A 55,770-nucleotide genomic window follows, 5' to 3' on the forward strand; every position below is an offset into this window, starting at 1 on the left:
GCCACGGCTAGGGCTTCCATCAAGGCCTGCCGGGCAGCCTCCTTATCGTCCAAAGCCAGGAGAGCCTGGCAGGTATACGCCAGGCCCAAGCAGGCATAGGCCCGCCCCAGGTGCGCACCCGGACGTTCAGCGAGAAGCTCCAGCGCCAACCGCGGCTCGTGAGCCTCCAGACAAGCCCGGGCCATCACCAACGCCAGGTACTCGCTCACGTCGAAGGGCCCCAGAGCCCGAGTAGCCTGAGCCAGTTCCCAGTGGGCCAGGGGCTCACCCCGCTCCACGTCGGCCCCCACCAGAAAGGCCGCCACCAGGACCCGCCAGTAGGGATCCTGCCCCTGAGCCAGGTGGAAACCCTCCTCCAAAAGGGCGTAAGCCTCCCTAAAACGGCCCCTATGGGCGTAGAGCGCCCCCAGATAGGCCAGGATGCGGATGCGGTGGCGGGCATCGGGATGGTCCAAGGCCAGTTCTGGCTCCAGGAGGTGTATGGCCTCACCAACCTTACCCAATCCCCACAGGACCGCAGCGTAGGCGGTTCGGGTCAGGTGCAAAAGCTCCTCGTCCTCTATCTTGTGCGCCAGAAGGTAGGCCTTTCGGGCGTAGCCTGCCGCACGAAGGGGATCGCCAATGGCGAGGTAGGCCCTAGCCCGCAGGGCCTCTACCCGCACCCTGAGGGGTAAGGAACCGTCCAGTAGATCCGCCAACAAGGCATCCGCCTCACCATAACGCCGCTCCTCACGGCAGATGTCGGCAAGAAGGAGCTGGGCTTCAACCCGTGTAGCTCCCTCCAGATCGCTTCGCCGATCTTGGCTGTGACTAAGAGCCTTCTCCAGCATGGCCCTGGCTTCGGCATAGAGGGCCCGTGCCTGATAATCCCGTCCAGCAGCCAGCCAAAAACGAGCAGCCACCTCTTCCCTGCCTCCCTCCAACCAGTGCTGGGCGATGCGGGCAGGATGGGCCCCGGCCTCCTCGAGGGCCCGGGCCACCTGGCGGTGCAAGTGGGCTTGCAGGGGAACAGGGATGCGTTCCTTAACCGCCTCCAGGAGGAGGTCGTGGGCGAAGCGCCCTTGCCGCAAAATCTGGGCGGCCTCGAGCTCAGCCCACGGCCGGGCCAGCTCCAGGGGAGCGCACTCAAGAACACCGGCAGCCAACTCCAGGCTCAGGTCTTCCCCTAAGATGGCTGCCACCTGTGCCAGGCGCAGGGCTGCCGGGGAAAGGAGCCCCAAGCAGCGCGCCACCTGCTCCCTGGCCCGCTGGGAGGTTGGAAGATGACCGGGCGCCTCTGGCCCCTCCCCCAGCTCCCAAAGCACACGCAGGGTTTCCAGAAGGAAAAAGGGAATGCCCCCGGTATAGCGGAAAAGGGCAGGTGCAAGCTCCGTAGGCGATAGGTTTGGAAGCTCCAAGGAGGCCAAAAGCGCTTCCACATCACCGGGCTGAAGGGGATCGAGGAGGATCCGCACCGCCAACCCCGCCTGCACCAACCCATCCACAGTAGCCTGCGCTTCAGCTGAAAGCTCCCCCTGGCGGTAGGCGCCGAGGTAGTGGCGAGGGCCGGAAGCATCAAGGGCAAGCTTCGAAAGCATGTAGGCCCACGCCTCGGCACTTGCCGCATCCAGGTACTGCAAATCGTCCATCACCAAAACCCCCGCTTGCCTCCGGAGCTCCCCCACCGCCTCGGCCATGGCGGCAAAGAGACGGATGCGGTCGGCAGGATCCCTCCAGGGAAGTGGGTCCAGAGGAAAGAGGTCGGGAAGGATACGGCTTAACTCCCGCCGCACCCAAGAAGGCAAGCGCAGCCCGGGAGACTCCCCAAAAGCTTCCCGCAAAGCGCGGGCATAAAAGGCGAAGGGCGTGCCCTTATCCCCCGGTAGGGCTGACATCCAGACGTAGGAACCCTTTCGGCTAGCAAAGTCCCGCAGAAGCCGCGTCTTGCCTATACCTGGTTCACCGGCAATAAACACCAGCTTCCCCGCTTCCCAGGCTTCCTCTATCTGGACCAAGGCCTGCTCGCGGCCCACCAGCACCGGGGGTTGCCAAAGGACAAGAGGGATCTCCCGCCTTAGCCGCCCACCTGCCCCAGGCAGAACGGCTCCCCGCTCGATGACCTGAACCAGGGCCTGGGTTTCGGGTAGGGGATCCACTCCCAGCTCCCGCTTAAGCCGCTCCCGGCCGTGATGGTAGGCGGACATGGCCGCTCCCCGGTCGCCCCGGAGGTAGTAAAGGCGCATCACCCGGCGAAGGTGCTCCTCCGAGAAGGGGTCCGCCTCCGCAAGGCGCAGGGCCAGGGCTAAAGCCTTGCGCAGCTCACCCTCCTCCTCCAGGCGCCTCGCCTCGGATTCCAAAGCCTCCCGCCATAGGCCAGATAGGTGCTCCCGCTCGGCCTGAAGCCAGTCGGCAAAGTCGGGACAGTCGTCGTAATCGTAGCCCCCTATTAACTCGCCCTCGAGGTCCACCGCCTCGGCGTATTTCCCCTGTAGGGTGGACAAGATAAGCCGGGTAACATCGGCTTCCAAGTCCTCCGCAAGCTGGAGGGTTCCTTCACCCCTTACGGCCTCATACCCGCCCACCGCCCTGCGGAGCCTCCGCAGGGACTGGACCAGGTTGTTGCGGGCAGCCCGCTCATGGGTTTCCGGCCAAAGCAGGCCCGCGAGCTTGGAACGGGGCGTGGGGCCCTCGAGGGCCAAGTACGCCAGCACCCCCGCCACCTTGCGCTCCAAAGGTATCCAAGACTCCCCTAGCCCCAGGGTAGCCCTTCCCAACAAGCGGAGGTGGGACTTGGCCATCTTCCCCCTTGATTCCCCCCAGTATAGACCCGCCCCCCCGTGCGTGTAACGCCCGTGTAACATTCGCACCCTAACCTGGTAGCAGATGGTCGTGCACAGCCTTGGGGTTTACCTGCCAGAAAGCCGCGTTACCGCCGAGGAGATTGCAGCCTGGACCCATCTGCCTGCCGAGGTGGTGCGGGAAAAGCTGGGCATCCTGGAAAAACCCGTACCGGGACCCAAGGACCACCCCGCCGACATGGCGCTATGGGCTGCCCAGGCCGCCTTGGGCGCAGCGAACCTTCCCGGGGAAGCGGTGGACTGGGTGATTTCCATCGTGGAGGAATTTAAGGATTACCCCGTCTGGACCACAGCTCCTTACCTGGCCCTGGGCCTTGGGGCCTCGAGGGCCAAGGGGCTAGACCTCAACCAGAAGTGCGCCTCCCTTATGGGGGCCTTGGAGGTGGCCCGGGGGCTTTTCGCCACCCACAAGGAGGTGCAGGTGGTCCTGGTGGCGGGGGGCTACCGCAACGGGGACCTGGTGGACTACCTGGACCCCAACACCCGCTTCCTTTATGACCTGGCCGCAGGGGGTGCTTCCCTGGTCCTCACCCGAAAGGGCCCGGGGTTAAGGCTTCTGGGCCTCGCCCACCGCATGGACCCAACCCTGGCCCTGGCGGTCAAGGTGCCCGTGGGCGGCACCCGCAACCCCTTAACCCCGGGCAACCTCTCGGCGTTCCGCCTCCGCGTGGAGGACCCCGAAGCCATGAAACAGCGGTTGGACGCCACCTCTATTCCCACCTTCCTGGAAGTAATACGGGAAGCCCTGGCAGAAGCAGGGTACACCGAGGCCGATCTGGATTACCTGGCTCTGCTCCACATGAAGCGCTCAGCCCACCGGGCGGTGCTGGAGGGCCTGGGGCTAAGGGAGGAGCAGTCCATCTACCTGGAGCGCTTTGGCCACCTGGGCCAGCTGGACCCCATCCTCTCCCTGAACCTGGCCTGGGAGAAGGGGCTTTTGCGGGAGGGAAGCCTGGTAGCCCTGGCCGCGGCGGGCGTGGGCTATTTCTACGGGGCAGCGGTACTCCGCCTGGAAGGAGGGCTTCATGCTTGAGCCCAACTGGCTGGGATGCCTTGCCGCCTACCATCCAAGGCGCCAGGCGGTCTGGTTCCGTGGGGCATGGCTGACCTACGCCGAGCTTTACCAAAGGGCGCAAAGGGCCGCCGGAACCCTCCGGGACCTGGGGGTGGGTAAAGGGGACCGGGTGGGTCTTCTCGCCTGGAACCACCCGGCGTACCTGGACCTCCTCTTCGCCGGCCCCCTCCTCGGGCACATCCTCACCCCCTTCAACCACCGCCTCAGCCTTCCCGAGCTCCAGGCCCTTTACACCTATACCGAGCCCCGGGCGCTCTTGTATGGGGAGGGCTTCCAGGAAATCGCCCAGGCCCTGGATCCTAGGGCCCTGCCCCTCGAGGTTCTCCTCGAGGGGGCGGAAATAGAGGAAGCCGCCCGGGTAGGGCTGGAAGACCCCGCCCTCCTCCTCTTCACCGGAGGCACCACCGGCCTGCCCAAAGGAGCCCTGATCCCCTACCGCCAGCTCCTGGTTAACGCCGTCCAAACCGCCTTCTCCTGGGGACTTTCCCGGGAAGATCGGTACATCGTAGCCACCCCCATGTTCCACGCTGCCTTGAACGCCCTGGCCACTCCCCTCCTCTACCTGGGCGGGAGCGTGGTGATCCAGGAGCGTTTCCGGCCCGAGGAGTACCTGGACCTCGCCCTGACCCACCGCCCCACCCTCCTCTTCCTGGTACCCACCATGTTCCAGATGCTCTTGGAAACCCCGGGCTTCGCCGAGGCCGATCTCTCCTTCGTGCGTTTCGCCATCTCCGGCGGGGCTCCTTGTCCGGCCCCGGTCCGGGAAGCCTTTCGCAGGAAAGGCGTCCGCTTCAAGCAGGGGTACGGCCTCACCGAATGCGGGGTGAACTGCTTCACCCTGGAGCTGGAGGAAGCGGAGGCGTATCCCGAAAGCGTGGGCCGGCCCATGCCCCACCTGAAGGCCCGACTGGTGCGGGAGGATGGGCAGGAGGCCAAGGCAGGGGAAACCGGAGAACTTTGGCTTTCGGGAAGCGTGGTCATGAAAGGGTATTTCCGCCGCCCCGAGGAGAACGCCAAGGTCTTTGTCCACGATGGGGAAAGGCTCTGGCTCAGGACCGGGGACCTGGCCTTTCAGGATGAGGGGGGGCGTTTCTACATCGTGGGACGCAGGAAGGAGATGTTCATTTCCGGAGGGGAAAACGTCTACCCCGTGGAGGTGGAAAGGGCCCTATACGACCACCCGGCGGTGCGGGAGGCAGCGGTGGTGGGCGTGCCGGATCCCAAGTGGGGCGAGGTGGGGGTGGCCTTCGTGGTCCTGAAGGAACCCCTGGAGGCGGAAGCCCTCCGCGCCTTTCTCCGGGAGCGGCTGGCGGGGTACAAAGCACCCAAGCACATCGTCTTCTTGCCGGAGCTACCCAAGTCCGGGCCCGGGAAGGTGCAGAAGGAGGCTCTGAAAAGGATGTGGGAGGCGGAACATGGCCAGGCTTAGGTACCGCGTGGAGGGAGAGGGGCCAAAGGTGGTGCTCCTCAACGGGCTCTTCCAACGCCTGGAAAGCTGGGACCCCGTGGTGCCCCTCCTTGGGGGCTACACCCTCCTCCGCTACGACATGCGGGGCCAGGGGGAAAGCGAGGCCCCCGAGGGCCCCTACACCCCAAAGGCGCACGCTCAAGATCTCCTTGCCCTCTTGCAGGAACTGGGCTGGGAGGAGGCCTCCTTGGTAGGTCTTTCCAACGGGGGCATCGTGGCCCTGCAGGCCGCCCTCATGGCTCCTACACGCTTCCGAAGCCTGGTCCTGGCCTGCACCACCCCCTACCTGGACCCCGCCCTAAGGGCCAAGGTGGGTAGCTGGCTGCACGCCCTGAAGACCGGAGGCACCCCCTTGCGCCTAAGGGTAGCCCTGCCTTGGGTCTATGGGGCAGGCTTCCTCAACGCCCATCCCGAGCTCCTCACGGAGGAAGGCCTCGCTTCCCTTATCGCCCAGGCACCGGACGAGAGGGCCCAGGAAAGGCTCCTTCTAGGGTTTCTCAGCCTCGAGGACCTCAGGCCCCGCCTTCACAGCCTGGCCCTGCCCGCCCTGGTCCTCTACGGGAAGGAGGACCTGCTCTTCCCCAAGCCCTACGCCCAGGCCCTGGCCGAGGCCCTGGGAGCGAAGCTTCAAGCCCTGCCCACAGGCCACGCAGCCCCCCTGGAGGATCCCTTGGCCTTCGCCCAAGCCGTGAGGAAGTTTATGGAGGAAATCCATGCTTAGCTGCCTGGAAAGCGGAAAGGGAGTCCCCGTGGTGCTGGTCCATGGAAACTTTGCCTGCAAGGAGTGGTGGCGGGAGGTTTTGCAGAACCCTCCCGAGGGGACCTGGCTTCTGGCCCCCGACCTCCCGGGTTTCGGGGAAAGCCAGGCACCCCGGGATTTCACCCCTTCCATCCCCGCCTACGCCCAGGCCCTAAGGGCCTTCCTCCGGGAAAAGGATGCGGAAGAAGCGATCCTGGTGGGCCACTCCCTGGGGGGTGCGGTGGTGATGGAAGCGGCGGGCGAGAAGACCCGGGGACTCGTCCTCATCAACCCCGCCCCGCCCTCCGGGTTGCAAACCCCTGAGGCCTACTACCCTATCCTGGAAGGTTACCGGCACAACCGGGAGGCCCTGGCCCAGGCCCTGGCGGCCATGGCGCCCACCCGCAGGCCTTCCTGGTTTCCTGAGCTGGTGGAGAAGGCGCAGGGGATGCACCCCGCCCACTTCCAGGGCAACGCCCGGGCCCTGGCGGCCTGGCGGCTGGAAAGGGCCTATCCCGGGCCGGTCCTGGTGGTCTACGGCACCCTGGACCCCCTCGTCACCCGGGTTATGGCGGAGGAAACCGCAGCCTTCTTCCCCAGGGGGAGGCTTCTTGTCCTCGAGGGGGTGGGCCACTCGGTGAACCTGGAAAGCCCGGAACTCTTGAAAGACATTCTGAAGGACTTTGTAAAGGAGGTATACGGTGAGGTTCAAGGTAGGGGATAGGGCCAGTTACACCCAGACCATCTCCGAGGCCCACGTGGCCCTCTTCGTGGGGGCGGTGGGGGACACCAACCCCCTGCACGTGGACGAGGCCTATGCCAAAGGAAGCCGCTTCGGCAAACGCATCGCCCAGGGCATCCTGGTGGCGGGCCTCATCTCCACGGTGATCGGCACGAAACTGCCGGGCACCGGGGCCATCTACCTCTCCCAGACCCTGCGCTTCCTTAAACCCACCTACCTGGGGGACACCATCACCGCCACCGCCATCGTCAAGGCGGTGCGGGAGAGGGAGAAGGGCGGCCTGGTCCTCACCCTGGATACCTTCTGCGAAAACCAGCGGGGGGAGAGGGTTATCGAGGGTGAGGCGGTGGTGCTCTACGAGGAACCTACGGGCGCAAGGCCCTAGGGAAAGGAGGTACGGGATGCGAAAGGTGTTGGGATTTCTGGCTCTCGTGACAGGTCTGGCCTTTGCCCAGACCTCCCTGAAGGTGGGGGTCATCCTCCCCCTGTCCGGGGCTTCGGCGGTTTCGGGTAAGGCGGCGCTGAACGGCATCCAGCTGGCCGCCGACGAGGTGAACACCGCCGGCAAGGTCCGGTTGGTGCTGGTGGTGGTGGACGACGGCACCGATGCGGCCAAAGCCGTCCCTGCCTTCACCAAGCTCATGACCGTGGACAAGGTGGACATCGTGATCGGAGGCCTGGCTAGCGGCGTCACCTTTGCCCTTTCCGGCCCCGTGAAGCAGTACGGGCCCCTCTTCTTGGCCATCGGGGCCGCCAGCTCCGTGGTGGAGCAGGCCTTCGAGGGGTACCCCCTCCTCTTCCACTACCACCCCTGGGACTACCACAACGTGGCCGCCGCCCTGCAGTTCTTCCAGTACCTAAACCGGGAACATGGGGCAAGAAAGGTGGCCATCCTCTACGAGGATGGGCCCTTTGGTTCTGCGGGCATCGGGGTCTACAAACAGCAGCTGGAAAAACTGGGCTACCAGGTCCAGGCGGAACCCTTCAAGGCGGGAAGCGGCCAGTTCACCGCCATCCTCACCCGTTTCCGGGCCTTCGCCCCGGACATTCTCTATTGGATCGGGTACGACGTGGATGCCTTGCCCATCGCCACCCAGGCAAGGCAGGTGGGGCTCAGGCCCAAGCTCATCTACGGCGCCCCGCCCTCCTGGCCCATCGGTTTCGAAAAGAACCCGCTTTCCAATGACATCGCTGGCATGACCGCCTGGTTGCCCACGGTGGCCAACCCCGAGTCCCGTCGCTTCGTGGACGCCTACCGCAAGAAGTACGGGGAGGTCACGGAGGAATACATGGCCCCCATGGGCTACACCATTGTCAAGAGCCTGGCCCTGGCGGCGGAAAAGGCAGGTAGCGCCGACAAGAACCGCATCGCCGAGGCCTTGGCCAGCCTCAAGATGAACACCCCCTTCGGCCCTCTATCCTTTAAGCCCTCGGACACGGGCCGCACCAAGTACCAGGGGTTTGGTCCGGAGATCTGGTTCCAGTTCCAGTACCTGCAGGGAAGCCGCCGGCCCGTGTTCCCCAAGGAAGTGGCCACAAGGCCCTTGCGCTACCCCGGGGAGTACTACCTGAGATAAGGAGTTGGCGGGAAGACCATGGAGCTCCTGCTGCAAACCCTCCTGAACGGCCTCCTCATGAGCGGGATCTACGCCTTGGTGGCCACGGGATTAGCCCTCTCCTTGGGGGTGGTGGGGATCGTTAACTTTGCCCACGGGGAGTTTTTGATGATGGGGGCCTTCCTCTCCTACCTCCTCTTTGCCTTCCGGGGGGTGGACCCCCTCCTCTCCTTGGGCCTCGCCTTCCTGGCTGCCTTTTTGGTGGGAGGCCTGGCCTACCAGGGCCTGATCCGGCCGGTACTAAAGGCCCCGGAACTCAACCAAATGCTCCTCACCTTCGGGCTGGCCATCCTCCTGCAAAACCTAGCCCTCCTCCTTTTCGGTGCCGACACCCGGGTGGTGGCCCCACCCTACCAAGCGACCACCCTCTCCCTGGGCCCCTTCTTCCTGGGAGCCGTACCCTTGGGGGCCTTTTTGCTCTCCCTCGCCATCCTCTTGCTGCTCCAGGTCTTCCTCACCCGAAGCCGGCTAGGCCTGGCCATGCGGGCCGTGGCCCAAAACCGCCTGGCCCCCGGGCTTCTGGGGATTGAGGCGGAAAGGGTCTACCTCCTGGCCTTCGGCCTGGCCGCTGCCTTGGCCGGTATAGCTGGGGTCATGCTCTCGGTGATGCTGTACGCCAGCCCCACCGTGGGCTTCGCCTTTACCCTCAAATCCTTCGCCATCGTGGCCCTGGCCGGGCTTGGCAACCTCAAGGGGGTGGTGCCCGCCAGCTTTGTTCTGGCCCTGGCCGAGGCCTTGGTGAGCACCTATCTACCGGGAGGGGGAGGGCTCGTGGAGGCGGTCTTCTTTTTGGTGCTCTTCCTCGCCCTGGTGGGCCGGGCCTGGAGGGAGGCATGAAGGGTTTCGGCCACCTTAGCCTGATCCTCCTCTTCCTGCTCTTCTTCGTCCTGCTACCCTACCTTCCCTTAGGGATCTGGCGGGCCTTCCTCCTGGACGTGGGTTTTTTCGTCCTCCTCCTTACCGCATTGGCCCTCTCCTGGGACCTGGTGGCCCGCACCGGCCAGCTTTCCTTGGCCCACGGTGCCTTCTTCGGTTTAGGCGCGTATGGAGCTGGGCTCTTGGCCCCCCAGGTGGGCACGCTCCCCGCCCTTTGCCTGGGAGCCCTGGCAGCGGGGGCCGGAGCCCTGGTCCTGGGGTGGGTAACCTTGCGCCTCCACGGCCTGTACTTCGCCATGGCCAGCCTGGCCTTCAGCGAGGTGCTCCGCACCCTGGCCCTGAAACTCCCCTTTACCGGCGGACCCATTGGCCTTCCGGTCCTGCCCCCCTTTGGAGGGAATTGGCCTTTGGCCGCTTATTACCTGGGCTTCAGCGTCCTCCTCCTGGCCACAGCCCTGAGCCTTTGGGCGGAAAGGAGCCCATTCCGCCTCGCCCAGGCGGCTACCCGGCAATCGGAGGCGGTGGCCCGGGTCCTGGGCGTGCAGGTGGTGCGGGTAAAACTCTGGTCCCTGTTCTTGGGAAGTGTGGTGGCCGGGCTCGCTGGCGGCGTCTATGGGATGAAAACCCTCTTCCTCTCCCCTTATGACGCCTTCAGCCTGGCAAGAGCCGTGGAAGCCCTGGTTATCCCCATCTTCGGCGGGCTTTACACCACCTTGGGGCCCCTGCTGGGCGGCGTGGCCTTGGTAAGCCTCGAGCAGGCCCTTAGGCTTTGGATCCAGGAGGGATACCTGGTGGTCTACGGAGCCATCCTCATCCTGGTCATCCTCTTCCTGCCCCGCGGCCTGGTGGGCGTTTTGGGGAGGCACCGTGGGTAAGGTTCTGGAAGTCATAAGGGTGAGCAAACGCTTCCTGGGGCTACAGGCCCTTAAGGAAGTGAGCCTTCACCTGGAAGAAGGGGAAATCCTGGCGGTCATCGGCCCCAACGGAGCCGGAAAAAGCACCCTCTTGAACCTTCTTTCAGGCCTACTAAGGCCCGACTCGGGCCGGATCCTATTCCAAGGGCAGGACATCACCCATCTCCCCCCGGAGGCCCGCACCCACCTGGGTCTCGGACGGGCCTTCCAGATCGTGCAGCCCCTCCCCGAGCTCACCGTGCGGGAGAACCTGCTGGTGGGGGCGCGCTTTGGCAAACCCCAGGTGCGACAGAAAGAGGCGGAGGCCTGGGTGGAGGAGGTGCTGCGCCTCACGGGATTGGAGCGCCGGGCGGAGGCTTTGGCCGGGGAGCTCACCCTTCTAGAGGACAAGCGGCTCGAGCTGGCCCGGGCCCTGGCCACCCGGCCTAGGGTGCTCCTCCTGGATGAGGTCATGGCCGGCTTGCGCCCCAAGGAAGCCGAAGAAGCCGTGGCCCTGGTGCGGCGGATCCGCGACGCCGGGGTCAGCATCCTGTTCATCGAGCATCTCATGCCCGTGGTGCGCGCTTTGGCCGACCGGGTGGTGGTTCTGGACTACGGCGAGGTGATCGCCGAGGGAACCTACCAGAAGGTAGCCCAGGACCAGAGGGTACGGGAGGCCTACCTGGGGAGGGGAGCATGAAGCTCAGGGTAGAAGGCCTAGAAACCGGCTATGGCAAGGCCCAGGTGCTCTTCGGCATGGACCTCGAGGTGCGCGAAGGGGAACTGGTGGCCCTCCTAGGAGCCAATGGGGCGGGCAAGACCACCCTGCTCCGGACCATTTCCGGCCTGATCCGCCCCTGGCGGGGCAGGATCCTTTGGGATGGAAAGGACCTCGGGGGTCTTTCCTCCGCCAAAAGAGCCAGGCTGGGGCTCGGCCACGTGCCCGAGGGCAGGCAGCTCTTTCCCCTGATGACCGTGGAGGAAAACCTCCGCCTGGGAGCGGCCTTCCTGGCCCCTGGCCAGGAAAAGGAGGGTTTTGAACGGGTCTACACCCTCTTTCCCCGGCTTGCGGAGCGAAGGAGGCAGCTTGCCGGCACCCTCTCCGGCGGGGAACAGCAAATGCTGGCCATCGCCCGCGCCCTCATGGGCTTCCCGAAAATCCTCCTGGTGGACGAACCCTCCTTAGGCCTGGCACCCCGGCTGGCCGAGGAGGTGCTCAGAACCCTCAACCGGGTGGCGGAAGAGGGGGTGGGGATTTTGCTGGTGGAACAGAATGTGGCCCTTTCCCTGGAGGTGGCGGCCAGGGCCTATGTGGTGGAACACGGGCGCATCGTGCTCCACGGCCCACCCCGTGCGGTGCTGGAGGACCCCCGGATCCGGGAGGCTTACCTAAGCTTGTAAGGCCACATCAAAGCCGCTGTTCGCTAGTCTCCCACCGCACGATACAGGTACAAGGCCATGCTCACCAGACACAAATCCTCCGCCCGACCCAGGTGAAGGCCAGTCAGTTCTTCGGCGCGATGAAGCCTATAGAGAACAGAGTTGGGATGGAGGCCCAGGCGATGGGCTGTCTTCTTGAGGGAAAACCCCGCCTGCAAATAGACCTCCAGGGTAGCCAAAAGCTCTGGATGGGGCTCGAGGGGAGCCAGGAGCCTCAATAGCCGCTCCCTTCCCTTGGGCGAATCCAAGGCAATGGCCAAGGGCCACAAATAGCGGGTTGGGTAGAGGCCGGGCGGCAACCGCAAGCAACTACCCAGGGCCAAAGCCTCCTCCAGGTCCGCCCCGACCCTTGAGGCATCCGTCCCTTCCTCTACCCAAAGCACCGCCTGGCACTTGCGGGCTAGGCCCCTAAGCTCCTGCTCCACCTCGGCCAGGGGCGCGGCCAGAAAAAGCAGGGCACCAAAGGGGCTTTGCTCGTAGACCAGGGTCTCGGAGGGGAGGCTTAAGTGGCGCGGGGCCAGGGCTATGGCCCCGGCATCGGCAAACCCCACCCCAATGCCCACAACCGATCCACGGGGAAGCCTACCCTCCAGGGCCAAGCGGTATCCCTGAGCCGAGGCCTCGCTTACCCGGTCCAGAAGTTCCACCACCCGGGGGGCCAGCTCCGCCAAGCGGTTTGGCGTCGAGTCCTTTAGAGCCTCGAGGGCATCTTTGGCCCAGAGGCGGTAAGCCCGGAGCAGGGCCGGGAGGGATACGCCTTGGCTCCGCCGGCGCTGGCCCACCGCCAAGGCCAGGTCCTCCACGTTCCCGCCCTCCTCGAGGGCCCGCAAGTACTCAAAGGAAACTACAGCCACATCCCGCTCGAGGATGCGCGTATCCAGCCGGGCGTAATCAGGGATTTCCTGGGCATAGTGCCAGGCCATAGTTTCAGCCCAGGACCAAAGAGTCCGGTGAAGGGCACCCATGCCTTTCCCCTCCTCGGCGTCTCCCTAGTATACAGGGACCTTCCACTTGAGGTCTAACACAAAACCCCCGGGCCCTACCTTGGATGAAGTCACAGTAGACGAGGCTTGGCCCTACCTTTACGCTTAAACACGAAACCTAGAGCCGTTGACCCCAAGGAGGAGGGAATGGTCAAGAACCTAATCGGTGCTGAGTGGCAGGAGGTTTCCCGCCCCACGTTGCCCGTGTACAACCCTGCCACCGGGGAGGTGATCGAGGAGGTTCCCCTTTCGGGGAAGGAGGAGGTGGACCGGGCGGTGGCTGCGGCCCAGAGAGCCTTTGAGGTGTGGAGCCGCACCCCCCTCATGGAGCGGGTCCGCCTCATGTTCCGCTTCAAGGAACTTTTGGAGAAGCACTTTGAGGACCTGGCCCACCTGGTCACCCTCCACCACGGCAAGACCCTGGAGGAGGCCCGCGGGGAGGTGCGCCGGGGCATCGAGGTGGTGGACTTCGCCTGCAGCGCTCCCACCCTCCTTCAGGGCCGCACCCTGCGGGAGGTCACGGGCGGGGTGGACCAGAACCTCTTCCACTACCCCTTGGGGGTGGTAGCCGGGATCCCCCCCTTCAACTTCCCGGTGATGATCCCCTTGTGGATGTTCCCCATCGCCGTGGTGGCGGGGAACACCTTTGTGCTCAAGCCCTCGGAGAGAACCCCCTTGGGGGCGGTGCGCCTGGCGGAGCTCTTCCTGGAGGCGGGCTTCCCCGAGGGGGTCCTCAACCTGGTCCACGGGGCCCAGGAGGCAGCGGAGGCCCTGGTGAGCCACCCGGAGGTGAAGGCGGTGCAGTTCGTGGGCTCCGAGCCCGTGGCCCGGAGGATCTACCAGCTGGCCGCCCAGCACGGCAAGAGGGTCTCGGCGGCCGGGGGAGCCAAGAACCACCTGGTGGTGATGCCCGACGCCAATCTGGACCAGGCCATCCCCGCGATCCTCAACTCCGCCTTCGGCAACGCCGGGGAAAGGTGCCTGGCAGGGAGCGTGGCCGTAGGGGTGGGGGGCGTTGGCCCCGAACTCTTGGAGAGGATTGTGGAGAGCGCCCGCAGGCTCAGGGTGGGTCCGGGATGGGAGGAGGGGGTGCAGGTGGGTCCCCTGATCCGGGAGGAGCACCGGAGACGGGTGGTGGGGTACATCCAAAAGGGCCTGGAGGAGGGGGCCAGGCTGGCCCTGGACGGCCGGGGGATCGAGGGCAAAGGCTTCTTCCTGGGGCCCACGGTGCTGGACCGGGTCTCCCCCCGCATGGTGGTGGGGCGGGAGGAGATCTTCGGCCCCGTGCTCTCCGTCTCCTACGCCCAGGACCTGGAAGAGGCCATCGCCCAGGCCAACGCCGTGCCCTATGGCAACATGGCCACCCTCTTCACCCAAAGCGGCCGGGCGGCCCGGGAGTTCAGGGAAAGGGTCCAGGCGGGGATGGTGGGGATCAACGTGGGCGTGGCCCAGCCCTTTGCCTTCTACCCCTTCTCCGGATGGCGCAATTCCTTCTTCGGCGACCTACACCCCCACGGCCCCGACGCCTTCCTCTTCTACACCCAAAGGAAGGTGGTGGTGGAAAGATGGTGATGCGGGCTGCGGTATTGGAGCGGGTGGGGGAACCCTTGAGGATAGAGGAGGTTCCTATTCCCGAACCCAAAGCCGGGGAGGTACTGGTACGGGTAGCAGCCTGCGGAGTATGCCACACGGATCTCCATGTGATCAAAGGAGAAGTAGCCTTCCCTACCCCTTGCGTACTAGGACACGAGATCTCGGGTACGGTGGCCGCTTTAGGCCCGGGAGTGGAGGGCCTAAAGGTGGGTGAAAAGGTAGTCTCCAGCTTCATCATGCCTTGCGGCCAGTGCCCCTACTGCGTTCGGGGAGAGGAGGATCTCTGCGAGCGCTTCTTCAGCTTTAACCGCCTCAGGGGCGTGCTCTACGACGGCGCCACGCGGCTCTTCCGCAAGGACGGGACGCCCCTATGGATGTACTCCATGGGTGGCCTAGCGGAGTATGCCGTGGTTCCCACCACGGATGTCTTCCCCCTGCCTGAAGGCATTGCCTTGGAGGATGCGGCCATCCTCGGCTGTGCCCTCTTCACCGCCTATGGTGCGGTGAAAACCGCTGGCCTCGAGGGTGGGGAGTCGGTGGCCGTGGTGGCCACCGGCGGGGTGGGTTTAGGGATCGTCCAAATCGCCCGGGCTTTCGGCGCCTACCCTGTGGTGGCCATAGACCTCCGGCCCGAGAAACTCGCTAAGGCAAGGACCCTTGGCGCTACCCATGCCTTCACCCCGGAGGAAGCCCCCCAAGCCATTCTAGACCTGACGGGCGGGCGGGGAGTAGACGTGGCCTTCGAGGCATTAGGGAGACCGGAAACCTTCCGTTTGGCCCTAAACCTCCTCCGGGATGGGGGAAGGATGGTACCCGTAGGCATCGCCCCTCAAGGGATGGAGGCCGGGGTGGAAATCACCCGCTTGGTCCGGCGCAAGCTCAAAATCCTAGGCTCCTACGGGGCCAAGCCCCGTAAGGACATGCCCATCCTCCTCAAGCTGGCGCAAGCCGGCATCGTGGGGGTGGGTGCAGAAGTTACTGATCGCTTCACTTTGGAGGAAGCCGACCTGGCCTACCGACGGCTGGACAAGGGGCAGATCGTGGGCCGGGCGGTGGTGGCGATGGGAGGTTAGGGTATGCTGAGGTACAAGCTTACGCGTAGAGGGGTTTTGAAGTTAGGTTTAGGCTCCGCCTTCTTCACCCTGAACAGCCTGGGGCAAGGGCGGGAGGCCATCCGCATCGGGCTCGTCGATCCTTTTTCTGGTGTGTACGCTGCCCTGGGTCGCAGTGAACTCGAAGGCGCTCGCATGGCGGTAGACGACGTGAACGTGAGGGGTGGAGTCCTGGGCAGGCCCTTAGAGCTTTTGCCCGAAGACTCGGCCGCAAAAACCGACGTGGGGGTACAGAAGCTGAGAAAGCTGGTGGAGCGGGATAAAATCCAGTTCTCCCTGGGGGAGGTATCCAGTGGGGTGTCCTTAGCCCTGAGTCAAACCGCCGCCGAATACAAGATGCTCCACATTGTTACTGGGGGACACGCTGACGCCATTACAGGCCAAAGCTGCCGGTGGAACACCTTCCGCATCCCCACGAGTGGGTCCATGGAAGCCAATGCTATTGGTCGGCTTTTGGCCGAACGCTTTGGGAAAAACTGGTACATCATCACCCCCGACTACGCCTATGGCTGGTCCTTACAGGAGAGCTTTACCAAGGTGGCGGAGCGCCTGGGCGGCAAGGTGCTTGGAGCCGACCGATTGCCCTTGGGCACAGTGGACTACTCCGCCGTTCTCCTCAAAGCAGCTAGGGCTAAACCTGATGTACTTCTCGTGTTCCAAGCAGGTGATGATGCGGTAGCCATTCTCAAACAAATCGTTCAGTTCGGCCTGGACAAACAGATGGCCATCGCCGGAGGACTTCAGGAATGGGAGAATATTGTAGCCCTGCCTAAAGAAGCCCGGATCGGCTGGTGGACCTTCGAGTGGTACTGGATCCAGCCCAATGTCCCTGAGGTTAAAACCTTTGTGGACCGGTACCGTCGGCGCTACCGCAAGGTACCCACTGCACGAAGCTGGTTCGGATACGCTGCTATATGGAGCCTGGCTCTAGCCATAAACAAGGCCAAGAGCCTGGATGCTGTTAAGGTAGCTCAAGCCATGGAGGGTCTGGAGCTACCTCGTAGCGTAGCCCTTCAGCCAGGGCGGGTCTACTATCGAAAAGAGGATCACCAGCTGATGACTGGGGTCTTCGTGGGGTATGTGCGCCAAGGCCAAGACCCCGATGACATATTTGAGGTGGTACGGGTAGTGCCAGGAGAAGAGGCCGCACCACCTCCCCAGGAAACGGGTTGCCGTATCGTCTACCCCTAGGTATGGACCTCCTCTTGATCCAGCTTCTAAATGGCTTGGTGAGCGGAGCTTTTTATGCCCTCCTAGCTCTAGGCCTAGCCCTAATCTTATCTTTGACCCGCATCATCAACCTCGCCCATGGGGGCTTCCTGGTGGTAGGAGCTTACATGGGCTACGTGCTTTCCGGATTGGTGGGATTCTACTGGTCTCTACTCCTAGCTCCCTTAGGCCTTGCCCTCCTGGCGGTCATCCTAGAAATCAGCATCATGCGTCCCCTTTACCGCCGCGACCCCTTAGAGAGCCTTCTCCTTACCTTTGGGCTAGCCTTGGCCCTTGAGGAGACTGTGCGCATCCTCTTCGGTCCTGTGGCGGTACCCTTCCGGATTCCAGAGGGCCTGGGAAGCTCTTTATTCCCCGGAACCAGCCTCTTCTTCCTCACCCGCTACCGGATCCTGGTCCTAGCCATAGCGCTAATGGCTGGACTAGGGGTTTATCTCCTTCTGCGCTTTACCCGTTTGGGCCTTTACCTCCGAGCAGGAGCCCAGGACCGGGAAACCCTCAACGCGCTTGGCACGGACGTAAGGCGCCTGTACACCCTGGCCTTTGCCCTGGGAGCCTTCTTGGCTGGCTTAGCTGGGGTTCTGGCCGCTGGCCAGCTGGGCCTTTCGCCCACCATGGGAACTGGCCTCCTTATGCCCAGTTTCGTGGCCCTCATTTTAGGTGGGGTGGGAAGCCTGGGAGGTAGTTACCTTGGAGGCCTTCTGGTGGGTATGGCCACCGGTCTAGCCGGAAACTTTTTGGCCCTGGCTAGCGAACTGGCCATTTATCTTATACTTGTTCTCGTTCTTTTGTTGCGTCCTAGAGGACTTTTCGGACAGGAGGGGTTTTTCGAATGAGAACCTGGATCCTTCTCTTGGCCGTGCTCCTTCCCTTACCCTGGGTGCTCAAAGCCCTGGGCAGCTATGCAGCGATCGCTAGCTACATCCTCATATGGGGCTTAGCTGCCATGGGGCTCAATCTCCTCATAGGGTATACCGGCCAGGTGTCCTTTGGGCACGCCGCCTTCTTAGGCCTGGGAGCCTATGGGGCAGGCCTCACCCTAAAACACATCCTCCCAAGCACACTCCTGGCCGTAACCTGCGGTTTCCTTCTTGCTGGTATCGCCGCTGCCCTACTTGGCCTGCTTATCACTCGGCTGAGAGGAATCTACTTCGCCACCTTTACCATCGCTTTCAGCCAGTTCTTCTACTTTATAGCCTTCCAGTGGAGCGATCTTACCGGGGGGGATGACGGCCTAAGGGGGTTTGCCCGACAGCCCTTGCATTTACCAGGCTTCACCTTGGATCTCTCCAGCAGCGAGGCCTACTATTACTTTGTCCTCCCCATCTTTCTTCTCTCCAGCTTCCTCCTCTGGCAACTGGTCCAGTCGCCGCTAGGTAGATCCTTTTTGGCCCTACGAGAGAATATGCTTCGGGCACGCTTCCTGAGCCTGAAACCAGAACGCTATCTCTGGATAGCCTTCACGATATCAGGAGCAATAGCAGGCATCGCAGGTGCCCTTCTTGCCCTCCAAATCAACTTCGCCCAACCCAGCTTCCTCCATTGGACCACGTCTGGAACCTTGGTAATGATGGCCTTTCTGGGGGGCAGGTGGCACTTTTTCGGCCCCTTAATTGGTGCGGCCCTCTACGTGCTCCTTGAGGAACTTCTTAGCTCCTACACACAGGAATGGATGCTATTCATCGGAATCCTCTTCATCCTAGCCGTCCTATTCTTCCCCGGTGGGGTCGCTGGCCTTGCAACCAAGAGGAGGTCAACGTGAGGCCCATCCTGAGAGCAGAAGGTCTAAGCAAGGCCTTCGGCCGCTTACTAGCGGTATCAGGGGTGAACCTGGAAGTGGCAGCGGGCAGCATCCACGCCATCATTGGTCCCAACGGTGCCGGAAAGTCAACGCTCTTCGACCTGCTCTCCGGGGCCAAAAGACCTGATAGGGGGAGGGTTTACTTCCTAGACAAGGAAATCACCCACATCGCCGTCGAGGAACGAATTCGCTTGGGCCTTTCCCGCACCTTTCAGGTACCCCAGGTCTTTACCAATTTGACGGCCAGGGAAAACCTAATCATTGCCTTGGAGGCAGCCCACAGCCTCTCCTCCTACCCCTGGCCCCGGAAATCCCGTTTTCTGGAAGAGGAAGCATCCGCTCTCCTAGAGCGCCTAGGTCTGGAAGAACAGGCCAGCCGCCTTGTGGGAGAGTTAGCCCATGGGGACCAGCGCCTGGTGGAAATTGGCTTGGCTCTTTGTTTACGTCCTAAACTTCTTCTCCTCGACGAACCTACAGCGGGGATGAGCGATGCCGAAACCTGGCGCACGGTACAAACGCTTAAAAGCCTTCACCGTGAGGAAGGGCTCACCCTCCTCTTCATAGAGCACGACATGGCCGTGGTCTTTGGCATTGCCGATCGGGTCACCGTGCTTCACCTAGGGGAGGTCCTTGCAGAGGGGACCCCCGACGAAATCGCCAAGGACGAAAAGGTCCAAGCGGCTTACCTGGGGGAGGAGGTGATGGCAGGGTGAACGCCCTGCAACTGGATAGGGTCAACGCCTTTTACGGCAAAAGCCATATCCTGCACTCGGTTTCCTTACAGGTCAAAGCAGGAACGCTTGTTGCCCTCCTTGGACGAAATGGGGCTGGAAAAACCACCACCATCCGTGCAATTCTGGGTCTCACCCCTCCCAGGAAAGAGGGTCAAGTTCTTCTCTTTGGACAGGACATCACCCACGCGCCGCCCCACCAGATTGCCATGCTGGGCGTAGGCTATGTGCCTGAGGGGCGGAGGGTATTCCCCAACCTTAGCGTGGAGGAGAACCTGCGCATCACTTTGGGTAAGCGCCCCGGACCCTTTGACCTCGACCGTATATACCAGCTCTTCCCCAGACTCCAAGAAAGGCGGCATCACTCTGGACGCCAGCTATCCGGAGGAGAACAGCAGATGCTAGCCATCGCCAGAGCCTTGCTCCTAAACCCCCGCCTTCTGATCCTAGACGAGCCCTCCCAAGGCCTCGCGCCACTTGTGGTCCGCTTGGTTGGGGAAACTTTGCAAAAGTTTAAGGGAGAAGGGGTTTCCATACTTCTGGCAGAACAAAATGCCCGCTTGGCCCTCGAGCTGGCCGACTGGGTCTACATCCTGGACGACGGTCGGATAGTCCATTCGGGCCCTGCCATGGAACTCCGCCATGATCCCGAGCGGGTCCGGGCCTTAACCGGTGTAAAGGAGGGGTCTAACTACCGTGAACTTTAAAGAGCGTACAGTTCTAATCACTGGCGCAGCGAGCGGCATCGGCCTAGCCCTGGCCCGGGCCTTCGCCCGGGAGGGAGCCAGGGTCCTGGTCCACGATCTCCAAGATGCCTCGGCCTTAGCTAAGGAGCTCGGCGGGATCTTCCTGCAGGCGGACCTGGCCGATCCCAAAGCCGTGGAGGAACTCGGGAAGCAAGCGGCCCAGTACGGCGTGGACATACTGGTAAACAACGCAGGCTTCCAGCACATCGATCCGGTGGAGGAGTTTCCCCTGGAAACCTGGCAAAGGATGATCCAGGTGATGCTCACCGCCCCTTTCCAGCTCATCAAGGCCCTTCTCCCGGGGATGAAGGCCAAGGGCTGGGGGCGGATTCTCAACATTGCCAGCGTCCACGGCCTGGTGGCCAGCCCCTACAAGTCCGCCTACATCTCCGCCAAGCACGGCCTCTTGGGCCTCACCAAGACCGTGGCCCTCGAGGCGGGTCCCTATGGCATCACCGTGAACGCCATCGCCCCCGCCTACGTGCGCACCCCCCTGGTGGAGAACCAGATCGCCGACCAAGCCCGCACCCTTTCCCTCCCTGAAAGCGAGGTGGTGGAAAAGGTCTTCCTGGCCCAAGCGGCCATCAAGCGCCTCATCGAACCCGAGGAGGTGGCGGCCTTGGCCCTCTTCCTGGCCTCGGAAAAGGCCTCGGCCATCACGGGGGCCGTCTTCCCCATCGACCTGGGCTGGACCGCCCGCTAGCCCCGCACCGCCCGCAGGGGAATCCCCTTCTCCTTAGCCCAGGCCTCCCATTCCCGAGCGGTCCTCCCTTGGAAGAAGGCCAGGAGCCGCTCGTAAGGTGGAAGGCCGGGTCTAGCCGGATCGAAAGCCGAGGGAAGAAGCTCCCTAAGGCCCGCCTCCTCGCAAAACCGGGCCCAGAAATGGGGCTCCAAAGCCGCCAGGGCCACCTCCCCCTCCCGGGTGGGGTAAATCCCATAGCACAGGACGGAGCCATCCAGGAAGGGAATGGGGGGATAGGCCATGGCCTTCACCGCCTCGGAGAGGGCCACCTCGTACACCCCACCTCCAAGAAGCAGCCCCTTCAAGGCCGTAAGGGCCAGGGCATAGGCCCCTGCCAGGTCGGCGAACTGGAAGGACCTCCAGGGAAAGCGCCCGAGAAGCCCAGCCTCCGCCAGGTAGGTGAGGTCGTGGCCGGGGTCTGGGGCATCCGGGTAGCCTCGAAGCCGGGCATAGACCAAGCGGGGGTTGATCCCAAGGAGCACCTTAGGCCCGAGGCCCAGCCGCTCCATGACCCCGGGGCGGTTGGTCTCGAGGAGGATGGCGGCCTCGGGAACCAAGGCCAGGAAACGTTCCCGATCCTCCCCCCTCTTCAGGTCCAGGGTCAGGATCTCCTTTTTCCCGTTCAAGAAGCGGTAGGCCTCCGGGGCCCAGTCCCTGAGGGGGTCCCCTCGAGGGGGCTCCACCTTGAGGACGGGAAAGCCCAGATCCGCAAGGAACTTTCCCGCCAAGGGCCCGGGAAGAAGCCGGGTGAGATCCAGAACCCTACCTGGGGGCCATGCGCAAGGCGCCATCCAGGCGGATCACCTCCCCGTTCAGCATGGGGTTTTCCAGGATGTGGAGGACCAATAGGGCGTACTCCTCCGGCCGGCCCAGGCGCCTGGGAAAGGGCACCTGTTCGGCCAGCGAGGCCTTGGCCTTTTCAGGAAGCCCCTGAAGGAGGGGGGTATCGAAGAGGCCCGGGGCGATGGTCACCACCCGGATGCCCCAGTCCGCAAGCTCCCGGGCCACGGGGAGGGTGAGGCCCACCACGCCCCCCTTGCTGGCCGCGTAGGCCGCCTGGCCCACCTGGCCCTCAAAAGCCGCCACGCTGGCGGTGCTCACCACCACCCCCCGCTGCCCCTCGGCATCGGGAGGGTTCTCCCGCATGGCCCAAGCCGCAAGGCGCAAGACGTTAAAGGTACCGATGAGGTTCACCTCCACCACCTTGCGGAAACCTTCCAGGTCGTGGGGGCCTTCGCGCCCTAGAACCTTGCGGGCCAAACCGATGCCCGCCGCATTCACCAGCGCAAAAAGGGGAGCCTGGGAGGCCGCAAGCTCCACCGCTCGCTTAGCATCCTCCTCCCGGGTCACATCCCCTTCCAGGTAAACCAGGCCCGGATCCTCTCCCCGCCTGAGGTCCAAGACCACCACCCTGTAGCCCCTATCCCTTAAGGCCAAGGCCGTAGCCCTTCCCAACCCCGAGGCCCCACCCGTCACCAAAGCGCTTCTTTCCATGGTTCACCCCTAGATCCTCTGGATGACGGTGGCCGTGGCCTGCCCGTGGCCGATGCACATCACCTGCAGGCCAAACTCCCCCCTGGTGCGCTCCAGCTCGTAAAGGAGCTTGGTCATGAGGATGGCCCCCGTGGCCCCCAAGGGGTGCCCGTGGGCGATGGCCCCGCCATTGGGGTTCACCTTCTCCGGGTCGGGGCCAAACTCCCGCAGGAAGGCCAGAACCACGCTGGCGAAGGCCTCGTTGATCTCGATGACGTCCAGGTCCTTAAGGGAAAGCCCCGCCTTCTCCAGGGCCTTTTTGGTGGCGGGGATCACCTCCAAGAGTTGCAGGGTGGGATCCCCCGCCACCACCACCCGGGCAAGGAAACGGGCCCGGGGGCGGAGGCCCAAGGCCAAGGCCTTTTCCCTATCCCCCAGGAGCAGGGCCGCCGCCCCGTCGGAAACCTGGCTGGAGTTGCCGGCGGTCACCACCCCGTCCTCCCGGAAGACAGGCTTCAAGGCCAGCATCCGCTCGTAGTCCACGTCGAAACGCACCCCTTCGTCGCGGTCCAGCAGGAAGGGCCTTCCCTCCCCATCCACCCCCTCCAGGGGAAGGATCTGGCTCCGGAAGCGCCCCTCCTGGATGGCCCGGGCCGCCCGCCTGTGGGAGAGATAGCCCCACTCGTCCAGCTCCTCCCGGCAGAGGCCATACTTCTTTGCGATGCGCTCCGCGCTTTCCCCTTGGTGGACGAGCTCGTACCGCTGAAAAAGCGCCGGATTCAAGGTGTGGAAGCCTCCCCCGATATCGGAGAACATGGGGGATCGGGTCATGCTCTCCACCCCGCCGGCAATGGCAAAGTCCAGGTCGCCGGCAGCGATGGCCTGGGCGGCGAAGTGCACAGCCTGCTGGCTGGAGCCGCACATGCGGTTCAGGCTTACCGCAGGAACCTCCTGGGGTAGGCGGGAAAGGAGGACGGCAAGCCGTCCTATGTTGGCCCCCTGTTCCCCGGTTTGGGTCACGCAACCCGTGACCACATCCCCGATGAGCCCGGGGTCGATACCCGTCCGCTCCAGGAGGGCGTCCAAGACCTGGGCGTAAAGGGCATCGGGCCGCCACTCCCGCAAGGCTCCATTCCTCTTGCCGATGGGGGTGCGTACCCCCTCGAGGATCACGGGCTCTCCCATATCCGCCTCCTTACCAGCTCCCGCAGGATGACGAGCCTTTGGATCTCGGAGGTTCCCTCATAGATCTGGAGCACCTTGGCATCGCGGTACAGTTTGGCCAAGGGATACTCCTCGCTGTAGCCGTTTCCGCCAAAGACCTGGAGGGCCTCCGACACCCCCCGCACGGCGGCGTCGGCGGCGAAGGCCTTGGCCGTGGCTGCCTCCAAGGCGTTCTCCTCGCCTCGTTCCGCCAGTTCGGCGGCCTTCAGGGTGAGGAGGCGGGCGGCCTCCAGGTCCATGAGCATCTCCGCCAGCTTAAACCCCACCCCCTGGTGCTCCAGAAGGGGCCTGCCGAAAGCCTCCCGCATGGCAGCGTAGGCCAGGGCCTCGTCCAAGGCCCTCCGCAATAGCCCCACCGCCAAGGCTGCCACCATGGGCCGGGAGCGGTTGAACACCCGCATGGCCAGGGCAAACCCCTCCCGGGCGATCAAGCTCTCCTCGGGCACCAGGACGCCGTCCAGGTACACCTCCGCCGCCGGGGAGGCCTTCTGCCCCAGCTTGGGCAAAGGAGGCCCCACCTCCACCCCCATCCCCCGCTCCACCAGAAAGGCAGCGATCCCCTCCCGGCCCTCCGCCACCTTGGCAAAGACCACGAAAAAGGAGGCCTCCGGGGCATGGCTGATCCAGGTTTTGCGCCCGTGGAGGCGGTATCCGCCCGGCACCCTTTCCGCCCGGGTGCGGATGGCGGCCACATCCGAGCCCGCGTGGGGCTCGGTAAGGGCGTAGGAGGCCACCTCCTCCCTGAGCCGGGGTAGAAAGCTTCGGGCGTGGGCACTTCCCGAGAGGAGAAGGGCATCCGCCACCAGGTTGTTGAGGAGCAAGGCTGCCGCCACCCCGGTGCAGGCGTAGGCCAGTTCCTCCGCCACCAGGACCAGGCTCCTGGGCCCAAGCCCTGCCCCGCCCAGCTCCTCCGGGACCACCAGTACCGGAAAACCAAGCCCTGCCGCCTCCCGAAACAAAGGCCAGGGAAACCGGGCCTCCTGGTCCAGATGCTTGGCCTGGGGCAGGATGCGCTCCCGGGCAAAGCGCCGGGCCAGCTCCCGAACGGATTTCTCCAGGTCCACGGGAACCCCCGGCAAAAGTTTACCCGGTCCAAAACCCCGGGGCAAGAGTCCTCATCTCCCCTTCTTCCGGTACATGAGCCCATCGGCCGCCTCGAGGGCCTGCACCAGCTCCTTCCCCTCCACCTGGCTGAAGCCCACGGAAACCGAGGGGAAACGGGCATGGACCCGCGCCTCCAGGGAGGCTCCATCCCTTAAGCCCAGGTGCAGGCCCACGAACTCGTCCCCGCCCACCCGGTAAAGGGCATCCCCTTCCCGGGCCTCCTCCCGCAGGACCCTGGCGAAGCGGACCAGATGGGCATCCCCCGCCTTATGCCCCTCCCGGTCGTTCACCGCCTTCAGGTCGTCCAGGTCCCAGAGGGAAAGGACCAGGGAAAGCCCCTCCCGGGCGGCCAGGGCCTGGAGCCGGGGAAACTCCCGCTCCAGGGAGCGGCGGTTGGCCAGGCCCGTGAGGGGGTCGGTGAGGGCCTCGCTCTGGATGAGGCTTTGCAAAGCCTGAAGGCGACGGATCATGGCCGCCACGCTGAGGCCCGCTATGCTGGCCAAAAGCCCCCCCGCCGCCACCAGGAACCGGGTTTCCTCCTGGGGCCAGGGGGCGAGGAGGACATAGGCCAAGGCCAGCCAAAGCCCGGGCCAGCCAGCGAAGGCGGCAAAGGCGTAGGCGCCCACGGTGAAGAAGGCCATGACCCCAAGCCGCCAGTCCTCCCCGGAAAGCCCCGTGACCGCCGCCTCCGGTGAGGCCACCAGGCTCATGAGGGCGGTGAATAGGGCCACCCCCAGGTGCAGGGCCACGGCCAGGCGCCCCATGCCTGTGACCCTGCCCAGGATGTAGGCGACGGGAAGGCTTAACCAGTAAAGGAGCGTGGCAGCGTACATCACCCGGCCCCCATAAAGCACCACCACCGGGATCCACACCAAAGGAATCAGGGCCAGGCGCCCCATGCCTGTGACCCTGCCCAGGATGTAGGCGACGGGAAGGCTTAACCAGTAAAGGAGCGTGGCAGCGTACATCACCCGGCCCCCATAAAGCACCACCACCGGGATCCACACCAAAGGAATCAGGGCCAGGCGCCAGTACAGGCGGACCAGCCCCGGCCAGATCTCAGGGGTCATGCCGCATTCTACCCATACCGCCCAAACCACCAGGCCAGCTTGACTTTGCCCCCTCCACCCTGGACGATGAGAAGGATGGATGACAAGCGCATCCGCAACTTCTCCATCATCGCCCATGTGGACCACGGGAAGTCCACCCTGGCCGACCGCATCCTGCAGCTGACCCATGCGGTGAGCGAGCGGGAGATGCGGGAGCAGTTTCTGGACTCCCTGGAGCTGGAGCGCGAGCGGGGCATCACCATCAAGGCCAGCGCCGTGCGGGTGGAGTACCGGGCCAAGGACGGGGAAACCTATATCTTCAACCTGATCGACACCCCGGGCCACGTGGACTTCACCTACGAGGTCTCCCGGGCCTTGGCGGCGGTGGAAGGAGTCCTTCTGGTGGTGGACGCCAGCCAAGGAGTGGAGGCGGAAACCCTGGCCAAGTTCTACATGGCCCTGGAACACGGCCATGTGATGATCCCCGTCATCAACAAGATCGACCTTCCCAACGCCAGGCCCCTGGAGGTGGCCCTCGAGGTGGAGGAGGTGCTGGGCCTTCCCGCCGACGAGGCCATCTTCGCCTCGGGGAAGACGGGGGAAGGCGTGGAGGAGATCCTCGAGGCCATCGTAAAGCGCATCCCACCCCCCAAGGGCGACCCGGAAGCTCCCCTTAAGGCCCTCATCTTCGACTCCCTTTACGACGCCTACCAGGGGGTCATCCCCTACCTCCGCCTCTTTGAGGGCCGGGTGCGCCCGGGGGACCGGATCCGCATCTACTCCACCGGCAAGGAGTTCACCGTGGACAAGGTGGGGATCTTCACCCCCCAGGGGCTCATCCCCGTGGAGGAGCTCACCGCAGGGGAGGTGGGCTGGCTGGTGGCCGCCATCCGGGACATCCACGACGTGCAGGTGGGGGACACCATCACCCACGCCCATAGGCCCACCGACGCCCCCTACCCCGGCTTCCGCCCCGCCAAACCCGTGGTCTTCGCCGGCCTCTACCCCGTGGACTCCGGAGACTACGGAAGGCTAAGGGATGCCCTGGAAAAGCTCAAGCTCAACGACGCCGCCCTTTCCTTTGAGCCGGAAACCTCCACCGCCTTGGGCTTCGGTTTCCGCTGCGGCTTCCTGGGGCTTCTCCATGCGGAAATCGTGCAGGAGCGCCTGGAGCGGGAGTTCGGCCTGGAGCTCATCGCCACCGCCCCCAGCGTGGTCTACAGGGTGCGCCTGAAAAACGGGGAGGAGGTGGAGGTGCTAAACCCCGCCGACCTCCCCGACCCCACAAAGATCGAGGAGATCCTCGAGCCCTACGTGAAGCTCACCGTCTTTACCCCCGAGGAATACGTGGGGGCCATCATGCAACTCGTCCAGGAAAAACGGGGCCGCCTGGTGAACATGACCTACCTTCCCGGGGAAACCAAGCGGGTGGAGCTGGTCTACGAGGTGCCCTTTGCCGAGATCCTTTACGACTTCCACGACCGCCTGAAAAGCCTCTCCCGGGGCTACGCCTCCATGGACTACGAGCAGATCGGTTACCAGCCTGGGGACCTGGTCAAGGTCAACGTGCTGGTGCACGGGGAGCCCGTGGACGCCCTCACCTTCATCGCCCACCGGGACAAGGCCTACGCCATGGCCCGGGCCATCGTGGACAAGCTGGCGGAGGTCATCCCCCGTCAGCTTTTTGAGGTACCCATCCAGGCGGCCATCGGGGGCAAGATCATCGCCCGGGCCACGGTGAAGGCCCTGCGCAAGGATGTGCTGGCCAAGTGCTACGGCGGGGACGTAACCCGGAAGAAGAAGCTTCTGGAAAAGCAAAAGGAGGGGAAGAAGCGGCTCAAGGCCATCGGCAAGGTGGAGGTGCCCCAGGAGGCCTTCCTGGCGGTGCTCTCGGCGGGGCGGGATGAGTCTTAGGGCAAGGCTCGCCCTGGTTATCGCCCTTCTGGCTTTTCTGCCCAACCTGGTCCTGGCCCTCACCCTGGGCCTCATGGGGGAGGGTCCCTGGCTGCCCTTGGTGCTGTGGCTTCTCCTCATCGGCCTGGTTTCCGGGGCGGTGGGATACTTCCTGGCCCGAAGCCTCCTCAGGCCCCTCGAGGAGCTCACCCGCGCCCTGGCCTACCTCTCCGTCAAGGAGGGCCCGGTGAACGAGCTCAGGCTACCCGCCCCCAAGGAGCCTCCCCCCATGGAGATCGCCCTGCTCCGCGCCCGCTTCGGGGAGCTTCTTCAACGCCTCCAGCGCCTTATGGAGGCCCGGGAAGCCTTCTACGGGGCCCTGGCCCACGACCTGAAAACCCCCCTGCTTTCCGCCATCCGGGCCCTGGAGTACCTGGAAAGGGCGGACCACCTGGGACGGGAGAAGCGGGTGGAACTCCTTCTGGCCTTGAGGCGGGAGCTCTTCCAGGCCCACCTTCTCGTGGAAAACCTCCTGGCCCTCTCCCGCCTGGAGACCCGCACCCCCCAGCGGGAAACCCTGAACCTAAGGGCCTTGGCCGAGGATCTCCTTCTCCGTTACCGGGAGGAAGCGGGAAGGCGGGGGCTTGGCCTAACGGTGGAGGGGGCGGGTCTCGCCCGGGGGGAGCGGCTCCTTTTGGAAAGGGCCCTGGCCAACCTTCTGGACAACGCCCTGCGGCACGCCAAAACCCAGGTGCGCATCCGGGTGGAGGAAGGGGCCCTGCAGGTGGAGGACGACGGGGAAGGGCTTCCCCTGCCCCTGGAAGCCCTGGCCCAGCCCTTCCGCCAAGGAGGCCCGAACCGGGGAAGCGCGGGGCTTGGCCTCTACACCGCCAAGCGGGTGGCCGAGGCCCACGGGGGGAGGCTTCTGACCTGCAAAACCCCCTTGGGCGGGGCGTGTTTGCGCCTGGAACTCCCCCCGGCCAAGGAGCTTTAGTCCATAACCGGGGGGATCTGCCGCACCCAGAGGATGTAGGAGAGGTGCTCCAGGTACCTCAAGGGGACCTCGGGAAGGGGACGGTCCACCTCGAGGCTCATCATGGCCTCCCCGCCCCGCTTCTTGCGGCTCACCGTGAGGTAGGCGATGTTCACCTCGTCATCGGCCAGGATGCGGGCCACCCGGGCCACCACCCCCGGGGTGTCCACGTTGCGGATCACCAGGGTGGGGGCGGCTCCGGTGATGCGCACCTCGAAGCCATCCAGGTCAAAGATGCGCACCAGTCCGCCTCCCAGGGAGCTTCCGGTCACGGTAATGCGCTCCTTCTCCCCCTCCAGGACCATACGCACAGTGTTGGGATGCACGTCCCCAAGCTCCACTGCCTTAAAGGCCACCTCGAGGCCTTCCTTCTCCGCCAGGGAAAGGCTTTCCTTAAGCCTTTCGTCGTCGGGGGTAAAGCCCAAAACCCCCGCCACCAAGGCCAGGTGGGTGCCGTGGCCCTTTCCCGTCTTGGCAAAGGAGCCGTGCAGGCCAAACTCCACCCGCCTGGGCCTTTCCCCCAAAAGGTGCCGGGCCAGAAGGGCCAGGCGGCAGGCCCCGGCGGTGTGGCTGGAGGAAGGCCCCACCATCACCGGGCCGATCATGTCCAGTAGACCCATGCCTGTAGAATAACCCCATGCGCGCGTTCCTGACCCGGGCCATCGGCTTCCTCTTGGCTCTGGGACTCCCGGTTTTAGGCCAAAGCCTGGTGGTCCCGAAGGAAGTCCAGGCGGGAAGGCCTGTGGTCCTGGAGGGACGGGACCTGCCCGAAGGGCGCTTCCCCCTGGTGCTGGAGGGACCTGAGGGACAGGAAACCCTGGAGGTGGAGGCCCAGGAGGGAAGGTTCCAGCTGGAGCTACACCCCAAGGCCCCCGGGGAGTACCGCATCCGCCTTTCCCTGCCCGCCGGTGCCCTGGAAGCCCGCTTCACCGCCCTTGCCCCCGCCACCCCCGAGCTGACCCGGGAAGGGCTCAAGCTCCCCTGGGGCCTCCTGCCCCTACCCCCGGGGGGTTGGCTGGGACCTTTGGTCCAAGGGGATAAGGTGTACGTGGCCCAGGGGCTTTTGGTGGTGGAAACCCGCGCGAAGGAGAAAACCCTCTCCTTCCACTTTGCCCCGGCCCGCATCCTGGCCCTCAGGCCAGGCCCTGAAGCCCTCCTCGAGGGGGACTGGGTCCTGCCCATCCCCTTCCCCCGGGTGCCCTTTGAAGGCAAGGAGGAGGACCTAAAGGTCCTGGGCTCCCTCCTAGAAGCCCTCAGTCCGCCGAAGCCCTGGCCCTACTATGCCTACTGGACCCTGGACCCCGCCACCCTCACCCCGGAGGACCTGGAGGCCTACGGCCAGGACCTCCTGGCCCGGGGCCATAGGCCGGAACTCTTCTTCGGCCAACCGGGGGTGGCCCGCATGGCGGAGACCTCCCGCCTTCTGCAGAAGAAGGACCCCGAAAAGGCCCTTCTCCTGGCCAAGGCCCTCCTCCGCTACACCCCTCTCTTCCCAGGTTCCTTGGCTTTTTTCCAGGAGACTGCCCAGTACCTGGAGGCCCAGGGCCACCCTGCCCAGGCCCTGACCTTCTTGGAGGCGGGAAAGATCCTGCGCGCCTGGCTTCCCCCCAGGCTTTCCCTGCTTCCCATGGCCCTCTGGACCCTGGGCCTGGCCTACCTGGGCCTCATGCTCTACCTCTTCCTCTACTACCTGCCCGCCCAGCTAAAGGACCTGAAGCCCATCGGCGGCTATCTGGGTGGGTTCTGGCGGCACCCCCTCCTGCGCCTTAGGCACCTTCACCTGGCCTACGCCAGCCTGGGGGAACGGGTGCTGGCCCTGGTCCTCTTCCTGGCCCTCAGCCTGGGCCTCCTCCTCCAGGGACTGGACGCCCAGGTGCGAAAAGGGCTTTTCGCCCCTCCCTTGGACCAAGGCACCCTCCGTACCCAAAAAGCCCAGGACTGGCTCCGCACCCTTCCCCCCACTCCCGAGGTCAAGGCCCTTCTGGGTTACGCCCTCCTTTCGGAGGCCCCCAAGGAGGCCCAGGGCCTCCTGCGGGAAGCCGCTTTGCCCTTCGCCCTGGCCCTTAGGGGAGACGAAACCTCCCTGGCCCAAGCCTACCGTAAGGCTCCCCTCGAGGGACCCATCCGCACGGCCCTCCAACTGGGGCAGGATCCCTGGGGGGCCAGGGAGCCGGGTCCCACCCTGCGCACCCTTTACCTGGCCCTCCTCCAGGTGGAGGTAAAGCGCCTCCAGGAGGATCCCTTCCGGGGGTTCGTGCACCTCAGCACCCCCCTTCCTGACGGGGTAAAGCCCTGGGCCTTCGCTGGCTTCTGGCTCCTTCTCCTCTACCACCTCCTCACCTTCCTCCTGCCCAGGCGCAGGGCCCCGGTCCCCCCCTCCTGGGCCCTGGGGGTGCGCCTCCTGGTACCGGGAAGCCTGGGCTTCTCCTCGGGCCTGGGCATTGTCCTCCTCCTTTTGGCTGCCTATGGGCTCCTGGCCCTCCAGGAGGGCCAGAAACCCACCCTCCTGATCCTGGCCTATGGGCTACACCTCCTGGTGTTAGTCTTTAGCCTGAGGAGGCCCGCATGATCCTTCCACCCATCCCCACTCCCTTTGACCGGGAAGGCCGCCTGGACACGGAGGCCTTTCGGGAACTGGCGGAAGCCCTGGAACCTCTGGTGGACGGGCTTCTCATCTACGGCTCCAACGGGGAAGGCGTCCACCTGACCCCGGAGGAACGGGCCAGGGGGCTTCGGGCCCTAAAACCCCGGAAGCCTTTCCTGGTGGGCCTCATGGAGGAGACCCTGCCCCAGGCGGAACGGGCCCTCCTCGAGGCCCAGGAAGCAGGCGCCCTGGCCCTTCTGGCCACGCCTCCCCGCTACTACCACGCAAGCCTCGGCGAGGGGCTCGTGGCCTACTACCAAGCCCTGGCGGAAAGGATGCCCATCTTCCTCTATCACGTGCCCCAGAACACCAAAGTGGACCTACCCCTTTCCGCGGTGGAAACCCTGGCCCAACACCCCAGGATCACGGGAATCAAGGACTCCAGCGGGGACCTAACCCGCCTGGCCTTTTACCAGGCCCATCTGAGGGATGACTTCCGGGTCTTCACCGGCCACGCCCCCACCTTCCTGGGGGCTTTGGCCCTGGGAGCCGAAGGAGGCATCCTGGCGGCGGCTAACCTGGCCCCCAGGGCCTACCGGTCCCTCCTGGAGGCCTTCCGGACCGGCCGCCTCGGCGAAGCCCAGGCCCTGCAAAAGCGCCTCTTCCCCTTGGGGAACCTTCTTTCCAGAGGTGGGGTACCCCTCCTCAAGCAGGCCATGAGGCACCTGGGCCTACCCGCCGGTTACCCAAGGCCTCCCTATCCCCAGGAAAGCCCTATCTGGAAGGAGTTTCGGCCCGTTTTGGAAGCCCTCAAGGAGGAGGGATGGCTCCTGTGAGAATTCTTTTAGGCCTCTTGACCCTGGGCCTTTTGGCCGCCTGCGCCCCCAGGGCCTTGACCCCTGAGGCCCGTTTGCTCTCGGCCGAGGTGCGGGGCTTGGAAATAAGCCAAGAGCCTGCCCTCCTCCTGGGCCTGAGGGTGGAGTTCCACAACCCCAACCCCTTCCCCTTGCCCCTTTCCACCTTTGGCACCCGGCTCAGGGTGGGGGAGGTGGCGGTGCCCCTGGACCTCACCCTGCCTCCCGGAAGGAAGGAGGAGGTCCTCCTGGTGCGCCTGACCCCCGGGGAAGCCCTTGCCACCGCAAGAGCCCTCCTTTCCCGGGAAGGGGTGGAGGTGGCCCTGGAAGGCGCCACCCTGGGCCAGCACCTCACCTTTTTCCGCACCCGCTTAAGCTTTCCCCTGGAGCCCCCAAGGGTGCGCCGGGCAGGGGTGAACTTCTTCCTGGAAAACCCCAACCCCTTCCCCCTCCGGGTGGAGGGCAACCTGGTTCTTCTGGGCCAAAGCTTCCGGGTGCAGGTGGACCTCCCCGCCCGGGGCGAGGGCCGGCTTCAGGTGACGGGCTTCAGGCCAGGCTTGGAACGGGGCTCTGAAAGGCTGGAACTCACCCTCGAGGTCCCGGGCTTTTTCCGGCAAAGCCTGGTTTTACCCCTCTAGAGCCTAAAACCCAGGGGCAAAAGCTCTCCCAGGGTCCTCACCACATACCCCTCGGGCCCGTGCATGACCACCTCGGTCCCGGAGGAGCCAAATTCAAAAAGCACCTGGCGGCATCCCCCGCAAGGGGGGATGGGGCCCTTCGGGCTATAGATGTGCACCCGGTCTATCCGCCTCTTCCCCGCCAGGACCATGGCGGCCACCGCATTGCGCTCCGCGCACTGGGAAAGGGGAAAGGAGGCGTTTTCCACGTTGACCCCAAGGAAGCTTTCCCCTTCCGCCTCCACCAGGGCCACCACGGGGAAGCCGGAGTAAGGAGCGTAGGCCCGCTCCACATGGGCCTTGAGGATGGCCCTAACCCTCTCCATGCTCCACCAACCTCTCCACCCGCACCCTTTCTATCCGGCGCTGGTCGGCGCTTTCCACCACGAACCGGAACCCCTGCCACTCCACGCTCTCCCCCACGCCGGGGATGCGGCCGAACTGCTCGTAGAGGAAACCGGAGAGGGTGTCGTACTCCCCTTCTGGAAGCTCCACCCCCAGGGCCTCGGAAACCTCGTCCACGGGGGTTTGGGCCTGGATGGAGAAGGAGCCGTCGGGAAGCCTGCGAATGGCCAGGTCCTCCGGCTCGTCGGTCTCGTCGTAGATCTCCCCCACGATCTCCTCCATCACGTCCTCCAAGGTGACCAGGCCCGCCGTGCCCCCAAACTCGTCCACCACGATGGCCATGTGCACCTTCCGCCGGCGAAGCTCCCTCAAGAGCGACCAGGCATCCATGTTCTCGGGGACGAAGTAGGGAGGATGGGCGATGGAGGCCACGGTGCGCCCTTTAAGATCCTCCTCGCAGTAGTAGTCCAGCAGGTCCTTGGCGTAGGCCACCCCCACGATGTGGTCCACGTTCTCCTTGTAGACGGGAACCCGGCTGTAGCGGTGCTCCCGGAAGAGGTGGAGGAAGTCCTCCAGGCTGGCGTCCGCCTCAATGGCCACCATCTCCACCCGGGGGGTCATGATCTCCCGCACGGGGGTTTCCTCCAGCTCCAGGATGGAGTGGATCATCTCCTCCTCCTGGGCCTCGATGGTGCCGGACTCCTCCGCCCCCGCCAGGATGAGCTTGAGCTCTCGCTCGGACACCAGGGGGGTATCCCGGGGCTCCAGGCCCAGCACCCTGAGCAGGAAAACGGAAACCAGGCTGAAGAAGCGGCCCACGGGGTAGAGGAGGACGGAGAGGAGGTAGATGGGCCAGGCCCCCACCCGGGCCAGGACCTCCGCATGGTGCACGGCGATGGATTTGGGGGTGATCTCCCCGAAGAACAGGATGAGGAAGGTCATGAGCCCCGTGGCCAGGCCCACGCCGGCCGAGCCGAAGGCCCGGGTGGCCAGGTCCGTCACCAAGGCGGTGGCGGCGATGTTCACCAGGTTGTTCCCCACCAGGATGGTGGTGAGGAAGCGGGTGATGTCCCGGGCGAGGAGCCGGAAGGGACCCCCCTGGGTTTCCGCCAGCTCCCGCACCTTCCAGGGATATAGGGTGGTGAAGGCGGTTTCGCTGGCGGAGAAAAAGGCGGAAAAGGCCAGGAGGAGGACCAAAAGAAAAAGGTCCCCAGGGCTTGGGGCTTGGGACTGGGCCAGGGCTAGGGAACCGAAGGGCAGGAAGAAGAGCCACCGACTGGGAGGTCTGTCCATATCACCTTTTGTCATTCTACACCAGGAAGACGCCCAAGCGCCCTCACGCTTTTCATTGATATCCGTGTATAGTTTACACATATGAAGGGTCCGCCCACCCCTTTAGTGGAGGAGCTATCCCGCCTGGGTTACGCCCTGATGCGCCTTTTGCTCTCCCGGGCCAAGGAGATCTTCGCTCAGGAGGGGGTTTCCCTCCTGCAGGCGGAGGTGCTCCGCCGGGTGAAGGAAGGAGTCCAGCTTCCCTCCCGCCTGGCGGAACAGCTGGAGGTCCTCCCCTCCCAGGTATCCCACCTCCTTGCCTCCTTGGAGGAAGCTGGCCTCCTGGAGCGCCACCCAGACCCCCAGGACCGCCGCAGGGTCCTCCTCCGCCTCACCCCCAAGGGGGAGGCCGTGCACAAGCGCCTACAGGAAGCCTGGCTTCAGGCCTACGGGCAGCACCTGGCCCGGCTCAGCCCTAAGGAGCTCCTCCTTTTCCGCGACCTCCTGCGCAAGCTCACGGAGGTGGAAGGTGGCTAAAGCCCTCGCCCTCTTCCTCTTTCTCCTTCCCGCATTGGCCCAGGGGGCGCTGAGTCCCCTCAAGGACCACCCCCTGGCCCAGCAGGCCCAGGCCCTCTTGCAGGCTGCCACCAGGTCCCTCGAGGCCCAGGCCTCCCCCTTTGCCCTCAATGTGCAGGGGAACTACGCCCGCCTGGGATACGAGTGCACTCCTCCCTCCCTCTGCCAAAGCCTGCCCGCCACGGGGGGAAGCCTCACCCTGGCCCTGGTCCTCACTCCCTTCCCCTTCGGGGACATTCAGGACAGCCTGGAACGGGCCCGCATCGCCTACCGAAGAGCGGAGCTCGGCTACCGCAAGGCCCTCACCGCCCTGCAAACCCAGGCGGTGGCCGCATACGGACGCTACCAGCTGGCCCTCTTGGGGGAAAAGCTGGCGCAAAAGGGAGTAGAACTAGCCCGGGCAGCCCTGGAGGCAGCTCGGAAACGCCAGGCCAACCCCAAGGAGCTCCGGGAGGCGGAACTTGCCCTGAAGGAAGCGGAAAACCGCCTCCTGGAGGCCAAGAGGAACGTGGAACTGGCCAGGAAGGGAGCGGAGGGGCTGGTGGACCTCACCAAGCCCCTTCCCGAGATCTCCCCACCCCAAGGCACCACGCCCCTTTCCCTGGAGGAAGCCCGCCTGAGCCTGGAGGAAGCCAGGATCGCCCACATGAGCGCCCTCCGCACCCTCTTCCCCGAGGTCAAGGCCAGCTACCTCCTCTACCCAAGCGGGAACGACACCCTGGCCCTGAGCCTTTCCAGCCGGACCCTGCAACCCACCCTGGCCTACACCCGGCAGGATCCCGCGCAAAGGCCCACCAGCCTACCCGGAGGGGGTAGCTACCGCACCCTGGAGGAAATGAGGCTCTCCTTTTCCCTCACCCTCTCCCCGGGTCTTTTCGCCGCCCTGGAGGCCGCAGAGGCCCAGGTGCGGGGGGCGGAGGAAGCCTTAAAGGCGGCCGAAAGACAAGCCCGGCTTCAGGAAGAAACCCTGAATAACTCCCTGAAAACCCTGAGGACGTCCCTCGAACTAGCCCGCCTCCGCCTCGAGGCCCAGGAAAGGACCCTGGCGGAAACGAAAAAGCGCCTGGAACTGGGCCTGGAAAGCCCCCTGGCCCTGTTGCAGGCGGAGCTTTCCCTTGCCCAGGCGGAACTGGCCCTGGCCCAGGCGGAAAGCGACCTGAGAACCAAGTGGATGGAGCTTTACCAGTTCTACGGCGAACTCCTGCCGGAGGTGACCCCATGAGAAAAAGCGCCCTAGCCTTACTCGTGCTCCTGGCTCCTGGCTTAGCCCAGCCCCTCCCCGAGGCCCTGAAAAAGGCACCGGAGGTGGCGGCGGTGGTCACGGCCCGCTTGGACTACCAAACCAAGCAGAAAGAGCTGGCCCGCACCCTCCAGGACCCTTTGCGCACGGCTTTGGCCGAGTTGCAAGCGCGCCAGGCCAGGGATCTGGCCGAGGCCAGGTTCCAACGGGCCCTGGCCCAGGCGGAAAGCGAGATCGTCTCCGCCTACACCCAGGCCTATGAAGCCCTCCTGCAGGTGGACCTGGCGGAAAAGGCGGTGGAGGTGGCCGAGCTGGGACTCAAGGCCACGGAGATCCGCCTCAAGGGAGGCGGGGCCACCAGCCTGGACCTCCTGGAGGCACAAAACCGGCTTCTGGAGGCCAGGAAGAACCTGGAGCTGGCCCAACGGGGACGGGATACCGCCCTGGCCGCCCTGGCGAACCTGGTGGGCGATTGGAAGCCGGAAGGAGTCAAGGAACTGCCAGCCCTCCCCGAGGAGAAGGTGGTGGAGACCCTTCTTCAGGAGCACGCTGATCTCCTTCAGCTGAAGCAGTCCTTGGCCCTTCTCCGCTTCCAGCGGGGCCTCTTGGACGAAAGCTTCGTCCCGAGGAAGGAGATCGAGGCCCTGGAGGACCAGATCCAAACCCTCGAGGCCAACCTGGCCAACCTGGAGCGCTCCCTAAGGCTGGGCCTGCAGGCCAGGTACCGCCAGCTATCCCCCCTCCTGCAAGGGGTGAAAACGGCGGAGGAAGCTTACCGGGCAGCCCAGGAGCGCTATCACGCCGAGGAGAAGCGCTTTCAGGCCGGGCTCACCAGCCGGTTAGGCCTTCTACAACAGGAACTCGCCCTCAAGCAGGCGGCGCTTTCCCTGGAGCAGGCCAAGCACGCCTACCTGAAGGCTTACTACAGCCTTCTGGCGAGCCGCTAAGGAGGAAACCATGCGCCCGATGGCAAGCCTTGCCCTAAGCCTCATCCTCCTCAGCGCCTGCGCCCCCAAGGAGGCCAAAGCCCCCGAGGCCCCTCCCACCCCTACCCTGGCCACGGAGGTGCGCACCGTGCGGGCAAAGTTTGGAATCCTCGAGCGGGAGGTACGGGCCTCCGCCACCTTGCAGGCAGAAAAGGAGAGCCTGGTGGCGGCAGGCGCCTCCGGCCGGGTCCTGCGAACCCTTCCCGCCGGCACCCGGGTGTCGGCGGGGGAAGGGGTGGTCTACCTGGACCCAGCTCCCTTCCAGGAGGCCTTAGAGGCCGCCAGGCTTAACCTAAAACAAGCCGAGGCCAACCTGGAGCGCGCCCGAAACCAGCTTGCGGGAAACCGGGCCACCCTCAAGGCCCAGCTCCAGGCGGCAGAGGCCCAGCTCCAGGCGGCCAAGAAGCGCTACGAGGAAGGCCAGGCCCTGCTTTCGGCGGGGGCCTTGGCCCCATTGGACCTCAAGGCCCTCGAGGCCCAGTACCGCCAGGCGGAAAGCAACTACCAGAACGCCCTCGAGGCCCTATCCCGCCTGGAGCGGGGGGAGGACCTCCGGCTTCTTGAGCTTCAGGTGGAGGCCGCCCGGCTCCAGGTGCGCCAGGCGGAAAGGAACCTCAAGGAAAGCACGGTGCGGGCCCCCTTCGCCGGGGAGGTGGTGGAGGTCTTCGTAAGGGAAGGGGAGTTCGTGGGAACGGGAAGCCGGGCCTTCCGGTTGGCCACCACGGACCGCCTTTTGGCCAAGGTCTACCTCCCCCCCGACCAAGCCAGCGCCCTCACCCCAGAAACGCCCTTCCTCATCAGGCAAAACGGGCGGGAGGTGCGGGCACGCCTCCTGCGCAAGACGGACCTCCCGGGACAGACCCGCCTGGTGGAGGTGGTCCTGAAGCCGGAAGGCACCCTTCTCCCGGGTCCCGCCGAGGTGCGCTACCGGGTAAAGCTGGCCGAAGGCTTCCTCATCCCCGCAACGAGCCTCCAGGTCCAGGAGGGGGAAACCCTGGTCTACCAGGTGAAGGAGGGGAAGGCGAGAAAAACCCCCGTGCGCCTTCTCGCCCAAGAAGGCGGACAGGCAGCGGTGGAGGGCCTTGACGAGGGTGCCGAGGTCATCCATCCCGTGCCCGTGGGCCTCAAGGATGGGGATCCCGTGGAGGTGGTTCGGTGAGGACCAACCCCCTGGTGGCCTTCTTCGTGGAGCGGTTCGTCTTCGCCACCGCCATCTTCGTGGGCCTGGTCCTGGTGGGTCTGCTCCTGGGCCTTGGACTTGGGGTGGAGCTCCTGCCCCGCTTCAGCGTGCCCGTGGTGGCGGTTTCCACCAGCTACCCCGGGGCCGGTCCCGAGGAGGTGGCGGAGCAAGTATCCAAGCCCCTCGAGGACGCCCTTTCCACCCTAAGCGGGGTGGACACCATCGGAAGCAGCTCCACCGAGGGCTTCAGCCTGGTCTTCGTGCAGTTCCAGCAAGGGGTGGACGTGGACCGGGTGGCGGTGGAGGTGAGCCAGAAGGTGGCCGCCGCCCGCGCCCTGCTTCCCAAGGATGCCTCGCCCCCCGTGGTGCAGAAGTTTGACCCCTCGGCAAGCCCCATCCTCTACGTGGCCCTCGAGGCGCCCGGGGAGGATCTCTCCCAGGTGTTGCGCTACGCCGAGCGAACCCTAAAGCCCCGCCTCCAGCTGGTGCCGGGGGTGGCGGACATCCGCCTCACCGGGGCGCCCAAGCGGGCCATCCGGGTCTACCTGGAGCCAGGCCGCCTCGAGGCCTTAGGGGTAGCCCCCGGCCAGGTGGTGCAGGCGCTTTCCACCTCGGCCCTGAACCTGCCCTTGGGAAGCCTCACCGAGGGGGAAAAGCGCCTGGTCTACACCCTGCGCAACACCCCCGCCACCGCCGAGGAGGTGGCGGATCTGGTCCTGGACCCCTCCCGGGGCCTCAGGATCCGGGACGTGGCCCGGGTGGAGGAGCGGGCGGAGGAGCCCAGCACCCTAAACCGCCTGAACGGCCGCCCCGCCGTCCTCCTGGCGGTGGTGAAGACCCCCGACTCCAACGCCGTGGCCGTGGCGGACGGGGTCAAAAAGACCCTGGCGGAAACCAAACTCCCCGCAGGCTACCGGGCGGAGATCGCCCTGGACTCCACCCGCTTTATCCGAGCCGCCGTTTTGGACACGGTGCGGGAGGCCTTCCTGGCTGCCTTGGCGGTGTCCTTGGTGGTGTTGGTCTTCTTGGGGAAGCTGAACTCCGTCTTCTCCGTGATCCTGGCCATCCCCATCACCCTCTCCGGAGCCATCCTCCTCTTCGGCCTTCTGGGCTTCACCTACAACCTGATCAGCCTCCTCGCCCTCACCGTGGCGGTGGGCATCGTGGTGGACGACTCCATCGTGGTGGCGGAGAACATCGACCGCTACCGGCGCATGGGGTACGGCCTCAAGGAAGCGGTGCTGAAAGGGGCCAGCGAGGTTTCCGTGGCGGTGGCCGCCGCCACCCTGAGCCTTCTCGCGGTATTCCTCCCCATCAGCTTCCTCCCGGGTATCATCGGCCAGATCTTCCAGCAGTTCGGCCTTGGGATGGCCGCGGCCATCGCCGTGAGCTGGCTGGAGGCCCTCCTCTTCCTCACCGTGCGCCTGGCCTACTTCCCGGACCCCGAGCCCCCAAGCCCCAAGGAAGCCCTTCTGGCCCTACGCCTCCTGCCCCAGGACCTCCGCTTCGCTTACCGAAGGGGCTTCCGCACCCCAGTGGGCCTTCTCCTCGGAGCCCTGGCCGCCTTCCTCCTCTACCGGCAGGGGCCCCTTTGGCTTCTCCTCCTTCCCCTGTACCCCGCCCTCCTCGGCCTCGGGCGCTACCTGGGCCGCTTTTTCCTGGACCTGGTAGGAGCCCTCACCCACCTCCTCCACGCCAGCTCCGAGGCCTTGATGCACCGCCTCACCGAGGCCTATGCCCGAAGCCTTGGCCAGGTCCTAAGACGGCCTTGGGTGGTCCTGGGCCTCGCCACCCTGGCCTTCCTCTCCTTCTTCCCCATCCTGCCCAGGATCCCATTCAACTTCACCCCCCGCTCCGACACCGGGGTCCTCACCGCCACCTTGCTCCTGCCCAAGGACACCCCCCTGGCGGTCTCCGACCGGGCGGCAAGGGCCCTCGAGGCCTACTTCCTCTCCCACCCGGCGGTGAAGCGGGTGGTCACCACCGTGGGGGCCAGCGCCACCGGCGGGGCCCAGGTGGGGGACCCCAGCCGGGTGCAGCTCCAGATCGTCCTGAAACCCAAGAACGAGCGCCAGGACATCTTCACCCTCACCGAGGTTTTCAACCGCCAAGGACGGGAGGCCCTTAAGGATTTCCCTGGAGCCGACCTACGGGTCCTGGCCCAGACCGGCCCCGAGGCCGGGGATGCGGACCTGCAGTTTTTCGTCACCAGCCCCGACCGGGCCCTTTTGGAGAAGCAGGTGAGGGAGATCACCCAGCTGATTGCGGAAAAACCCTATGTCCTCAACGTGAAGAACACCCTCGAGGCCACCCAGCGGGAACGGGTCTTCGTGCCGGATCCTGCCCGGCTTTCCGGCACCGGCCTCACCCCCTTGGACGTGGCCCAGACCCTGCGCCTTTACCTCTCGGGCACCCAGGCGGCCACCGCCAGGAGGGGCGGCGAGGAACTGGCCATCGTGGTCCAGGTGGATCCCCTACGCCTCGGGGGCGAGTCCGACCTCCTCTCCCTGCCCATCTACGCCCCTGCCCTGGGCGCCTTCCTGCCCCTGGGAAGCCTGGGGCGGTTCGTGGAGCGGCCGGGGCCCACCCTGATCTCGAGGCGCAACCAAGCCTACGCCGCCGGCATCAACATCAACCTGAAGCCGGATGCCCCCGGGACCTTCCAGATCCAAAGGGAGCTGGAGGCGGAGCTCCAGTCCAAGGGGCTTCTGGGCGATGGGGTGGAGCTTCTGGCCACGGGCCTGGGTAGCTTCACCGGGGAACTGGCCCGGCTGGCTCCCCTGGCCTTCGCCCTGGCCCTGGTGCTCAACTACCTGGTCATCGCCAGCCAGTTCAACGCCTGGCGCTACCCCCTTTACCTCCTCCTCCCCGTTCCCTTAGCCTTGGTGGGGGCCTTCTGGCTCACCTACCTTTTGGGAACCGGCCTGGACGTGATCAGCGTGCTGGGGGTGGTGATGCTCATCGGTCTGGTCACCAAAAACGCCATCCTCCTCCTGGACTTCGCCGTAAGGCGCATGCGGGAAAAGCCCTTGAGGGAAGCCCTGGTGGAGGCGGCCCGGCTCCGCTTAAGGCCGATCCTCATGACCACCCTCACCGTGCTCATCATCAGCCTTCCCCTGCTCCTGGGCACCGGGGAAGGGGCGGAGTACCGCAGGCCTCTAGGGGTGATCATCCTGGGGGGGCTTCTTTCCTCCACCCTCCTCACCCTCTTCGTGGTGCCCGCGGCCTTCTACGCCTTTGAAGGGCGAAGGGCCCGGGAAGCGATCCTGAGGTGATCCATGAGCGCCAAAAAGCTCCTTCTCCTCTTCTTGGTGGCGGCCTTCCTCATCGCTCTGGCCGTGGTTGGGGTAGCCCACTACTTCCTTAGACCCTTAAAGGCGGAGGGCGTGGCCCAGGAGGCCTTGATGCAAGCTGGCCTCGAGGTGCGGGAGACTTCTTACGGCCTAGAGCTCATCCCCAAAGCCCCCAAGGCCCTTTTGGCCTTCTACCCCGGGGCCCGGGTGGAGCCCTTGGCCTACGCCCCGGTCCTGGCCCCGGTGGCGGAGGCGGGGTACCTGGTGGTCCTTTTGAAGGTTCCCTCGGGCATCGCCCTCCTGGGAAAGGAAAGGGCCCTGGAGGCCCACCGGGCCCATTCCGGGCTCCCTTGGGTGGTGGGCGGGCACAGCCTAGGCGGGGTGGCGGCGGCAGAGCTGGCCGCCTCGGAAGGGCTTCCCCTCATCCTCTTCGCCAGCTACCCGGAAAAGGATCTTTCCCAGGAAAACCTTCCCGTCCTGGCCCTTTTCGGCACGGAAGACGGCCTTCTCCCCCCGGAAAAAGCCCGGGAGAAGGCCCGGCTCCTTCCCAAAAACGCCCGGGTGGTCTTCGTGGAAGGGCTGAACCATGCGGGCTTTGGCGCCTACGGCCCCCAGCAGGGGGACCGGCCCGCCCGAAGGCCCCGGGAAGCCCTATGGCGGGAGATCCAGGAGGAGGTCCTGCTCTTCTTGGAAGGCCTGGGCCTGGACGCCCCTCCCCCGTCCCAGGCCCACCGCTGAGGGCCAAGGTGGTATAGTGGGAAAAGCCGGGGCGGGCGCCCCCCCTCGGAACACTTCCCCCCAAAACCCACATCCATCCGCAACCCTGGCTTTGGCGCCCGGGTACCGGGGTTTGCAACCCGCTGGGTGTGGTTTGGAAAGGGGGAAGGGAAAGGAGCAGCCATGAAGGATAGTTTCCAAACCCTTAAGACCCTTAACACCCCAAGCGGCACCTACGCCTACTTTGACCTCACGGAACTGGAAAGGAAAGGGATTGCCGAGGTAAGCCGCCTTCCCTTCTCCATCCGCATCATGCTGGAAAGCCTCCTCAGAAACGAGGACGGCTACCAGGTAACCCGTGAGGACATCGAGGCCCTGGCCCGCTGGACCCCTGAGCCGGGGGAGATCAACGTGCCCCTGAAGCTGGCCCGGGTCATCCTCCAGGACTTCACCGGGGTACCGGCGGTGGTGGACCTGGCCGCCATGCGGGATGCCGTGGCCGCGCGGGGCGGGGACCCCAAGCGCATTAACCCCGTGGTGCCCGCCGACCTGGTCATCGACCACTCCGTGCAGGTGGACGCCTTCGGCACCGCCTACGCCTTCTTCTACAACGTGGAGAAGGAATACGAGCGGAACCGGGAGCGCTACCTGCTCCTCAAGTGGGCCCAGGGAGCCCTGGAAAACTTCCGGGTGGTGCCCCCCGGCACCGGCATCGTCCACCAGGTGAACCTGGAGTACCTGGCCAAGGTGGTGATGACCAAGGAGGAAGGAGGCCTCACCTTAGCCTTCCCCGACAGCCTGGTGGGCACCGACAGCCACACCACCATGGTGAACGGCCTCGGGGTTCTGGGCTGGGGCGTGGGGGGCATTGAGGCTGAGGCGGTGATGCTGGGCCAGCCCTACTACATGCTGGCCCCCAAGGTGGTGGGCTTCAAGCTCTACGGGGAGCTTCCCGAGGGAGCCACCGCCACCGACCTGGTCCTGACCATCACCGAGATCCTCCGCAAGCACGGGGTGGTGGGCAAGTTCGTGGAGTTCTATGGGCCTGGGGTGGCCAAGCTCTCCCTGGCGGACCGGGCCACCATCGCCAACATGGCCCCCGAGTACGGGGCCACCATGGGCTTCTTCCCCGTGGACGAGGAAACCCTAAACTACCTGAGGCTTACGGGCCGCCCGGAGGAGCTCATCGCGTTGGTGGAGGCCTACACCAAGGCCAACGGGCTTTTCCGCACGCCTGAGGCGGAGGAACGGGTGCGCTACTCCGAGTACCTGGAGCTGGACCTCTCCACGGTGGAACCCTCCCTGGCCGGCCCCAAGCGGCCCCAGGATCGGGTGGCCCTCAAGGAGGTGAAGCAGAGCTTCCTGGCCCACCTCACCAAGCCCGTGAAGGAAAGGGGCTTCGGGCTTACCCCGGACCAGCTGAACAAGAAGGTGCTGGTGAAGCGCCAGGACGAGGAGTTTGAGCTCACCCACGGCTCCGTGGTCATCGCCGCCATCACCAGCTGCACCAACACCTCCAACCCCACGGTGATGCTGGGAGCCGGGCTTTTGGCCAAGAAGGCGGTGGAAGCGGGCCTGGACACCAAGCCCTGGGTGAAGAGCTCCTTGGCCCCGGGTTCCAAGGTGGTCACCGACTACCTGGAGGCCAGCGGGCTCCTTCCCTTCCTCGAGGCCCTGCGCTTCCACGTGGTGGGCTACGGGTGCACCACCTGCATCGGCAACTCCGGCCCCCTGCCCGAGGACATCGCCAAGGCGGTGGAGGAGGGGAACCTGGTGGTGGCCGCCGTCCTCTCCGGCAACCGCAACTTTGAAGGGCGCATCAACCCCCACGTGAAGGCCAACTACCTGGCGAGCCCCATGCTGGTGGTGGCCTACGCCCTGGCGGGCCGCATGGACATCGACTTCACCACGGAGCCCCTGGGCAACGACCCCAACGGCAAACCCGTCTACCTCAAGGACATCTGGCCCTCCATGGAGGAGATCCGGGAGGCCATGGCCAAGACCCTGGACCCTGAGCTTTTCAAGAAGGAATACGCCCGGGTCTTCCAGGGGGACGAGCGCTGGCAGGCCCTGCCCGCCCCCACGGGGGAGCTCTTCGGCTGGGATCCCGAGAGCACCTACATCCAGAAGCCCCCCTTCTTCCAGAACCTGGGCCAGCACCAGGTGGGGGACATCCGGGGAGCCCGGGTGCTCCTGGTCCTGGGGGATTCCGTGACCACCGACCACATCTCCCCCGCCGGGGCCATCCCGGTGAAAAGCCCGGCGGGCCAGTACCTGATCTCCAAGGGGGTCAAACCCGAGGACTTCAACTCCTACGGTTCCCGGCGCGGCAACCACGAGGTGATGATGCGGGGCACCTTCGCCAACATCCGCATCAAGAACCTGATGCTGGATGGGGTGGAGGGGGGCTACGCCAAGAAGCTTCCCGAGGGAGAGGTGGACTTCGTCTACCACGTGGCCATGCGTTACCAACAGGAGGGCACCCCCCTTCTGGTCATCGCCGGCAAGGAGTACGGCACCGGCTCTAGCCGCGACTGGGCCGCCAAGGGTACCTTCCTTTTGGGCATCAAGGCGGTGCTGGCGGAAAGCTTTGAAAGGATCCACCGCTCCAACCTGGTGGGGATGGGGGTCCTGCCCCTGGAGTTCCTGCCGGGCGAGAACCGGGAAACCCTGGGCCTAACCGGCTACGAGGTCTACGACATCCTGGGCCTTGAGGACCTCACCCCCCGCAAGAAAGTGGAGGTGGTGGCCAGGAAGGAGGATGGCACGGAGGTTCGCTTCCAGGCCATCGCCCGCCTGGACACCCCGGTGGAGGTGGACTACTACAAGAATGGCGGCATCCTCCAGACCGTGCTCCTCAATATGCTGAAAGAGGCGAAGGCTCAGTAGGGAAGCGCACAAGGCCCCGGGTCATGACCCGGGGCCTTTTTTTCTACCCCTCTAGGAAGGTGCTAAAGCCCGGCCCCGATCTCCAGCTGGGGGTTGGGGCGGCTTCCCTCCGCTTCCGCCTCCCGGGCCTCGATCTTGCCCTTGATGCGCTTTAGCCGGAAGGTATCCTCCCGCTCCCGCTGCTCCAGAACCTGCTGGATGAAGCGGATCTGGGATCGGATCCCGGGGATTACCACCTGCTCCAGGGCGTTCACCCGTCGGGTGGTCTTCTTGATCTCCTCCCCGATCTTCTTCAGGCGGGTTTCCGTGTTGGCCACCTGGATCAAGGCCTCGGCGTAGCGGCGGAAGGCACGGGCGGCTTCCAGGGTGTAGGCCGGGGTGCCCACCGGGGAGAGCAAGGCCCCATCGGGGAAGGTGGCCTTGAGCCTCGGCACCTTGCTCCCCCAGACGTTTTCCACCTCCGCCTCCACCTCCTCGAGGGGCCTCACCCCCAAGGCGGCGGCGGAAACACTCTCCGGCCCGTCAAAGGCCTGGGCGAGAAGCAAGGCCCCATAGGCTTCCTGCGCCGCCTGGTTCAGGGCCTTGCGGGCCTCCAAGGCCTCCCTTACCAGGCCGAAGAACTCCGCCACCAAGGCATCCCGCTTCTTCTTGAGGAGGTCCACCCCCTTCTGCGCCAGGCGCATCTGGCCGCGCCGTTGCAGAAGGTTCATGCGGGTGGGGCTTACCTGGCTCATCTAACCTCCTTAGTCCAGGGCTTGGGGAGCACCCCAGATCTCTTCCAGCTTCTGCCCGTAGTACTTGCCGATATGGTCCTTGGAAATCCGCTTGAGCTCCCCCTGGGGCAGCATGGAAAGAAGCGCCCAGGCGATCTGCAGGCTCTCCTCAATGGAGCGGTTCTGCTGGCCCTGGTTGATGAAGTGCTTCTCAAAGGCGTCGGCGAACTGCAAGTAGCGGCGGTCGTTCTCGGTGAGGGCGTCCTCGCCGATAATGGCCACCAGCTTGCGGATGTCCACCCCGTTGGCGTAGGCGGAGTAGAGCTGGTCGGAAACCTGCTTGTGGTCCTCCCGGGTCTTGCCCTTGCCCACGCCGTTGTTCATGAGCCGGGAAAGGGAGGGCAGGGGGTCGATGGGCGGGTAGATGCCCTTGCGGTGGAGCTCCCGGGAAAGCTGGATCTGCCCCTCGGTGATGTAGCCGGTGAGGTCGGGAATGGGGTGGGTGCGGTCGTCGTCGGGCATGGAGAGGATGGGAATCTGGGTCACGGAGCCCTTCTTGCCCACCACCACCCCAGCCCGCTCGTAGATGGTGGCCAGGTCCGTGTACATGTAGCCCGGGTAACCGCGCCGGCCCGGGATCTCCTCGCGGCTCGCCCCGATCTCCCGCAGGGCCTCGCAGTAGTTGGTCATGTCCGTGAGGATGACCAGCACGTGGTAGTCGTGCTCAAAGGCCAGGTACTCGGCCACGGTGAGGGCCATGCGGGGGGTGAGGATGCGCTCGATGGTGGGGTCGTCCGCCTTGTTCAGGAAGAGGACGGAGCGGCTTAAGGCCCCGGTGCGCTCGAACTCCTGGATGAAGTAGGAGAGCTCCCGTTGGGTGATGCCCATGGCGGCGAAGACCACGGCGAAGGGCTCCTCCTTCTCCCCTTCCCCCGAGAGGTCGGGGCGCACCGTGGCCTGACGGGCGATCTGGGCCGCAATCTCGTTGGCGGGAAGGCCCGAGCCCGAGAAGATGGGAAGCTTCTGCCCCCTCACCAGGGTGTTCATCACGTCGATGGTGGAGATCCCCGTCTGGATGAACTCCTCGGGCTTCCTGCGGGCCACGGGGTTCAGGGGAAGGCCCACGATGGGAAGCCGCTTCTCCGGGGTGATGGGGGGCAGGCCGTCGATGGGCTTGCCGATCCCGTTGAAGCGCCGGCCCAGCATCTCCTTGGAAACCCCGAGCCGGGCCACATCCTCCACCAGGCTCACGCTGGTGGTGGCCAGATCCAGCCCCGTGGTCTCCTCAAACACCTGGATGACCGCATACTCCTCGGAAACCTCGATCACCTGGCCGCCGCGCACCCGACCCGTGCCGTCCTTGATGTCCACGATGGCGCCGTAGGCCAGGTCCTTGGCGTTCTCCACAAAGAGGAGAGGTCCCGAGATGTAGGTGATGCCCGTGTATTCCTTCTTAAGAAGATCCATCCTTCCCTCCCCTAGGCCAAGGCCTTGAAGGCTCCCTCGATCTCCCGCATGGCTTCCTCAAAGTAACGGGGGAAGTCCTGCTCGCTCACGTAGCGGGCCCGGCCGATGCGCTCGATCACCGGGAGCTGCAGGATCTCGTCCACGGTAACCCCTCGCCGGATGGCCGCCTCAGCCTCCTTGTAGAGGCTCAGGATCATCTTCATGATTCCGTAGGCCTTCTGCATGGAGCAGTAGGCGTCGATCTCGTGGAAGGCGTTCTGTTGCAGGAAGTCCTCGCGGATGATCCGCCCCACCTCGATGACCAGGCGCTCGGCATCCTGGAGGGCGTCGGGACCCACCAGCTGCACGATCTCCTGCAGGCCCGCTTCCCTCTGCAGGAGCTCGGAGATGGCGTCGCGAAGCTCAGGGTAGTCGGGGGCCACATGCTCCCGATACCAGGGGTCCAGGGCCGGGGTGAAGAGGGAGTAGGACCCGTTCCAGTTGATGGCCGGGAAGTGGCGCCGGAAGGCCAAGGAGGCATCCAGCCGCCAGAAGGCCCCCACGATGCGCAGGGTGGACTGGGTGACGGGCTCGGACATGTCGCCGCCAGGAGGGGAAACTGCCCCCACGATGGTGATGGCTCCCTCCTCGCCCCCCAGGGTGACCACCTTGCCGGAGCGCTCGTAGAAGGCGGCCAGACGGGCAGCCAGGTAAGGAGGGTAACCCTCTTCCGCGGGCATCTCCTCGAGGCGGCTGGAAATCTCCCGCAGAGCCTCGGCCCAACGGCTGGTGGAGTCCGCCATGAGGGCCACGGAGAAACCCTGGTCGCGGAAGTACTCGGCGATGGTGACCCCCACGTAAATGCTGGCCTCGCGGGCAGCCACGGGCATGTTGGAGGTGTTGGCGATGAGCACCGTGCGGTGCATCAAAGGCCCTCCGGTCTTGGGGTCGGTGAGCTCGGGGAACTCCACCAAGACGTCGGTCATCTCGTTGCCCCGCTCCCCGCAACCCACGTAGACCACCACGTCGGCGTTGGACCACTTGGCCAGGGCCTGCTGGGTCACGGTCTTTCCGCTACCAAAGGGCCCGGGGATGGCTGCAGTGCCCCCCATGGCCACGGGGAAGAGGACATCCAGGATGCGCATCCCCGTGAGGAAGGGGGTGTTGGGGTCCAGCTTGCGCTGGACGGGGCGAGCCCGACGCACCGGCCAGGTGTGGTAGAGCTTGAGCTCGGTGCCGTCCTCCAGGACCACCACCGGCTCCTCCACCGTGTACTCCCCGGCGGGCTTCACCTCCTTGACCCGGCCCTTCACATCCGGGGGCACCAGGATCTTGTGGGTGAAGTTGAACTCCGGCACGGTGCCCAGGACCATGCCCCCCTTCACCTCATCCCCCGGCTTGACCTTTGGGGTCCAGGCCCACTTCTTCTCTCGGTCCAGGGGATGCACCACCACCCCCCGGGTGATGTAGATCCCGGTCCGCTCCTGGATGCGCTCCAGGGGGCGCTGGATGCCGTCGTAGATGCCGTTCAGCATCCCGGGGCCCAGCTCCACCGCCAAAGGAAGGCCCGTGGACACCACAGGTTCCCCCACCTTGAGCCCCGAGGTATCCTCGTAAACCTGAACGAAGGCGGTATCCCCGTCCAGGCGGATGATCTCCCCCACCAGGCCCTCGTGGCCCACCTTGCAGATGTCGTACATGCGGGCTCCGGTCATGCCCTTGGCAATCACCGCCGGGCCCGCAATCTTCTGGATCACGCCCTGGATCATCGTCCCTCCATTCTACAGCTTGATGTCAAAGCCTATGGTCCGCTTGACCAGCTCCCGCATGTACCCCTCCACATCGGGGTTCTGGAAGGCTTCCTTCAACCCGGCTATGGGCAGGAGCACGGGAAGGTCCTTGCCCCGCATGAGCCGCTCCACCGCCTTTTCCGGCTCCGGCAAAAGCCCCTGGTCCACGGCCACCAGGGCGTACCCCCCGGCCTGGACCAGGTTTTCCAGCCGGGCCCGGGCCTCCTCTGCCGAGGTGGCGGCGTAGGCCTCGAGGCCCGCCAGCCTAAACCCCTGCGCCGCCTCGGGGTCGGCGATCACGGCGATCCTCATGAGCAGACCACCTCCTCCTCTACCTGGGCCCGGGGAAGCCCGAAGTAGGCCCGCCTGGCCAGGAGCCTAAGCCGCACGGCCTCCCACTCCCGCTCCTTCACATAGGCCAGCACCAATCCCACGCCCAGGGGGTCGGCGGCTCCCTTCCCGGCCTCCTTCAGGAGGAGGCACCTGAGCCGCCTTTCCAGGGTCTTGAGGTCCCGAGCGCCCGCTAAGGGGGCGAGGGGAGTGCCCGAAAGCTCGTCCAAGACAGCGTAATCCCCCTCGAGGAGCCGGGCGAAGCGGACCCTGTCCACGAACCGCCCACCCCGTATGAAGACGGTTTCCACCGGCACATCCTGCCCCTGGAGCTTGAAGGCGGTGCGCAGGTTCTCCGCATCCACCTCTAGGGCTAGGTAATCCCTCAAGGCCGTCTCCTCCAGGGCCTTAGAAGCCTTGGCCACCCCTTCAAAGAAGCGCTTGGCCAAAAGGGCCTCGATGCGCGCCAGATCCTGGGTTTCCCGGAGCACCGACCTTAAGGCCCGGGCCAGGGGATGGCCGGGCACGGAAAGCACCTGGGCCATCCCCGCCGCATCCTGGGCCTCGTACGCCTGCCGCCAAAGGGCTTCCTTTAAGGTACCCGGGAGAAGCACCACCTCCTCAAAGGGCTTCCCCGTGGCCTTGGCCCGGAGAACAGCCTGGAGGTTGGTGAGATCGTTCCTGAGGAGGAGAAGCCGCACCGCCTCCCGAGCCTCCCCCGTGACCAACCCCGCCAGGTCCCCCACCAACCGGGCCTGGGTGAGGGCAATGGCCCGGTCCACCTCGGGAAGGCCCTGGCCGGCCAGGTCCTGGCCGTAGACGCTCTCGGAAAGCAGGCGCAGGAAATCGGGATAGGAAAGGTCCAAGGCCTCCTGGAAGAAGCTCTCCTTGAGGAGGGTGCTCCTCCTGGCCCGCACCCGGGCGTTTAGGTAGCCGAAGTCGTCCGCCATGTCCTAGCCCCACACCACCTGGGCCACCTTGGAGGAAAGGGCATCCCAGGCCCGTTCCAGACGGCTTAACAGGGCGTTCTCCACCTGGGTCCTGCCCCCCTTGCCGATGGCCCTCACCCCAAGGCGCAAGGCAGGGTCGGCCCTAAGCTCCAGGCCCCGCTCCCGCGCCAGACCCTCGAGGTGCGGAAGATTGTCCGGATGGGAGGCCAGGGCCTCCGGCTCGCCCAAGGCCGCAAGGGCCTCCTCGGCCAGTTTCCGCAACACCTGAGGCCAGTCGGGGCTATCCGGCAAGGCCCTGAGGGCCTCCTCCACCTTGGCCTTCACCTGGGAGAGCACCTCCCCCTTGGCCTCGGTACGGGCTGTGGCCAGGAGGAGTTCCCCGGCGCTTTCTGCCCGGCGGATGGCGGCCTGCAGGCCGGCCTCGAGGGCCCGCTTTCTGGCGGAAAGCAAGCCCTCCGCCTTGGCCTTGGCCTCGGACCTCAAGGCCTCCGCCTTGGCCTTGGCCTCTTGCAGGACGGCCTGGATCTCCGCCTCCACCTCCTGGCTCAAAATGGCTTCCAGTTTGGACATCTGCCCTCCTTGGAAAAAGGCCCCACCCCACAAGGGGCAGGGCCCTAAAAACCCCTTACAGCTTGCCGTTCAGGATGAAGGCGATGAGAAGGCCGAAGATCACCAGCGTCTCGGGCAAGAGGAGGAAGATCAGGGCGGTACCGAAGTTGCTCCGGTCCTCGGCGATGGCCCCCACGCCCGCCGCACCGATGCGGGCCTGGGCCACGCCGGTGCCCAAAGCCGCCAGGCCTACCGCCAGGCCCATCCCCACGGCGATAAGGCCTCGGTCCAAGCCCCCGGAGGACGCCGCCTCCTCCGCCGCAAAAGCCAGAGCGCCGAAAACCGCCACCAGAACCGTAACCAGAAGCTTCTTCATCTCTTTCCCTCCCTAAAGCGTCTCGCGGACGCTCTTGAACGGCCGGTAAGGCCTGCCGTTCTCCTCGTAGAAACCGAACTTGGTGAAGAACTCCACCCAGATAAGACGGATGGGCTGGAGCATGTGGCCCAGGGTGGTGAGAAGCAGGATCAGGAGATGCAAAACCCCCGCCACCCCAATGCCCAGAAGCACGCCCAGAAGCCCGATCCGCTCCGCCAGGGCGAAGCCCACATCGGTGAGCAGACCCGCCAGGATACCCCCAGCAGCCCCCACCGCATAGATACGGATGTGGGAGAGGATATGCCCCGCCTGGGTGAAGATCTCCGGGATCATGAGCCACATACGGCTCATGAGAACCGCAAGCAAGAACACGCCAAAGCCCAGGTACATGAGCCCGGACAGCCACCCGGCCTGGAGGTTCCCCAGGTACCCCGCCGCCAGGGCCAGGATGCCCACCAAGCCTCCCAGGTACCCCACGCCCTCCCAGAAGTGGCCCATGTGGTGGTGCTTCAAACCCAGGTAGGCCCTCAAGGCCAGGCCCCAGAAGACCATGACCACCCCGAAGGCCACGGAAAGGAGGATGAGCTGGTTGGCGGTCTTGGCCGTGTCGATGCGGGGAATGAGGATGGGGATGAGACCCGGGTGCTCGGGGGTGCCAAACACCCCCAGGTGCTCCAGGAAGGTGCCGAAGAACTCCCCGTAGACGAAGCCCCAGACCACCGTCCAGAAGACCATCCAGTTAAGGATGTAGACCAGCTTCCCGATGACGGCGGGCTTGAGCCTCAGGGCGAAAAGGTCGATGACCAGAGGCTCATTCCGTTTCACGAACCCGGAAAGCCAGCGCCCGAGGAGCAGGAAAAGAAGGGCATACCCTATGTCCCCCACGATCATGCCAAACCAGAAGGGGAAGAAGAGGGGCACCACCGGGGTGGGGTCCAGGGAGCCGTACTTGGGGGTGTTGAGGAAGCTCACCAGAAGCTCGAAGGGCTTGACCCAAGGAGGGTTGTCCAGGGCCACGGGTACCCGATCCGCCTCGTGGTGCTCGTCCACCGGCTCAAAGGCGTAGATCACCTGGTCCTTGTGGCGGGCCAAGGCCTCCTCCACCCGGCCCTTGGCCTTCACCGGCACGTAGCCCAAAAGGGCGAAGCCGAACCGGCCCGAGGCCAGCTCCTCCAAGGCCTTAAGCCGGGCCGCCTCGTCCTTGGCCCTGGTCCAGAGGCTTTGCAGGGTAGAGGCTGCCTCCTGGGCCAGCCGGTAAAGGGCCTGGCGCACCTCGGAAAGCTCCTTGGGAGCAGCCTCGGCCCGCTCCTTCAACCGGCGGGTGGCCTCGCTTAGGGGAAGATCCCCGAAGTTGCCAGGGAGGCGGAGCTCCGCCACCCCGGCCCGGGAGAGGGCAGCCTTGGCCGCCTCGAGGTCCTTCCGGTGCACCACGAGAAGCCCGGCAACCCCTTTGGAGTAGGGCTCGCTGGCCAGGATGAACCGGTCCTCCAGGGCCTTTTTCAAGGCCTCCTCCACCAGGGGAAGCTCCTTTTCCGTGATCAAAAAAGGCACCACCCGGAAGAGGGCGCTTCGGTCCAGTCCCTGGGCCATGGCGGCAAGCTTCTCCAAGGGTTCCAGGTAGGCCTGGGCCAGGGCAAGCTCCTCCTCCAGCTCCTGCCTCTGCCGAGCGAGGCCCTCAGCGTGGGCCTGGATGGGGGAAAGGGCCTTTTCCGCCGCCTCTAGCCCATCGGGGAAGGGCCTTGCGGGCTCCATCTCCCGGCCCAGGAGGGTGAGGGTATGCTCGGCTCCCGCCGCCACCCCCTCCCAGCGCCTGAGTTCCTCCCGCTCCTCCTGGGAAAGCCTGTACTCGGCAAGCTCCTCCACCCGGAGGGTTTCCAGGTGGACCACCCCCGCCTGCTGGAGGCTGTGGAGAAGCTCCTGGGCCTTGGCCTTGGGCCCGGCCAGGACCAGCTTCTCCATGGGGGCGATCACGGCAAAACCTCCTTAAGAACCAGGGCCACGGCCTCCTCCAACCGGGCCCCTGCTTTCTCCTTTACCGCCTTAGCCTCGGCCTCCGCCTGGGCCCGGTAGCGGGCCAGGATGGCCTCCGTTTCCTTGGCCTCCCGTTCCCGGTACTCGGCCTCCAGGGCCTTAGCCTTGGCCTCGGCCTCCTCCAGAAGGGCCCTGGCCTCCGCCTCGGCCTGCCCCACCAGGGCCTCGGCCTCCTTCTTGGCGGCCTCGAGGCGGGCCAGCAGCTCCCTTTCCTTTTCCGCCAGGCTCTTGATAAGTCCCAGGCCTCCCATCGCCCCTCCCTTCGTGAAAAGATGCGCAAACTGCGCCCGCCGGACAGGATACCGGCCTTTGGGGCAAACGTCAACCAACCCCGCTTAAGTATACTTAAGCGATGCGGATTCTCGTCAACGAAAAAGGAGCCCAGCGCCTACTGGCCCGGCACCTTTGGGTCTTTCGCCGCGATGTGATTTCGGGCCCCGAGGAGCCGGGCCTTTACCCCGTTTACTGGGGCAAGCGTTTTCTGGCCCTAGCCCTCTTCAACCCCACCAGCGACCTAAGCGTGCGGGCCTACCGCTTCCGACCCGCAAGGGACCCGGCGGAGGCGCTTCTGGACAACCTGGACAAAGCCTTGGCCCGGCGCCTCCCCGCGCTGGAAAAGGAGCCCGAAGGAGGCTTCCGCCTGGCCCACGCCGAAGGGGATTTCCTGCCGGGTCTGGTGCTGGACTACTACGCCGGCCACCTGGTTCTGCAGACCACCGCCTACGCCTGGGAAGCCCTCTTGCCCCAGGTGGCCGAGAGGCTCAAACCCCTGGCCCAAAGCCTCCTGGCCAAAAACGACGCCAGGGTCCGGGAACTCGAGGGTCTCCCCCTTTACGTCCGGCCCCTCCTGGGCTACGCCCCCGAACGGGTAGCGGTGAAGGAGGGCCGGATACGCTACCTGGTGGACCTCACGGGAGGCCAGAAAACCGGGGCCTACCTGGACCAGCGGGACAACCGGATCCTCATGGAACGCTTCCGTGGGGAAAGGGCCCTGGACGTGTTCAGCTATGCGGGTAGCTTCGGCCTCCACCTGGCCTTGGGCTTCAAGGAGGTGATCAGCGTGGACAGCTCCGGCGAGGCCCTGAGGCAGGCGGAGGAAAACGCCAGGCTGAATGGGCTTACCCTCAAGACGGTGGAAGCCAACGCCTTCGACCACCTGAGGGCCCTGGAAAAGGCAGGGGAGCGGTTTGACCTCATCGTGCTGGACCCACCCGCCTTTGCCAAGGGGAAAAAGGATCTGGAAAGGGCCTACAGGGCCTACAAGGAGGTGAACCTCCGGGCCATCAAGCTCCTCAAGGAAGGGGGCCTGCTGGCCACCAGCAGCTGCAGCCACCACCTGACCGAGCCCCTCTTTTACCAGATGCTCGCCGAGGCCGCAGAAGACGCCCACCGCAGCCTGAGGGTGGTGGAGAAACGAGGGCAGGGATGGGACCATCCCATCCTCCTCAACCACCCTGAAACCCACTACCTGAAGTTCGCCCTTTTAGAAGTTCTCTGATCCGGGCCGCCAGGGCCTCGGGATCGGGTACGGGAAGGGGTACTCCCTCCCCGTTCTCCAGGTGGAGGACCAAAGCCCGTCTTCCCCGGGAAAAGGGCCCTGCTGGCCAGTAGGCCACCTCCAGGAGCATCCCCATCCATTATCCCCCAAGGCCACCCCGGGATAGACTAAGGGGGTGGAGAAGGACCTGTTGGAAGCCCTGGGCCAGCACCTGGTCTGGCGGATCGGCCGGGCCGAGGAGGAAGAGGTCCTGGTGGTGCGGGTGGGCCTGGCCTCGGCCACACCCCGCTTCCGGGAGTTGCCCAGGCTTTTGAACATCCCCGATGCCGAGGTGGCCCGCCTGGCCAAGGAAGGCCGGGTGCGGGTGGAGTGGGTGGAAGGATGAAGGCCAGGCTGCACCTCGTCCTAAACGGCCATCCCTCCCAGGGTTTACCCCTGGAACTCCAGCTGGAAGGAAACGAGGTCCGTGGGGTCTTCCGGCAGGAAAACCCCGTGCTGGGGGAGGTGGCCCTTCCCTTCGCCTCGAGGCTTAGAGGAGAGAACCTCGAGGCCAAGCTCCTCCCTCCACCTTCCCTCAAGGTGGAGGGCCGGGTGTTTTCGGGCACGAAGGGGCTGGAGCTGGAACTGGAGCTCAGTTTGGTCCTCCCCGAGGGACAAACCTGGGGGGAGCGGGCCTTTGGCCGCATCCTGGAACTCCTCTTCTATAAAAGCCTAGAGCGGTCCCTTTCCCAAATGCCCTCCTCTCCGGTATAGTGCCTCTTAAAGGAGGTGCCTATGCTGGAGATCCGGTACCTGGGCCACTCGGCGGTCTGGCTTTCCGACGGCAAGACCAAGGTGGTCATCGATCCCTTCCTCACCGGGAACCCCGTGGCCCCGGTGGGGGTGGGGGAGGTGCAGGCGGACCTCATCCTGGTTACCCACGCCCACGGGGACCACTTCGGCGACGCCGTGGCCCTGTCCAAGAAAGGAGGCACGGTGGTTTCCACCTTTGAGATCGCCACCTATGCGGAGAAGCACGGGGCCAAGGCGGTGCCCATGAACATCGGGGGCACCTACCGCTTCCCCGGAGGGTGG

53 protein-coding genes (2 of these 53 cut by a window edge) are annotated in these 55,770 nt (G+C 65.2%); 34 read left to right on the forward strand and 19 right to left on the reverse strand.

The genetic code is table 11. From position 1 onward, the window contains the following. Positions 1-2,777, reverse strand: partial view of an ATP-binding protein gene (locus AC27GT_RS02735; RefSeq protein WP_253269358.1) — the 5' portion only. 175 nt of this gene lie to the left of the window's left edge; 2,777 of the gene's 2,952 nt are visible here — the first part of the coding sequence; the start codon lies at positions 2,775-2,777; the stop codon falls past the left edge of the window. Between the two features lie 85 nt (positions 2,778-2,862). Here AC27GT_RS02735 and AC27GT_RS02740 point away from each other — a divergent pair, with 85 nt between their 5' ends. The 10 genes from AC27GT_RS02740 to AC27GT_RS02785 are packed head-to-tail and all read left to right on the forward strand — an operon-like array spanning position 2,863 to position 11,647. Further along, positions 2,863-3,870, forward strand: a complete 1,008-nt coding sequence (locus tag AC27GT_RS02740; RefSeq protein ID WP_126218783.1) for a 3-oxoacyl-ACP synthase — start codon at positions 2,863-2,865, stop codon at positions 3,868-3,870. Beyond that, a complete protein-coding gene (locus tag AC27GT_RS02745) occupies positions 3,863-5,341 on the forward strand; it encodes a class I adenylate-forming enzyme family protein (RefSeq protein WP_126218784.1) in 1,479 nt (492 codons plus the stop codon). Before AC27GT_RS02740 ends, AC27GT_RS02745 begins: the two co-directional genes overlap by 8 nt. Next, on the forward strand, positions 5,328-6,101 hold the full coding sequence (locus tag AC27GT_RS02750; RefSeq protein ID WP_054392379.1) for an alpha/beta fold hydrolase: 774 nt from the start codon (positions 5,328-5,330) through the stop codon (positions 6,099-6,101). The genes AC27GT_RS02745 and AC27GT_RS02750 overlap by 14 nt, the downstream gene beginning before the upstream one ends. After that, complete coding sequence (locus AC27GT_RS02755; RefSeq protein ID WP_054392380.1) at positions 6,094-6,843, forward strand: alpha/beta fold hydrolase; 750 nt, start codon at positions 6,094-6,096, stop codon at positions 6,841-6,843. The genes AC27GT_RS02750 and AC27GT_RS02755 overlap by 8 nt, the downstream gene beginning before the upstream one ends. Then, positions 6,821-7,246 carry a MaoC family dehydratase gene (locus AC27GT_RS02760; RefSeq protein WP_054392381.1) on the forward strand — a complete coding sequence of 142 codons (426 nt, stop codon included), beginning with the start codon at positions 6,821-6,823 and terminating at the stop codon, positions 7,244-7,246. Before AC27GT_RS02755 ends, AC27GT_RS02760 begins: the two co-directional genes overlap by 23 nt. A gap of 16 nt (positions 7,247-7,262) precedes the next feature. Continuing rightward, a complete protein-coding gene (locus AC27GT_RS02765) occupies positions 7,263-8,438 on the forward strand; it encodes an ABC transporter substrate-binding protein (protein WP_054392382.1) in 1,176 nt (391 codons plus the stop codon). Between the two features lie 18 nt (positions 8,439-8,456). Further along, on the forward strand, positions 8,457-9,314 hold the full coding sequence (locus AC27GT_RS02770; RefSeq protein WP_038029114.1) for a branched-chain amino acid ABC transporter permease: 858 nt from the start codon (positions 8,457-8,459) through the stop codon (positions 9,312-9,314). Beyond that, positions 9,311-10,228: a branched-chain amino acid ABC transporter permease gene (locus AC27GT_RS02775; protein WP_052037892.1), complete on the forward strand. Its 918-nt coding sequence runs from the start codon at positions 9,311-9,313 to the stop codon at positions 10,226-10,228. The genes AC27GT_RS02770 and AC27GT_RS02775 overlap by 4 nt, the downstream gene beginning before the upstream one ends. Next, complete coding sequence (locus AC27GT_RS02780; RefSeq protein ID WP_028493216.1) at positions 10,221-10,946, forward strand: ABC transporter ATP-binding protein; 726 nt, start codon at positions 10,221-10,223, stop codon at positions 10,944-10,946. Before AC27GT_RS02775 ends, AC27GT_RS02780 begins: the two co-directional genes overlap by 8 nt. Further along, positions 10,943-11,647 (forward strand): ABC transporter ATP-binding protein, encoded by a 705-nt coding sequence (locus AC27GT_RS02785; protein ID WP_038029111.1) that lies wholly within the window; start codon positions 10,943-10,945, stop codon positions 11,645-11,647. The genes AC27GT_RS02780 and AC27GT_RS02785 overlap by 4 nt, the downstream gene beginning before the upstream one ends. A 23-nt stretch (positions 11,648-11,670) precedes the next feature. Here the strand turns inward: AC27GT_RS02785 and AC27GT_RS02790 are convergent, their stop codons facing one another. Beyond that, on the reverse strand, positions 11,671-12,609 hold the full coding sequence (locus AC27GT_RS02790; protein WP_126218514.1) for a PucR family transcriptional regulator: 939 nt from the start codon (positions 12,607-12,609) through the stop codon (positions 11,671-11,673). 207 nt (positions 12,610-12,816) lie between these two features. Here AC27GT_RS02790 and AC27GT_RS02795 point away from each other — a divergent pair, with 207 nt between their 5' ends. Genes AC27GT_RS02795 through AC27GT_RS02830 form a run of 8 tightly spaced genes read left to right on the forward strand, consistent with a single transcriptional unit; the run spans position 12,817 to position 20,585 of the window. Next, positions 12,817-14,241 (forward strand): CoA-acylating methylmalonate-semialdehyde dehydrogenase, encoded by a 1,425-nt coding sequence (locus tag AC27GT_RS02795; protein ID WP_038029108.1) that lies wholly within the window; start codon positions 12,817-12,819, stop codon positions 14,239-14,241. Continuing rightward, complete coding sequence (locus AC27GT_RS02800) at positions 14,241-15,335, forward strand: zinc-binding dehydrogenase (RefSeq protein ID WP_038029126.1); 1,095 nt, start codon at positions 14,241-14,243, stop codon at positions 15,333-15,335. Before AC27GT_RS02795 ends, AC27GT_RS02800 begins: the two co-directional genes overlap by 1 nt. A gap of 3 nt (positions 15,336-15,338) precedes the next feature. Then, positions 15,339-16,565: an ABC transporter substrate-binding protein gene (locus AC27GT_RS02805; RefSeq protein WP_126218895.1), complete on the forward strand. Its 1,227-nt coding sequence runs from the start codon at positions 15,339-15,341 to the stop codon at positions 16,563-16,565. A 2-nt stretch (positions 16,566-16,567) separates the two neighbouring features. Further along, the gene (locus AC27GT_RS02810) at positions 16,568-17,440 is read left to right on the forward strand and encodes a branched-chain amino acid ABC transporter permease (protein WP_038029439.1); all 873 of its coding nucleotides are present in this window, start codon (positions 16,568-16,570) and stop codon (positions 17,438-17,440) included. After that, complete coding sequence (locus tag AC27GT_RS02815; protein ID WP_038029436.1) at positions 17,437-18,366, forward strand: branched-chain amino acid ABC transporter permease; 930 nt, start codon at positions 17,437-17,439, stop codon at positions 18,364-18,366. The genes AC27GT_RS02810 and AC27GT_RS02815 overlap by 4 nt, the downstream gene beginning before the upstream one ends. Beyond that, positions 18,363-19,118, forward strand: coding sequence for an ABC transporter ATP-binding protein (locus AC27GT_RS02820; protein ID WP_216593108.1), 756 nt, complete (start codon positions 18,363-18,365; stop codon positions 19,116-19,118). The genes AC27GT_RS02815 and AC27GT_RS02820 overlap by 4 nt, the downstream gene beginning before the upstream one ends. Further along, positions 19,115-19,843 carry an ABC transporter ATP-binding protein gene (locus AC27GT_RS02825; protein WP_038029434.1) on the forward strand — a complete coding sequence of 243 codons (729 nt, stop codon included), beginning with the start codon at positions 19,115-19,117 and terminating at the stop codon, positions 19,841-19,843. Before AC27GT_RS02820 ends, AC27GT_RS02825 begins: the two co-directional genes overlap by 4 nt. Further along, entirely contained in the window at positions 19,833-20,585 is a 753-nt protein-coding gene (locus AC27GT_RS02830) for a 3-hydroxybutyrate dehydrogenase (RefSeq protein WP_487223511.1), read from the forward strand. Before AC27GT_RS02825 ends, AC27GT_RS02830 begins: the two co-directional genes overlap by 11 nt. Here the strand turns inward: AC27GT_RS02830 and AC27GT_RS02835 are convergent. From AC27GT_RS02835 to AC27GT_RS02855, 5 genes are read right to left on the reverse strand one after another with little or no spacing between them, the layout of a single operon-like run. Then, the gene (locus AC27GT_RS02835; protein WP_487223512.1) at positions 20,582-21,415 is read right to left on the reverse strand and encodes a CoA transferase; all 834 of its coding nucleotides are present in this window, start codon (positions 21,413-21,415) and stop codon (positions 20,582-20,584) included. The two genes, AC27GT_RS02830 and AC27GT_RS02835, sit on opposite strands and share 4 nt — an antisense overlap. Further along, positions 21,387-22,118: a 3-hydroxyacyl-CoA dehydrogenase gene (locus AC27GT_RS02840; protein ID WP_126218893.1), complete on the reverse strand. Its 732-nt coding sequence runs from the start codon at positions 22,116-22,118 to the stop codon at positions 21,387-21,389. The genes AC27GT_RS02835 and AC27GT_RS02840 overlap by 29 nt, the downstream gene beginning before the upstream one ends. A gap of 9 nt (positions 22,119-22,127) precedes the next feature. After that, complete coding sequence (locus AC27GT_RS02845; RefSeq protein WP_487223513.1) at positions 22,128-23,282, reverse strand: thiolase family protein; 1,155 nt, start codon at positions 23,280-23,282, stop codon at positions 22,128-22,130. Then, complete coding sequence (locus tag AC27GT_RS02850; protein ID WP_371180286.1) at positions 23,267-24,379, reverse strand: acyl-CoA dehydrogenase family protein; 1,113 nt, start codon at positions 24,377-24,379, stop codon at positions 23,267-23,269. The genes AC27GT_RS02845 and AC27GT_RS02850 overlap by 16 nt, the downstream gene beginning before the upstream one ends. A gap of 57 nt (positions 24,380-24,436) precedes the next feature. After that, complete coding sequence (locus AC27GT_RS02855; RefSeq protein WP_487223514.1) at positions 24,437-25,495, reverse strand: GGDEF domain-containing protein; 1,059 nt, start codon at positions 25,493-25,495, stop codon at positions 24,437-24,439. A 66-nt stretch (positions 25,496-25,561) separates the two neighbouring features. On the opposite strand from AC27GT_RS02855, the gene lepA reads away from it, so the two are divergent. Next, positions 25,562-27,388 carry a translation elongation factor 4 gene (gene lepA, locus AC27GT_RS02860; protein WP_126164666.1) on the forward strand — a complete coding sequence of 609 codons (1,827 nt, stop codon included), beginning with the start codon at positions 25,562-25,564 and terminating at the stop codon, positions 27,386-27,388. Further along, the gene (locus AC27GT_RS02865) at positions 27,378-28,361 is read left to right on the forward strand and encodes a sensor histidine kinase (protein WP_038029413.1); all 984 of its coding nucleotides are present in this window, start codon (positions 27,378-27,380) and stop codon (positions 28,359-28,361) included. Before lepA ends, AC27GT_RS02865 begins: the two co-directional genes overlap by 11 nt. Here the strand turns inward: AC27GT_RS02865 and sdaAB are convergent. Then, positions 28,358-29,020 (reverse strand): L-serine ammonia-lyase, iron-sulfur-dependent subunit beta, encoded by a 663-nt coding sequence (gene sdaAB / locus AC27GT_RS02870; RefSeq protein WP_015716795.1) that lies wholly within the window; start codon positions 29,018-29,020, stop codon positions 28,358-28,360. The genes AC27GT_RS02865 and sdaAB overlap by 4 nt on opposite strands. Before the next feature lie 17 nt (positions 29,021-29,037). Here sdaAB and AC27GT_RS02875 point away from each other — a divergent pair, with 17 nt between their 5' ends. Genes AC27GT_RS02875 through AC27GT_RS02885 form a run of 3 tightly spaced genes read left to right on the forward strand, consistent with a single transcriptional unit; the run spans position 29,038 to position 32,476 of the window. Then, positions 29,038-30,969: a hypothetical protein gene (locus AC27GT_RS02875; RefSeq protein WP_054392387.1), complete on the forward strand. Its 1,932-nt coding sequence runs from the start codon at positions 29,038-29,040 to the stop codon at positions 30,967-30,969. Continuing rightward, positions 30,966-31,820 (forward strand): dihydrodipicolinate synthase family protein, encoded by an 855-nt coding sequence (locus AC27GT_RS02880; protein ID WP_054392388.1) that lies wholly within the window; start codon positions 30,966-30,968, stop codon positions 31,818-31,820. Before AC27GT_RS02875 ends, AC27GT_RS02880 begins: the two co-directional genes overlap by 4 nt. Next, the gene (locus AC27GT_RS02885; protein ID WP_054392389.1) at positions 31,808-32,476 is read left to right on the forward strand and encodes a hypothetical protein; all 669 of its coding nucleotides are present in this window, start codon (positions 31,808-31,810) and stop codon (positions 32,474-32,476) included. Before AC27GT_RS02880 ends, AC27GT_RS02885 begins: the two co-directional genes overlap by 13 nt. On the opposite strand, the gene cdd is transcribed toward AC27GT_RS02885, so the two are convergent. Together cdd and AC27GT_RS02895 are read right to left on the reverse strand one after the other, a co-directional pair. Continuing rightward, complete coding sequence (gene cdd, locus AC27GT_RS02890) at positions 32,473-32,841, reverse strand: cytidine deaminase (protein WP_054392390.1); 369 nt, start codon at positions 32,839-32,841, stop codon at positions 32,473-32,475. The genes AC27GT_RS02885 and cdd overlap by 4 nt on opposite strands. Beyond that, positions 32,828-34,153 carry a hemolysin family protein gene (locus tag AC27GT_RS02895; protein WP_487223515.1) on the reverse strand — a complete coding sequence of 442 codons (1,326 nt, stop codon included), beginning with the start codon at positions 34,151-34,153 and terminating at the stop codon, positions 32,828-32,830. Before AC27GT_RS02895 ends, cdd begins: the two co-directional genes overlap by 14 nt. Positions 34,154-34,234: 81 nt before the next feature. Between AC27GT_RS02895 and AC27GT_RS02900 the strand changes: the two genes are divergently transcribed. From AC27GT_RS02900 to acnA, 7 genes are all read left to right on the forward strand, one after another. After that, positions 34,235-34,669: a MarR family winged helix-turn-helix transcriptional regulator gene (locus AC27GT_RS02900; RefSeq protein ID WP_287930456.1), complete on the forward strand. Its 435-nt coding sequence runs from the start codon at positions 34,235-34,237 to the stop codon at positions 34,667-34,669. After that, a complete protein-coding gene (locus tag AC27GT_RS02905; protein ID WP_487223516.1) occupies positions 34,662-35,930 on the forward strand; it encodes a TolC family protein in 1,269 nt (422 codons plus the stop codon). The genes AC27GT_RS02900 and AC27GT_RS02905 overlap by 8 nt, the downstream gene beginning before the upstream one ends. Beyond that, entirely contained in the window at positions 35,927-36,895 is a 969-nt protein-coding gene (locus AC27GT_RS02910; protein ID WP_370533695.1) for a TolC family protein, read from the forward strand. Before AC27GT_RS02905 ends, AC27GT_RS02910 begins: the two co-directional genes overlap by 4 nt. 10 nt (positions 36,896-36,905) lie before the next feature. Next, a complete protein-coding gene (locus tag AC27GT_RS02915; protein ID WP_487223517.1) occupies positions 36,906-38,093 on the forward strand; it encodes an efflux RND transporter periplasmic adaptor subunit in 1,188 nt (395 codons plus the stop codon). After that, positions 38,090-41,389 carry an efflux RND transporter permease subunit gene (locus AC27GT_RS02920; protein WP_487223518.1) on the forward strand — a complete coding sequence of 1,100 codons (3,300 nt, stop codon included), beginning with the start codon at positions 38,090-38,092 and terminating at the stop codon, positions 41,387-41,389. The genes AC27GT_RS02915 and AC27GT_RS02920 overlap by 4 nt, the downstream gene beginning before the upstream one ends. A 3-nt stretch (positions 41,390-41,392) precedes the next feature. Further along, positions 41,393-42,145 (forward strand): alpha/beta hydrolase, encoded by a 753-nt coding sequence (locus AC27GT_RS02925; RefSeq protein ID WP_487223519.1) that lies wholly within the window; start codon positions 41,393-41,395, stop codon positions 42,143-42,145. Between the two features lie 162 nt (positions 42,146-42,307). After that, positions 42,308-45,013, forward strand: a complete 2,706-nt coding sequence (acnA, locus tag AC27GT_RS02930; RefSeq protein ID WP_487223520.1) for an aconitate hydratase AcnA — start codon at positions 42,308-42,310, stop codon at positions 45,011-45,013. A 62-nt stretch (positions 45,014-45,075) separates the two neighbouring features. On the opposite strand, the gene atpD is transcribed toward acnA, so the two are convergent. From atpD to AC27GT_RS02975, 9 genes are read right to left on the reverse strand one after another with little or no spacing between them, the layout of a single operon-like run. Further along, positions 45,076-45,747: a V-type ATP synthase subunit D gene (gene atpD / locus AC27GT_RS02935; RefSeq protein ID WP_038029379.1), complete on the reverse strand. Its 672-nt coding sequence runs from the start codon at positions 45,745-45,747 to the stop codon at positions 45,076-45,078. Between the two features lie 9 nt (positions 45,748-45,756). Further along, positions 45,757-47,193, reverse strand: a complete 1,437-nt coding sequence (locus tag AC27GT_RS02940) for a V-type ATP synthase subunit B (protein WP_019550082.1) — start codon at positions 47,191-47,193, stop codon at positions 45,757-45,759. 11 nt (positions 47,194-47,204) lie between these two features. Then, complete coding sequence (locus AC27GT_RS02945; protein ID WP_487223521.1) at positions 47,205-48,941, reverse strand: V-type ATP synthase subunit A; 1,737 nt, start codon at positions 48,939-48,941, stop codon at positions 47,205-47,207. Positions 48,942-48,953: 12 nt separating this feature from the next. Then, positions 48,954-49,268, reverse strand: a complete 315-nt coding sequence (gene atpF, locus AC27GT_RS02950; protein WP_172640102.1) for a V-type ATP synthase subunit F — start codon at positions 49,266-49,268, stop codon at positions 48,954-48,956. Positions 49,269-49,270: 2 nt separating this feature from the next. Beyond that, entirely contained in the window at positions 49,271-50,242 is a 972-nt protein-coding gene (locus tag AC27GT_RS02955) for a V-type ATPase subunit (protein ID WP_370533698.1), read from the reverse strand. 3 nt (positions 50,243-50,245) lie between these two features. Next, entirely contained in the window at positions 50,246-50,812 is a 567-nt protein-coding gene (locus tag AC27GT_RS02960) for a V-type ATP synthase subunit E (protein WP_273103868.1), read from the reverse strand. 55 nt (positions 50,813-50,867) lie between these two features. Further along, positions 50,868-51,167, reverse strand: coding sequence for a F0F1 ATP synthase subunit C (locus tag AC27GT_RS02965; RefSeq protein ID WP_126170547.1), 300 nt, complete (start codon positions 51,165-51,167; stop codon positions 50,868-50,870). A gap of 12 nt (positions 51,168-51,179) precedes the next feature. Then, positions 51,180-53,138 carry a V-type ATP synthase subunit I gene (locus AC27GT_RS02970; RefSeq protein ID WP_487223522.1) on the reverse strand — a complete coding sequence of 653 codons (1,959 nt, stop codon included), beginning with the start codon at positions 53,136-53,138 and terminating at the stop codon, positions 51,180-51,182. After that, positions 53,135-53,449: a V-type ATPase subunit subunit G family protein gene (locus AC27GT_RS02975; RefSeq protein WP_015716774.1), complete on the reverse strand. Its 315-nt coding sequence runs from the start codon at positions 53,447-53,449 to the stop codon at positions 53,135-53,137. Before AC27GT_RS02975 ends, AC27GT_RS02970 begins: the two co-directional genes overlap by 4 nt. A gap of 101 nt (positions 53,450-53,550) precedes the next feature. Between AC27GT_RS02975 and AC27GT_RS02980 the strand changes: the two genes are divergently transcribed. The 4 genes from AC27GT_RS02980 to AC27GT_RS02995 form a co-directional block, all read left to right on the forward strand. Then, positions 53,551-54,696: a 23S rRNA (cytosine(1962)-C(5))-methyltransferase gene (locus tag AC27GT_RS02980; protein ID WP_487223523.1), complete on the forward strand. Its 1,146-nt coding sequence runs from the start codon at positions 53,551-53,553 to the stop codon at positions 54,694-54,696. Between the two features lie 175 nt (positions 54,697-54,871). After that, positions 54,872-55,081, forward strand: coding sequence for a DUF3248 domain-containing protein (locus tag AC27GT_RS02985; RefSeq protein WP_015716772.1), 210 nt, complete (start codon positions 54,872-54,874; stop codon positions 55,079-55,081). Beyond that, a complete protein-coding gene (locus AC27GT_RS02990; RefSeq protein ID WP_487223524.1) occupies positions 55,078-55,449 on the forward strand; it encodes a DUF3809 family protein in 372 nt (123 codons plus the stop codon). The genes AC27GT_RS02985 and AC27GT_RS02990 overlap by 4 nt, the downstream gene beginning before the upstream one ends. A 21-nt stretch (positions 55,450-55,470) precedes the next feature. Then, on the forward strand, positions 55,471-55,770 hold the 5' portion of the coding sequence (locus AC27GT_RS02995) for a metal-dependent hydrolase (RefSeq protein ID WP_487223525.1). Its footprint extends 375 nt past the window's final position; 300 of the gene's 675 nt are visible here — the first part of the coding sequence; its start codon is at positions 55,471-55,473; the stop codon falls past the right edge of the window.

The organism is Thermus sp. KWY1 (assembly GCF_057547025.1).

Coding starts and splice junctions, on each gene's coding strand:
- AC27GT_RS02770 (WP_038029114.1), top strand. CDS start 8,457: ATGGAGCTCCTGCTGCAAACCCTCCTGAACGGCCTCCTCATGAGCGGG.
- AC27GT_RS02845 (WP_487223513.1), bottom strand. CDS start 23,282: ATGGGAGAGCCCGTGATCCTCGAGGGGGTACGCACCCCCATCGGCAAG.
- AC27GT_RS02750 (WP_054392379.1), top strand. CDS start 5,328: ATGGCCAGGCTTAGGTACCGCGTGGAGGGAGAGGGGCCAAAGGTGGTG.
- AC27GT_RS02965 (WP_126170547.1), bottom strand. CDS start 51,167: ATGAAGAAGCTTCTGGTTACGGTTCTGGTGGCGGTTTTCGGCGCTCTG.
- AC27GT_RS02855 (WP_487223514.1), bottom strand. CDS start 25,495: ATGACCCCTGAGATCTGGCCGGGGCTGGTCCGCCTGTACTGGCGCCTG.
- AC27GT_RS02960 (WP_273103868.1), bottom strand. CDS start 50,812: ATGTCCAAACTGGAAGCCATTTTGAGCCAGGAGGTGGAGGCGGAGATC.
- AC27GT_RS02915 (WP_487223517.1), top strand. CDS start 36,906: ATGCGCCCGATGGCAAGCCTTGCCCTAAGCCTCATCCTCCTCAGCGCC.
- AC27GT_RS02880 (WP_054392388.1), top strand. CDS start 30,966: ATGATCCTTCCACCCATCCCCACTCCCTTTGACCGGGAAGGCCGCCTG.
- atpD (WP_038029379.1), bottom strand. CDS start 45,747: ATGAGCCAGGTAAGCCCCACCCGCATGAACCTTCTGCAACGGCGCGGC.
- AC27GT_RS02875 (WP_054392387.1), top strand. CDS start 29,038: ATGCGCGCGTTCCTGACCCGGGCCATCGGCTTCCTCTTGGCTCTGGGA.
- AC27GT_RS02955 (WP_370533698.1), bottom strand. CDS start 50,242: ATGGCGGACGACTTCGGCTACCTAAACGCCCGGGTGCGGGCCAGGAGG.
- AC27GT_RS02885 (WP_054392389.1), top strand. CDS start 31,808: ATGGCTCCTGTGAGAATTCTTTTAGGCCTCTTGACCCTGGGCCTTTTG.
- AC27GT_RS02840 (WP_126218893.1), bottom strand. CDS start 22,118: ATGGAAAGAAGCGCTTTGGTGACGGGTGGGGCCTCGGGGTTGGGAAGG.
- AC27GT_RS02740 (WP_126218783.1), top strand. CDS start 2,863: ATGGTCGTGCACAGCCTTGGGGTTTACCTGCCAGAAAGCCGCGTTACC.
- AC27GT_RS02895 (WP_487223515.1), bottom strand. CDS start 34,153: ATGGACAGACCTCCCAGTCGGTGGCTCTTCTTCCTGCCCTTCGGTTCC.
- AC27GT_RS02815 (WP_038029436.1), top strand. CDS start 17,437: ATGAGAACCTGGATCCTTCTCTTGGCCGTGCTCCTTCCCTTACCCTGG.
- AC27GT_RS02765 (WP_054392382.1), top strand. CDS start 7,263: ATGCGAAAGGTGTTGGGATTTCTGGCTCTCGTGACAGGTCTGGCCTTT.
- AC27GT_RS02865 (WP_038029413.1), top strand. CDS start 27,378: ATGAGTCTTAGGGCAAGGCTCGCCCTGGTTATCGCCCTTCTGGCTTTT.
- sdaAB (WP_015716795.1), bottom strand. CDS start 29,020: ATGGGTCTACTGGACATGATCGGCCCGGTGATGGTGGGGCCTTCCTCC.
- AC27GT_RS02900 (WP_287930456.1), top strand. CDS start 34,235: ATGAAGGGTCCGCCCACCCCTTTAGTGGAGGAGCTATCCCGCCTGGGT.
- AC27GT_RS02775 (WP_052037892.1), top strand. CDS start 9,311: ATGAAGGGTTTCGGCCACCTTAGCCTGATCCTCCTCTTCCTGCTCTTC.
- AC27GT_RS02790 (WP_126218514.1), bottom strand. CDS start 12,609: ATGGCCTGGCACTATGCCCAGGAAATCCCTGATTACGCCCGGCTGGAT.
- AC27GT_RS02940 (WP_019550082.1), bottom strand. CDS start 47,193: ATGGATCTTCTTAAGAAGGAATACACGGGCATCACCTACATCTCGGGA.
- acnA (WP_487223520.1), top strand. CDS start 42,308: ATGAAGGATAGTTTCCAAACCCTTAAGACCCTTAACACCCCAAGCGGC.
- AC27GT_RS02975 (WP_015716774.1), bottom strand. CDS start 53,449: ATGGGAGGCCTGGGACTTATCAAGAGCCTGGCGGAAAAGGAAAGGGAG.
- AC27GT_RS02805 (WP_126218895.1), top strand. CDS start 15,339: ATGCTGAGGTACAAGCTTACGCGTAGAGGGGTTTTGAAGTTAGGTTTA.
- AC27GT_RS02810 (WP_038029439.1), top strand. CDS start 16,568: ATGGACCTCCTCTTGATCCAGCTTCTAAATGGCTTGGTGAGCGGAGCT.
- AC27GT_RS02835 (WP_487223512.1), bottom strand. CDS start 21,415: ATGGCGCCTTGCGCATGGCCCCCAGGTAGGGTTCTGGATCTCACCCGG.
- AC27GT_RS02795 (WP_038029108.1), top strand. CDS start 12,817: ATGGTCAAGAACCTAATCGGTGCTGAGTGGCAGGAGGTTTCCCGCCCC.
- cdd (WP_054392390.1), bottom strand. CDS start 32,841: ATGGAGAGGGTTAGGGCCATCCTCAAGGCCCATGTGGAGCGGGCCTAC.
- AC27GT_RS02755 (WP_054392380.1), top strand. CDS start 6,094: ATGCTTAGCTGCCTGGAAAGCGGAAAGGGAGTCCCCGTGGTGCTGGTC.
- AC27GT_RS02910 (WP_370533695.1), top strand. CDS start 35,927: ATGAGAAAAAGCGCCCTAGCCTTACTCGTGCTCCTGGCTCCTGGCTTA.
- AC27GT_RS02925 (WP_487223519.1), top strand. CDS start 41,393: ATGAGCGCCAAAAAGCTCCTTCTCCTCTTCTTGGTGGCGGCCTTCCTC.
- AC27GT_RS02980 (WP_487223523.1), top strand. CDS start 53,551: ATGCGGATTCTCGTCAACGAAAAAGGAGCCCAGCGCCTACTGGCCCGG.
- AC27GT_RS02800 (WP_038029126.1), top strand. CDS start 14,241: ATGCGGGCTGCGGTATTGGAGCGGGTGGGGGAACCCTTGAGGATAGAG.
- AC27GT_RS02745 (WP_126218784.1), top strand. CDS start 3,863: ATGCTTGAGCCCAACTGGCTGGGATGCCTTGCCGCCTACCATCCAAGG.
- AC27GT_RS02785 (WP_038029111.1), top strand. CDS start 10,943: ATGAAGCTCAGGGTAGAAGGCCTAGAAACCGGCTATGGCAAGGCCCAG.
- AC27GT_RS02945 (WP_487223521.1), bottom strand. CDS start 48,941: ATGATCCAGGGCGTGATCCAGAAGATTGCGGGCCCGGCGGTGATTGCC.
- lepA (WP_126164666.1), top strand. CDS start 25,562: ATGAGAAGGATGGATGACAAGCGCATCCGCAACTTCTCCATCATCGCC.
- AC27GT_RS02990 (WP_487223524.1), top strand. CDS start 55,078: ATGAAGGCCAGGCTGCACCTCGTCCTAAACGGCCATCCCTCCCAGGGT.